Origin of the sequence: Corynebacterium sp. MSK006 (assembly GCF_030232385.1) — a bacterium.
Classification (GTDB): Bacteria; Actinomycetota; Actinomycetes; order Mycobacteriales; family Mycobacteriaceae; genus Corynebacterium; species Corynebacterium frankenforstense_A.
Window position 1 is genome coordinate 56471 of record NZ_JASPJZ010000001.1, and the last position, 55893, is coordinate 112363.

Below are 55893 nucleotides of genomic sequence, written 5' to 3' on the forward strand. Positions count from 1 at the left end.
AGAGGACCTTGGACCACGCGGGCTGGTCCTCGATCTTCGGGATCTCCTCGCCCTCCTCGAGACCGGCGGAGCCAGGGAAGAAGGCCTTCCAGTCGGCATTCTCGCCGGCGTCGAGGCCCTCGCCGATCTGGGAGGACAGCGAGGCGTTGCCGGTGGCCGGGGTCTGGACGTCCTCCTCGGCGGAGGCGACGGACATGCCCGACACGGTCAGGGCGAGGGCGGCGGCGCCGGCGACTGCGGCGCGACGGATGGAACGCATGAGAAACTTCCTTAGCGTCGGAGTGGTCAGGTTTCGGGCGGCGCCCAGGGTGAACCCGGGCGGGCGGAACCTTAATAACAAGGTTATTGAACGCTGTGAGTTCTCAGCCGCGATTCTTATGCCGCCGGCCCGGGACTAATCCGCGAAATCCAGCCCGAGCAGGGCGTTCTCCACGACCTCCGGCAGTGCCGGGTGAATCCAGTACTGGCCACGCGCCAGCTCGCGCACGTCCAGGCCGAAGGCCATCGCGGTGACCGCGGTCTGGATCAGCGTCGGAGCCTGGGCGCCCAGGATGTGCGCGCCGAGCAGACGTCCGCTGGCGCGGTCGGCGATCAGCTTGACCACGCCGACGTGCTCGTCCATGGCCCAGCCGTAGGCGACGTCGCCGTACTCCTGGACCTTGACCGTGATCTCGCGGCCGGACTCGCGCGCCTCCTTCTCCGTCAGGCCCACGGAGGCGATCTGCGGGTGGGTGAACACCGCCGCCGGCACGGCCTCGTGCGGCATCCGGCGCAGGTCCCCGGGGTTGAGCAGGTTGTGCTGCACGGCGCGCGCCTCCGCGTTGGCGACGTGCTTGAGCATGTATGGCGAGGAGACGTCGCCGAGCGCCCACACGCCCTCGGCGCTGACGGACCGGCCGTACTCGTCGACGACCACGCGCCCGCCGTCGGCCTCCACGCCGCCGGCGGCGGCCTCGATCAGGTCGCCGTTGGGCACCCGGCCCGTGGCCACCAGCACCTCGTCGGCGGTGATCTTCCCGCCACCGGTGACCTCGACCTCGACGGCGCCGTCCGCGGCGTCGGCAAGCGAGACCACCTCGGTGTGGTAGCGGATGTCGAAGCGCTCGCGCGCGGCGTCGTTGAAGCGCCCGACCAGCTCCTCGTCGAGGTGGCGCAGGGCCGCACCGGAGCGCACGAGCACGGTCACCTTCGTACCCAGGGAGGCGAAGACGTGGGCGAACTCCATGGCGATGTAGCCGCCGCCGACGATGACCAGGCGCTCCGGGCGCTCGGGGAGCCGCATGACGTCCTCGTTGGTGCGGTAGCGCACGCCGGAGGAGGCGATCTGCTCCGGGATGACCGGGCGCGAGCCGACGGCGAGCACGATCTGGCGCCCGGCGATCTCCTCGTCGCCGACGCGCAGCGTGCGCGGCCCGCTGAAGACGGCGTGCCCGGCGTAGACGTCGATGTTGGGGGTGCGGTCCCCGCGGCGGTACTCCTCGCCGCCGGCGGCGATCCGGTCGACCTTCTCGGCGAAGACGCGGCGCTGGATGTCCCGCCAGTCCACGGACTTCAGGTCCAGCTCGACACCCAGGCGGCGGGCGTCGGCGGCCTCGGCGGCGACCTCGGCGGGGTAGACGAACATCTTCGTCGGGATGCAGCCGACGTTCAGGCAGGTGCCGCCGAAGCGGCCCTCCTCGACGATGGCGATGGACATCCCGTCGAAGCGCTCGTCCGGGATCGAGTTACCCGAACCGGTGCCGACGATGATCAGGTCGTAGGTCTTCATCTGCTCCTCGTTCCTCGGCAGGGCCCCGGGGTCTCCCGTGGCCGCCCCACCATTGTGGCCGGTTTCAGTGCGCGGCGTCGTCGGCGGAGCCGGGGTCGGCCGGGTCGGCGCCGTCGCCGCCGGTGACGCGGTCGAGGAAGCCGGTGGTCTCGGTCAGCGCCTGCTCCAGGGCCAGCGGCAGGGAGAGGTAGACGTCGTGGCGGGCACCCGGCACGGGGACCACCTCGGCGGCCGCACCGAGGGACTCGGCGACCGGCCGGATGGCCTCGACTTCGAGGACGGTGTCCGCCGTGTCCGACGCCGCCGAGTAGGGCTGGCCCAGGCAGGAACGGTCCGAGGTGAGCGTGAGCACCGGCAGGTGCAGGTCGAGCCCGCCGCGCAGCTGCTCCATGCCGCGCACGACCGCCAGCAGCCAGCCGGCGTACTTCGGGGTGCCTGCCACGGGCTTGTAGCGCTCGTCGAAGTCCCAGTCGGCGGCGATGGACTCGCCGTAGGCGTTGAGGTCGCCGCCGGGCAGCGCCATGCCCGGGCGCAGCCGGCCGAGCACGTGCGCGGCCCCGGCGATCAGCGGGTTGCGCGCGCCGTACTGCAGGGCCAGCCACGGGCTGTCCAGGACCATGCCCGCGACCCGGCGGGCCAGCTCCGGGCGGGCCCGGCGCAGCCAGTCGAACCAGAGCACGGCGATCAGCCCGCCGGTCGAGTGCGCCATCGGGACCACGCTGGGGTGGCGGGCGGCGACGTGATCGAGCGCCGCGGTCAGCTCCGGGTGGTAGTGGCGCAGGTCGCTGGTGTAGTGCCAGCGCTGCCCGTGGCGGTGGGAGCGGCCGCACTTGCGCAGGTCCAGCGCGTAGAAGGCGTAGCCGGCCTCGGCCAGGTGGGCGGCCAGGTGGTCCTGGAAGAAGTAGTCGGTCATGCCGTGGATCCACAGCACCGCCGGGCCGTCGGTGACGGGGGTGCGCCGCACGAGCGTGGCCACCGCCTCGCCCTCGCCGTCGGGGTCGGGACCGAGGCGCAGCGTCGCGCTCTCGTAGTCCGGGCCGAGGATGTCGGGGGCCCACGGTTGCCACATCGTGTCGGTCATGACCGTTGAGTGTACCGGCCCCGGCTGGGGTGGGCGGGGGTGCGGTGTAGCGGAGCATCCAGGGGGTGGGCCATTTGACCCCGGTCACTCCGGTACGGCGTAAGCTGGCTGTGACAAGGTCAGCCATCCCGGTCTGCCCAGCCCTGGTCCCGGTGTTCCCGTCCGGGCGGGCGACCGACAGCCCATGTGAGGGGAAGACAAAGGTGTCAGAAACCGCAAAGATCACCGACGAGGTCGATGTCGCACTCATCGGCGCGGGCATCGTGAGTACGACGCTCGGCGCGATGCTCCGGGAGCTGCAGCCCGACTGGACCCAGATGGTCCTGGAGCGCCTCGACGGCCCGGCCCTCGAGTCGTCCTCGCCCTGGAACAACGCGGGCACCGGCCACTCGGCCCTGTGCGAGCTGAACTACACCCCGGAGAAGAACAGCCTGCTGGACATCACCAAGGCCGTCAACATCAACGAGAAGTTCCAGGTCTCGCGCCAGTTCTGGAGCCACCAGGTCGAGCACGGCGTGCTGGGCGACCCGAAGGAGTTCATCAACCCGGTCCCGCACGTCTCGCTGGCGCAGGGCCAGGAGCAGGTCGACTACCTGCGCCGCCGCTATGACACGCTGCGTGAGCACACCCTCTTCCCGGGCATGCAGTTCACCGACGACAAGGACGTCTTCTCGGAGAAGCTGCCGCTGATGGCCAAGGGCCGCGACTTCTCCGAGCCGGTCGCCATCTCCTGGACCGAGGCCGGCACCGACATCAACTACGGTGCCCTGACCCGCCAGTTCGTCGCCCACGCCGAGAAGGCCGGCACCGAGTTCCGCTACGGCCACGAGGTCACCCGCATCCGCCCGGACGGCGACAAGTGGATCGTCTACTACAAGAACGTCCACACCGGCGACCGCAAGGCCGTGCGCGCCAACTTCGTCTTCGTCGGCGCCGGCGGCTACGCGCTGGACCTGCTGCGCTCCGCCGGCCTCAACGAGGTCCGCGGCATCGCCGGCTTCCCGATCTCCGGCATGTGGCTGCGCTGCACCAACCCGGAGCTCATCGAGCAGCACCGCGCCAAGGTCTACGGCAAGGCCCGCGTCGGCGCCCCGCCGATGTCCGTGCCGCACCTGGACACCCGCGTCATCGACGGGGAGAAGGGCCTGCTGTTCGGCCCCTACGGCGGCTGGACCCCGAAGTTCCTCAAGAAGGGCTCCTACCTGGACCTGTTCAAGTCGATCCGCCCGGACAACATCCCCAGCTACCTGGGTGTCGCCGTCCAGGAGTTCGACCTGACCAAGTACCTGGTCAGCGAGGTCACCAAGAACTTCGACGCGCGCATGGAGACCCTGCGCGAGTACATGCCGACCGCCGAGGGCAAGGACTGGGAGCTCATCGTCGCCGGCCAGCGCGTGCAGGTCATCCGTCCTGCGCCGGCCCCGCGCTTCGGCTCCCTGGAGTTCGGCACCGCCGTGATCAACAACTCCGAGGGCTCCATCGCCGGCCTGCTCGGCGCCTCCCCGGGCGCGTCCATCGCCCCGGCGGCGATGCTCGAGCTGCTCGAGCGCTGCTTCGGTGAGCGCATGATCGACTGGTCCGACAAGCTGCACGAGCTCATCCCGTCCTACGGCCGCAAGTTCGCCGTGGAGCCCGAGCTCTTCGCCAAGACCTGGGAGCGCACCCAGAAAACGCTGCAGCTCAACCGCTGACGCCACGAGACAACGGCCCCCGCGAGATGCGGGGGCCGTTCTCGTGTCCGGGCCGGCGCCGGGCCCGGGGGAGGGGCGCTGTCGACCGGCATCGTCCGGCGGTGCCGCAGGCCGCTCAGCGCCCCCGCGTCACGGGTTACTCAGGCGCGGCGCTTGAGGAAGAAGTCGGGGTCGATGGTGCGGGCACCGATGACGTCCTCGGCGGTCTGGCCGATGTTCTCGTAGAAGCGGCCCAGCTCCGAGGCGACCTCGCGGCCCGGCAGCAGCTCGCGGTCGTCGCCGGCCTCGTCGGAGGCGGCGCGCACGACGGTGCGCACCATGTCGCGGTGCTCCTCGGCGAAGTCCGCGTTGACGATGACACCCAGCGAGGGCAGCCGCGGCAGCGAGCCGGTGGTGCGCGCCCACTCGTCCTGCAGCTTGAACAGGCGGTTGAGGTCGGTGTCGGTGGTGGCGTAGGTCAGCATCGCGGCGGCCTCGCCCTCGTCGACGGCGGCCTGCGCGACGGCGGTGTCCGCCACGTGCAGGATCTCGGTGTCCTGCAGCTCGTTGCGGTCGAGGATGTGGCGAAGCGCCAGCGCCGGCACCGAGTCCTCGGGCAGCGCGGTCGCGATCTTCTTTCCCGCCAGCTTACCGGTCCACTGCGTGGCGTCGTCCGGGTCCTCGGGGGTCTCGGCCACACCGGCGACCACGAGCGGCTCCCAGAAGGTGGCGCCGGCGAGCCTGATGTTCGCGCCCTCGTGGAAGGCGCGTGCGGCCTTCTGCACGGGGGCGATGACGATGTCGTGCTCACCGTCGGCCAGCAGGGATTCGGTCTCCGCCTCGTCGTCCCAGGTGTCGATCTCGACGTTGTCGGCGGCCTCGCGCACAGCCTCGCTGTCAGCGACCTTCTCGGCGAACTCGGGCACACCGTCCAGCTCGGGCACGACGGCGGTCAGCCGCTCGACGTGGTCGGGCGTGGCCTCGGTCGTCTCGGTGGTCTGGGCGGTCTCGGAGGCGGTTGCGGAGGTCGTCGTGGACTCGTCTTCGGCGCCCTCACCGCCGCAGGCGGCGAGGAGGGCCCCGGAGGCGCAGACGGCGGTGATCAGTGCGAGACGCTTGGGGAACATGCGGGCCTTTCGGGAACGTGACGGCTTGTCCGCCCATCACTCTAAGGCCGCCCGGAGGCGGCGCGCCAACAGGGGCACACAGCGGGCTAACATGTGATCCCATGGTTTCCCCCACGGTGTCTGAAGACAACCCTGAGGTGCCCGCCGCACCCGGCCGCGTCACGCTCGTCGGCGGCGGCCCCGGCGCCTGGGACCTGATCACCGTGCGCGGCATGCACGCCCTGCAGGACGCCGACGTCATCCTCACCGACCACCTCGGCCCCACCGCCGAGCTGGAGCGGCTGTGCGACACCGCAGAAAAAGAGATTGTCGACGTCGCGAAGCTGCCGTATGCGCGCAAGGTCGCCCAGGAGACCACGAACCGTCTCATGGTTCAGCACGCCCTGGCGGGCAGGAACGTCGTGCGCCTCAAGGGCGGCGACCCCTTCGTCTTCGGGCGCGGCTCCGAGGAGGTGCGCGCCTGCGCGCGCGCCGGCATCGCGTGCACCGTGGTGCCCGGCGTGACCAGCGCGGTGGCCGTGCCCGCCGCCGTGGGCGTGCCCGTCACCGAGCGCGGGGTGGTGCACTCCTTCACCGTGGTCAGCGGGCACCTCGCCCCGGGCGACCCGCGCAGCCTGGTCGACTGGCACGCGCTGGCCGCCGCCGGCGGCACCGTCTGCGTGATCATGGGCGTGCGCCACGCCGCCGAGATCGCCGTCGCCCTCGGCGAGGGCGGCCTGTCCGCTGACACCCCGGCCTGCGTCATCCAGGAGGGCACCACCGCCCGCGAGCGCGCCTTCCACTGCACGCTGGGCACCCTGGGGGAGACGATGGCACGCGAGCAGGTCGCCTCGCCGGCCGTCTACGTCATCGGCGAGGTCGCCGCCCGACGGTGACCCACGCGGCGTCGGCACTCGCGCGCACGCCGCTCAGCGCTCGACGGTGAGGATGACCTGGTTCGGCGCCGACTTCGGCGGGTCGTCGTCCACGCGCGCGTCCAGGCCCGCCGCGCGGGCCACGCGCACCACGCCGGCGGCGTCGTCCGGCTCGTCGGGGCACTCGGCCAGCACCCGGGCCAGCCCGCCCTTGTAGTGCTTGTTGAAGTGGCTGACCACCTTGCCCTCCGGGGTCTCCACGCGTACCGTCACCGCCTCGCGGAAGCGGCCCAGCTGCTGGTAGGCGCCGCTGCGCAGGTCCACCACCAGCCCGTCGAGCGCCTCGAGCTCGGCGGTGATCGCCGTGCCCCAGCGCGACTTGAGCGTGCGCCCGCCCAGCTTGTTGCCCGCCGAGAGGCGGTAGTGGGGGATGAGGTCGCCGGCGCGCACCAGTCCGAACAACGCCGAGCCGACCGCGAGGCGGGTCCGCGCGGCGTCGGAGAGCGAGGGCGCGTCCAGCGCGTCGTAGAGCACGCCGGTGTAGCGCTCGACGGCCGGCATCGTCGCGGCAGTGGTCAGTTCGCGGTTGGCCTCGGCCTCGCCGCGCAGCCGCTCGGAGATGCCGAGCACCTCGAGCGCCTCGTCGACGTCGAGGGAGCTCAGCTCCGCGATCAGCTCGCGGCGCACGGGGTTGAGCCCGGGGAAGGACAGAGACGCCACGTCGAGCGCGGCACCGGAGCCGCCGGGGGCCTTGGTCTCGGAGGGAGGCAGCACGATCAACACGGCTCCCCAGACTACGTCCCCGCACCGCGGCGGGGTGCGGGTAGAGTTCCCAGACATGATCACACGCCTTTCGACGCTGTTCCTGCGCACCCTCCGCGAGGATCCGGCGGACGCCGAAGTACCCAGTCACAAGCTGCTCGTGCGCGCGGGCTACATCCGCCGCGTCGCGCCGGGCGTGTACTCCTGGCTGCCGCTGGGGCTGAAGGCCTTCCGCGCCGTCGAGAACGTCGTGCGCGAGGAGATGGACCGCATCGGCGCCCAGGAGCTCCTCTTCCCGGCGCTGCTGCCGCGCGAGCCCTACGAGACCACCGACCGGTGGACCGAGTACGGCGACGCCCTGCTGCGCCTGAAGGACCGCAAGGGCAACGACATGCTGCTCGGGCCGACCCACGAGGAGATGTTCGCCCTCACCGTCAAGGACCTCTACAACTCGTACAAGGACTTCCCGGTCACCCTGTACCAGATCCAGACGAAGTACCGCGACGAGGAGCGCCCGCGCGCCGGGATCCTGCGCGGCCGCGAGTTCACCATGAAGGACTCGTACTCCTTCGACATGACCGACGAGGGCCTCGACGAGTCCTACGCGAAGCACCGCGAGGCCTACCAGCGCATCTTCGACCGCCTCGGCGTGGACTACGCCATCTGCCACGCGACCTCGGGCGCGATGGGCGGCTCGGCCAGCGAGGAGTTCCTGGCCGTCTCGGACAACGGCGAGGACACCTTCGTGCGCGCCACCGAGGGCGACTACGCGGCCAACGTCGAGGCCGTGGTCACCCCGCACCCCGCCGAGCGCGAGGTCGAGGGCCTGCCCGAGATGACCGTCCACGAGACCCCGGACGCCGCGACCATGGACACCCTGGTCGAGTGGGCGCGCTCGGCCGGCGTCACCGTCGACGGCCGCGACGTCGAGCTGACCGACACGCTGAAGTGCCTGGTGGTCAAGGTCACCCAGCCCGGCGGCGAGCCGGAGCTGACCGGCGTGCTGCTGCCCGGCGACCGCGAAGCCGACATGAAGCGCCTCGAGGCCGCCCTCGAGCCCGCCGAGGTCGAGCTGGCCGGCGAGGAGGACTTCGCCGCCAACCCGTTCCTGGTCAAGGGCTACGTCGGCCCCGTCGGGCTGGCCGCCAACGGCGTGCGCGTGCTCGCCGACCCGCGCGTGGTGCGCGGCACCACCTGGATCACGGGTGCCGACGCCCCGCAGCGCCACGCCGTGGGCGTGGTGTGCGGCCGCGACTTCACCCCGGACGGCTACGTCGAGGCCGCCGAGATCCGCGAGGGTGACCCGGCCCCCGAGGGCCACGGCACGCTCACGCTGGAGCGCGGCATCGAGATCGGCCACATCTTCCAGCTGGGCCGCAAGTACACCGAGGCCTTCGACGTGAAGATCCTCGACGAGAACGGCAAACGCGTCGTGCCCACCATGGGCTCCTACGGCATCGGCGTCTCCCGCCTGTTGGCCGTCCTCGCCGAGCAGCGCCACGACGAGAAGGGCCTGAACTGGCCGGTCTCCGTGGCGCCCTACCCGGTGCACGTTGTCGCCGCGAACAAGGACCCGGAGGCCGTCGAGGCCGCCGGCCGCCTGGCCGAGAAGCTCTCGGCGGCGGGCCTGGACGTGCTCTTCGACGACCGGAAAAAGGTCAGCCCCGGCGTGAAGTTCAAGGACGCCGAGCTGCTGGGCATGCCCTTCATCGCGATCCTGGGCCGCGGCTTCGCCGAGGGCCACGTGGAGCTGCGCGAGCGCGGCGGTGAGACCCGCAACGTGCCGGTCGACTCGGCGGTCGAGGACATCCTCGCCGCCGTCGAGGAGGCCCGCTGATGCGCCGCTTCATGATCGCCCTGCTCGGTGGTGCGGGCGTGCTGCACTTCCTCAAGCCCGAGCCCTTCGACTCGATCGTGCCCGCCGGCCTGCCCGGCTCGGCGCGGGCCTACACCTATGCCTCGGGCGTGGCCGAGCTCGGCTGCGCCGCGGCGATGGCCTGCCCGGACGAGAAGGTGCGCCGCTACGGCGGCCTGGCCACCGCGGCGCTGATGACCGCGGTCTTCCCCGCGAACGTCGAGATGGCCCGCCAGTGGACCCGCGCGGGCAAGGGCCCGGCCTGGCTGGCCGTGGCCTACGGCCGGCTGCCCCTGCAGCTGCCGCTCATCTGGTCGGGTTGGTCAGTGTGGCGTTCGCCGCGCCGCTGACCACCACCGCGCGCACGGCGTCGGCCGCGATGCCGGCGGCCGTGCGCGTCCACAGCGCCGCCGTGTCCTCGGCGGCCCGCGCCGGCAGCTCGGCCGGCGCCACCTCGAACTCGTAGCCGGTGGCGGGGGAGGGCACCGGCGTATCCGCCTGCTCCAGCAGCGCGGTCAGCACGGCCGCGCGCCGGTCGCCGGCGGCGACCAAGGCGTCCTGGGGGCCCGCCCACGCCGCCGCCGAGGTCAGCCCGTAGCGCAGCGCCTGCTCCCAGGAGAGCAGCTCGCGCAGCGCCTCGGCGTCCTCTTCGGTCAGGCCCTCGACGGAGACGTCCTCGGGATCCGGAAGGGCCACGTCCGCGTCGACGGTCCCGTCCCCGGCGCCCTCGTCCGTGACGCCGGGCTCGTTCTCGGCGACGGCGAGGTCCACCGCCTGGGCGGCGACGAGGTCCGCGGACTCCTCGGGGACCTCGTCGACGGCGTCGACGGTCGCCTTCAGCCCCGCCGGCACCACGCCGTCGGTGGTGCGCTCGACCGCGCAGCTCTCCGGCAGCGGCTCACCGCAGAGGCGCTCGACCTCGTCGAAGAGCTGGTCGGCCTGCTGCGCGCGCAGCGGGGAGTCGGACTCCTCGGCGGCGGCGAGCGTGCCGCGCGCCAGCTCGAGCACCGCGGCGTCGGGACGCGGGCCCAGGACCGAGCACGACGTCGCGCCGAACGCGCAGGCGGCGAGCACGGCGGCAGTCAGTGCCCGGGGGCGGGCGTTCAGACGGTGGGGGTGGGTGCGGCGGATGCGGGCGGGGGAGGTCACGAACCGGCATGCTACCCGGGGCGGATAGTGTTGGGGCCATGGCATTCCCGACCGCCGCAGAACTGTCCGAACTGCTCGCCCCCGCCGTCGCCGACTTCGGTCTCGACCTCGAGAACGTCAAGGCGACCCCCGCGGGCAAGAAGTCCGTCATCGCCGTCGCCGTCGACGCCGACGAGCGACCTGACCTCGACCGCCTCGAGGAGGTCTCCAAGAGGCTCTCCGACCTCCTCGACGCCGCCGAGGAACGCGGCGAGCTGCGCCTGGGCGCCGGCTACACGCTGCAGGTGACCACGCCGGGGATCGACACCCTGCTGACGGCCCCGCGCCACTGGCGGCGCAACCGCCACCGGCTCGTCGAGCTGACCGCGGAGGGGGAGACCCCGCAGACCTGGCGCATCGGGCCGCTCGACGCCGCCGAGGAGACCGTCGCGCTCGTCGGCGCGGACCTGTCGGTGCGCCTGCTCAAGGTGGCGGATTCACCGCGCGCGGTCGTTCAGGTAGAATTCTCCTCTGCCCCGGAGCAGGAGACCGAACTGACCGGGGCGGATTTTGAGTCGCTGAACACCGTCACGCGAAAGGACGACAAGTGAATATCGACATCGACGCGCTGCGCACGATCGAGAAGGACAAGGACATCCCCGTTGGGGACATGCTCGAGACGATCGCCGGGGCGCTGCTGGGCGCCTACCGCGAGTTCCGCGGGACCACAGCGACGGAGCGCTCCGCCGCCCGCGTCGACATCGACTCCGCCAGCGGCGACGTGGCCGTGATCGTCACCGAGCGTGACGAGGACGGCGAGGCCGTCGAGGAGTACGACGACACCCCCGCGAACTTCTCCCGCGTCGGCGCCCACGCCGTGCGCGAGGCCATCGTGCGCCGCCTGCGCGAGGCCGAGACCGGCCAGGCCTACGAGGCCTACCAGGAGATCGTCGGCACCGTGGTCAGCGGCGTCGTCCAGGCCGACGCCACGGCCAACGCCCGCGGCATCGTCGTCGTCGAGCTCGGCACCGAGCTCGACAGCCAGGACGGCATCCTGCTGCCCGCCGAGCAGATCCCGGGAGAGGAGCTCAAGCACGGCGACCGCGTGCGCACCTACGTCGTCGGCGTCTCCCGTGGCCCGCGCAACCTGCAGATCCAGCTCTCCCGCACCCACCCGGAGCTGATCCGCGGCCTGTTCGCCCTCGAGGTCCCCGAGATCGCCGAGGGTTCCGTCGAGGTCGTCGGCATCGCCCGCGAGGCGGGCCACCGGACCAAGATGGCCGTCGCCGGCAAGGTCAAGGGCCTCAACGCCAAGGGCGCCTGCATCGGCCCGCGCGGCCAGCGCGTGCGCAACGTCATGGCCGAGCTCGCCGGCGAGAAGATCGACATCATCGACTACTCGGAGGACCCGGCCACCTACGTCGGCAACGCCCTGGCCCCGTCCAAGGTCGTGCGCGTCGAGGTCACCGACGCCGAGGCGCACGCCGCCCGCGTGACCGTGCCGGACTACCAGCTCTCGCTGGCCATCGGCCGCGAGGGGCAGAACGCCCGTCTGGCCGCTCGCCTGACCGGCTGGAAGATCGACATCCACTCCGACATCGAGGAGTAGCCGCCGAGCGGCTTCAGCGAAGGCCCGTGACCCGGTGCAGACGCCGGGGCGCGGGCCGCACGCGTGTGTGCCCCGTGCAGACCCGGCACCCACCGGCCGGGAACCGAAGGGGTGAACCCCGCGAACGGCCGGTGAACGGACGCTGAACCCGCGCTGATGGCGCGGCCGTCCCCGGCGAGCGGGGGCGAGTACAGATTCGCCGATTCATGGCGTAGTATGTTCCGCGGCCCACGTGCGAGAAGAGAAGGAGCGGTACGGAAGAGAATGCCGGTACGTACCTGTGTCGCCACGCATCAGCGAAAGGCGGACACCGAACTGCTCCGGCTGGTCGTCGACCCCTCTGACCCGGACCGCATCATCCCCGATCCGCGCCGTCGCCTCCCCGGCCGCGGCGCCTGGATCACCCCCGATCTCGACGCACTGGACCTTGCTTGCCAGCGCCGTGCTATTCAGCGCGCGCTCAGGGTGTCCGCCGAAACGGACACCGGCCAGGTCCGCGAATACCTGGCCGATCCCGACCTGAAAAGGAAGACCGATCCCTGATGAGCACCCGATGAAGCATCAGCGATGAACATCATCAACACAGGCTGGGAGCCGGAAGGCAGGGACCTTCTCGGCTTCTAGCACAGAGTTAGAGGAGAGAAGTGCCCGGAAAGTTACGCGTACACGAGCTGGCCAAACAGCTCGGTGTAACCAGCAAGGAACTGCTCGCCACGCTTAAGGAGCAGGGCGAGTTCGTCAAGACCGCCTCGTCGACCATCGAACCGCCGGTGGTCCGCAAGATGCGTGGCATCTACGAGGCGAAGCAGCCGGAGAAGTCGGACCAGAAGTCCGCTCCGGCCAAGAAGCCTGCCCAGGGCAAGAAGCCCGGCCAGGCCCCGAAGCCCGGCCAGGCCGCCGCCAAGAAGGCCGCGCCCAAACCGGGTCAGGCCCCGAAGCTCGGCCAGGCCGCCGCCAAGAAGGCCGCCCCGAAGCCGGGTCAGGCCCCGAAGCCCGGCCAGGCCGCCGCCAAGAAGGCCGCGCCCAAACCGGGTCAGGCCGCCCCGAAGCCGGGCCAGGCCCCCAAGCCCGGCCAGGCGGAGGCGAAGAAGGCCGCCCCCAAGCCGGGGCAGGGCCAGCACGGCCAGCACCACGGCGACGGCCACGGTCACGGCAAGTCCGCCCCGAAGCCGGGCGCGATGCCGCGTCCGCGCGGCGGCCAGCCCAAGCCGGGCCCGCGCCCGGGCGCCAAGGCGCCGCGCGTGGCCAACAACCCGTTCTCGACCGGCCGCAACGAGCGTCCGGCCCCGCGTCCGGGCGGCACCGGCGGCGCCAAGAGGCGCGCCTCCGGCTCCGGTTCCGGCGGTAACGGCGGCGGCAAGCGACCGACGCCGGCCATGATGCCCTCCCACCCGAGCCCCGGCCAGATGCCGGCGAAGTCCGCCACCGGCGGGCGCCGCGGCGGCCGTGGCGGTCGGCGTGGCGGCCCGGGCGGCCACGGTGGCCCTCCGGGTGGTTTCCGCGGCGGCCGGGGCGGTCGTCGTGGCGGTACCGCGGGTGCCTTCGGGCGTCCGGGTGGCCCGCCGCGTCGTCGTCGCAAGTCGAAGCGGCAGAAGCGGCACGAGTACGAGGCGATGAAGGCCCCGAAGGTCGTCGGCGGTGTGCACCTGCCCGACGGCCACGGCCAAACCCTGCGTCTGCGCCGCGGTGCCTCCCTGTCGGACTTCGCCGAGAAGATCGGCACCGAGGCCTCGTCGCTCGTCCAGGCGCTGTTCAACCTGGGCGAGATGGTCACCGCGACCGCCAGCGTCTCCGACGAGACGCTGCAGCTGCTCGGCGACGAGATGAACTACAAGGTGGAGGTCGTCTCCCCGGAGGACGAGGACCGCGAGCTCCTCGAGTCCTTCGACCTGCAGTTCGGTGAGGACGAGGGCACCGAGGACGACCTCGAGCGTCGTCCTCCGGTGGTCACCGTCATGGGCCACGTCGACCACGGCAAGACCCGCCTGCTGGACGCCATCCGTCACACCAACGTGGGCAAGGGCGAGGCCGGCGGTATCACCCAGGGCATCGGCGCCTACCAGGTCGACGTGGACGTCGACGACCGTGAGCGCACGATCACGTTCCTGGACACCCCGGGTCACGAGGCGTTCACCGCCATGCGTGCCCGTGGTGCCGAGTCGACGGACATCGCGGTCCTGGTGGTCGCGGCCGACGACGGCGTCATGCCGCAGACGGTTGAGGCGATCAACCACGCCAAGGCGGCCGACGTGCCGATCGTGGTCGCGGTCAACAAGATCGATAAGCCGGAGGCCCAGCCGGAGCGTATCCGCGGCCAGCTGACCGAGTACGGCCTGGTGCCGGAGGAGTACGGCGGCGACACCATGTTCGTCGACATCTCCGCCAAGCAGTCGCAGAACATCGACAAGCTGCTCGAGGCCGTCCTGCTGACCGCTGACGCGGCGCTGGACCTGCGCGCCAACCCGGAGATGGACGCCCAGGGTGTCGCCATCGAGGCGCACCTGGACCGCGGTCGTGGTCCGGTGGCCACCGTCATCGTCCAGCGCGGCACGCTGCGCGTCGGCGACTCCATCGTCGCCGGCGACACCTACGGTCGCGTGCGTCGCATGCTCGACGAGTACGGCGAGGACGTCGAGGAGGCTGGTCCGTCGCGGCCGGTCCAGGTCCAGGGCCTCAACGGGGTCCCGGGCGCCGGCGACAACCTGCTCGTCGTCGAGGACGACCGCGTGGCGCGTCAGATCGCCAACCAGCGTGACGCGCGTCGCCGATCGGCCGAGGCCGCCAAGCGCCGCAAGCGCGTCTCCCTCGAGGACCTGGACAAGGTGCTCAAGGAGACCTCGACGCTCAACCTCATCCTCAAGGGCGACAACGCCGGTTCGGTGGAGGCCCTGGAGGACGCCCTGCTCAAGATCGAGGTGGACGACGAGGTCGAGCTGAACATCATCGACCGCGGCGTCGGTGCGGTCACGCAGACCAACGTCTCGCTGGCCGCCGCCTCGGACGCGGTGATCATCGCGTTCAACGTCCGCTCCGAGGGCAAGGCGACCGAGGAGGCGAACGCCGAGGGCGTGGACATCCGGTACTACACCGTGATCTACCAGGCCATCGACGAGGTCGAGGCCGCCCTGAAGGGCATGCTCAAGCCGGTCTACGAGGACCGCGACCTGGGCGAGGCGGAGATCCGCCAGCTGTTCAAGGCCTCCGCCGTCGGCCTCATCGCAGGCTGCATGGTCGAGACCGGCAAGGTCCGCCGTGGCGCGACCGTGCGCCTGGTCCGCGACGGCAACGTCATCGCGGAGAAGGCGACCATCGAGTCGCTGCGCCGCGGCAAGGACGACGCCACCGAGGTCACGGCCGGCTACGAGTGCGGCATGGTGCTCAGCTACCCGGACATCGCCGTCGGCGACAAGATCCAGGTCTTCGAGACCGTGGAGGTCCCGCGCGAGGCCTGATCGAAGGCCTTCAGCGCGTGACCGGCAGGGCCGGTGCCGGCTCCCTCTGAACGGGGGGGGGCGGTCGCCGGCGCTCTTCGCATGCGAGCCTCCGGTTCGGGCGGGCTCGACCCGGGCCGGCGACCGGGCCGCGACCTGGTGGCTGCCAGCGGGCCGGGGCGGCTAGACTGGCGCGGTACTGAACTCCGCCACCGAAAGGGGACCGACCATGGCCGATTCCGCCCGCGCGGGCCGCATGGCCAAGCGTATCCAGACGATCGTCGCCACCGCTCTGGAGCGCGAGATCAAGGACCCCCGCGTCAACCTGGTGACGGTCACCGACACCCGCCTCACCGGCGACCTGCACGACGCCACCGTCTATTACACGGTGCGCGGCGAGGGCATCGACGACGAGCCCGACACCGAGCGTGCCGCCGCCGGCCTGGCCGCCGCCCGCGGCCAGCTGCGCAAGCTGGTCGGCGACCAGCTCAGCGTCCGCTTCACCCCGACGTTGAGCTTCGAGCTCGACGCCGTGCCGGAGTCGAGCGCGCGCATGGAGGAGCTTTTGGCCCGCGCCCGCGCTCGAGACGAGGAGCTGGCCCGCACCCGTGAGGGGGCGCGCCCGGCCGGCGACGCCGACCCCTACCGCCACGACGAGAACTGACGCCATGGCGTCCGCCACGCTTGCCGACGTCGCGTCGGCGATCCGTGGGGCGCGTACGGTCACCGTCGTCGCGCACCTGCGCCCCGACGCCGACGCCATCGGCTCGGTCACCGCGTCCGTCGCCGCGCTGCGACGCCTGGGGCTTACCGCCCGCGGCCAGATCGGCCAGGACGCGCCCATCGAGGCGCACCTGCTGACTATCCCCGGCGCCGACGAGGTCACCTGCTCGCGCGAGCTGCTGCGCGCCGAGCTCTACCTCGTGCTCGACTGCGCCTCCCTGGACCGCACCGGGTACCTGGCGGGCCAGCTCGAGGAGCGTGAGCACCAGGTCGTCTGCGTCGACCACCACGAGTCGAACCCCGGCTTCGGCGGGCTCAACCTGATCGTGCCGGAGGCCGAGTCGACCACGACGATCCTCGCGGACCTCTTCGCCGAGCTCGGCGTCGACGACACGGAGCCCGACATCGCCCACGGCCTCTACGCGGGGCTGGTCACCGACACCGGCAGCTTCCGCTGGGGTGGGGCGCGCATGCACGAGCTCGGCGGGCGCTGGCTGGCCGCCGGCCTAGACCCGCGCCGCATCGCCGCCGAGCTGATGGACGCCGTCAGCGTAGACGACCTGACGATGATCGGCCGCGTGCTGGCCACCAGCCGCATGCACGACGTCGACGGGCTCGGCGTGGCCGCCCTCGTCGCCGACTGCGCGGAGGTGCAGGGCCACCCGAAGTCCGTCCTCGAGGTCGTCATCGACATGGTTACCGCCGTGCGCGGGGCCACCGTGGCCGCCGTGCTCAAGGAGCTGCGCCCGGGACACTGGTCGGTCTCCCTGCGCGCCCCGCGTGCCGACGTCTCGCACCTGGCCGTCCACCTGGGCGGCGGCGGGCACCGCGCCTCGGCCGGCTACACCGCTCCGGGCACCGCCGAGTCCGTCATCGCCGAGCTCCTCGAGGGGGTGCGCGCGTGTCGCGGCGAGCTGTAGCGGAGCGGGGCGACCAGGCCCCCGAGGTCTCCGCGCGCACGATCTTCGGGCTGGCGCTGCCGGCCCTCGGCGTGCTCGCGGCCACCCCGCTCTACCTGCTGCTGGACACGGCCGTCGTCGGCCGCCTCGGCGGCTTCGAGCTGGCCGCCCTCGGCGCCGGCACCACCATCCAGGCGCAGGTGACCACCCAGCTGACCTTCCTCAGCTACGGCACCACCGCCCGGGCCTCCCGCCTCTACGGCGAGGGCCGGCGCTCCGCCGCCATCGCCGAGGGCGTGCAGGCGACCTGGGTCGCCGTCGGCGTCGGGCTGCTGCTCGCGCTGATCATCGAGCTGTTCGCCCCGGTCTTCGCCGGCTGGCTGACCGGCTCGCCGGACGTCGCCGCCGAGGCCGCGCACTGGATGCGCGTGGCCGCCCTGTCGATCCCGCTGACCCTGATCGTCATGGCGGGCAACGGCTGGCTGCGCGGCATCCAGGACACCCGCCGCCCGCTCTACTTCACGCTGGCCGGCGTCCTCCCGGGCGCGGTGCTCGTGTCCTACCTGGTCGGGCACTTCGGCCTGGTCGGCTCCGCGTGGGCCAACGTCACCGGGACGTTCATCACCGCCTGCTGTTTCCTGGTCGCGCTGGTGCGCAGCCACCGCGGCGACTGGCGCCCGCGCTGGCCGGTCATCCGCCGCCAGCTCGTGCTCGGCCGCGACCTCATCGTGCGCTCGGCGAGCTTCCAGGTAGCCTTCCTCTCCGCCGCCGCGGTGGCCGCCCGCTTCGGCACCGCCTCCCTGGCCGCCCACCAGGTGATGCTCCAGCTGTGGAACTTCATCACGCTGGTGCTCGACTCCCTGGCCATCGCCGCGCAGACGCTGACCGGCGCCGCACTCGGCCGCGGCACCGTGGCGGCCGCCCGGCGCACCGGCCGGCGCATCACGGGCTACTCCGTGGTCTTCGCCGGCGTGCTCGGCGTCGTCTTCGCGCTCGGCGCCGGCGTGATCCCGCGGATCTTCACCTCGGACGCGGCGGTGCTCGAGGCCATCGCCGGGCCCTGGTGGCTGATGATCGTCATGATCGTCATGGGCGGGGTGGTCTTCGCCCTGGACGGGGTGCTGCTGGGCGCCTCCGACGCGGTCTTCCTGCGCAACGCGACCATCCTCGCCGTGCTACTGGGCTTTTTGCCCGGGGTGTGGATCTCCTTCGCCGTCGACGGCGGGCTGACCGGCGTGTGGTGTGGCCTGGTGGCCTTCATCGGGCTGCGCATGGCCGCCGTGTGGTGGCGCTTCCGGTCCATGAAGTGGGCGGTGACCTAGACCGGTGGTGGCACGCACGCTCTGGGCGGTCTCGGACCTGCACGCCGCGGTGCGCGCGAACCGCGCCCGCCTGGCGGAGCTGAGCCCCGACAACCCGCGCGACTGGTTGATCGTCGCCGGCGACGTCGCCGAGCGCCCGGCGGTGGTCACCGACATCCTCGCCGAGCTCGCCGCGCGCTATACCAAGGTGATCTGGGTGCCCGGCAACCACGAGCTGTTCGCCCGCTCGACGGACCGCGCCCGCGGCCGCCAGCGCTACGACGAGCTCGTCCAGGCCTGCCGCGGACTCGGCGTGGTCACCCCGGAGGACCGCTACCCGGTCTTCGACGGGGTGACCGTCTGCCCCCTGTTCACGCTCTACGACTACTCCTTCCGGGTGGCCGGCCTGTCGGTGGAGGAGGCCCTGGCCCGGGCGCGCGCCCGCCAGATCGTCATGACCGACGAGTACTCGATCGCCCCCTTCGTCGACGTGCGCGCCTGGTGCTGGGACCGCCTGGCCTACTCGGTGCGCCGGCTCTCCCGGGTCACCGGCCCGACCGTACTGGTCAACCACTGGCCCCTGGTCCAGGAGCCGACGCTGCGCATGGCGCTGCCCGAGCTGGCCCTGTGGTGCGGCACCCGGCACACCCGCGACTGGGCGCGCCGGTACAACGCCCGCGCGGTCGTCTACGGCCACCTGCACATGCCCGGCACGGTCACCGTCGACGGCGTCGCGCACCACGAGGTCTCGCTCGGCTACCCACGCGAGTGGCGCCCGCGCCGCGGCCTCGCGCGGCCCTGGCCGTACCCGTTACTGCGGGAGGGGGACGCCTCATGAGCCACCACGGTCTCTTCGCCCCGGGCCTCTTCCCGGAGGCGGCCTCATACTGCTACGTCATCACGGAGAAGGCGCCCTCCAGGCCGAGCCTGGAGAACTACCTGAACCTGCACCCGCTCGAGCAGGGCCTCGTCTCGCACGCCGTGGCCAAACGCAAGGCCGAATTCGGCGACGCCCGCTGGTGCGCCCACACCGCCCTGGCGGATCTGGGCGGGCCGACGGACCCGATTCTGCGCGGCGAGCGGGGCATGCCCCTGTGGCCAGCCGGCTACACCGGCTCGATCACCCACACCGACGGGCTGCGCGCGGCGGTGGCCGTGGCGCGCTCCCGCGCGGTCTCCGTCGGCCTCGACGCCGAGCCCAATGAGGCGCTCGGCGACGACGTGCTCGGCGCCATCGCCCGGCCCGGGGAGCTCTCCCGGCTCGAGCGGCTGCGTGCCGCCGGGGTGGCCAACCCGGACCGGCTGCTCTTCTGCGCCAAGGAGGCCACCTACAAGGCCTGGTTCCCGCTGACGCGGCGCTTCCTCGAGTTCGACCAGGCGGAGATCGATCTGCGCGCCGACGGCACGTTCATCTCCTACCTGCTGGTGCGCCCCACACCCGTCGCCCTCATCGAGGGCCGCTGGGTGGAGGCCGCGGGCTACGTGGTCGCCACCACCGCGGTGCGCCGGGTGGTCTCCCGGCGCTACCTGCACCGGTGAGGCGCGCTGGGCAGGGCGACGTTGCTGGGGCAAAACATACAGCGTTGACGCATGTTTCCCGAACCCGTTGCGAAGACCTCCAGGTCTCTGTGGTATACTTCACTAAAAATTCCGTAGGGGAGGAAGGTTACATGAATATGCCTCTGCACAACGGTTCCTATCCCAGGTCACAGTGGTGGTCTTGGCGATCTCAGTATTGACTGGGTCGGGTCTCGGTGTCGCTGGGAACGCGGTTGCGGAAGAGGTTGTGGCCAGTGGAAGCTGCGCGAGTGTCGCGGAGGTGAGCAACGAGCCGATGGGCGCAGAGACGGTGGAACGTGAGATCCAGTATCTTCAGGGCAGTACTGTGCTGGAGCAAGCGGACTTGGCTTCACTCGGGTCCTACGAGAACCACATTGGGGCTGTCATTCAGACTGACTCGGGGGGGGGACTGCACGCTGTGGCGGGATGTGACGAAAATGATGCAATTACGGTAGTCAGGCCGCTCAGCGGGGCGGATGGCGTAAGAGTCATCAAGTCCTCAAATCAGAACGGCTCACTGGTCGTGGATGAGGTTAGCCAGCACGGGGCGATGCTCTTGAACTCTGGGCACTGTGCCAGGTTTGATCAAGGCTGCCTGGACCGTGTGAAGGAGGATAGATGTGCTAGGGGGAATTGTGGCTGGGCGTTTTGGAATCCAGTTGTGATGGGTGCCTGCCTTTTCGCACAGTGCATGACGCTGTACTACAACTGCTGTGAGGAGTTCAACGCGTCGGACCCGACCGATCCGGACTGACGGCCGGCGGGAGAGGAAGGTGGACCGTGGTCAGCAGGTCTCTGCTCTATCCGGCCGGTGCATCCGTGGCCTTCGCGTTGGCCGTGACAACGGTGCTCAGGTACGTCGGTAGCTCAGCGGGCTACGTGAATCAGCCCCAGGCACTGTTGAGCGTCACCGCACTGTGTTGTATGGGGCTCGCCTGTGCCGACATCCCGCTCTCCGCGATCGCCGCAGGGTCTCGGGAACAGCGGTGGCGCCGCTGTGGCCGAATTGTTTCGGCCGGTGCAGCTATCGCTGCCGCAGTGGTCGCTGCGGCAATGGAATTCTGGAATTTCGAAGCGTTTTGGGCGATGATTCTCGGGGTCTTCATCTATTCGGGTGTTCTCGTCTGGAAACGGGGTTCGGGCTCTCTCCGGAAACCGCGAGGGGCGCCAGACGGAACGGCGGACGCTCAGTGAGGTTTTCGGGTCGGCAGGTGGCGGCCACCCGCCTCACGTCAGCGTCGACGGGCGCGCCACGAAGACCGTGGCCAGGCGCCTGCCCTTCTCGCGCACCAGGGCGACCGCCCGGCCGTCCGGGCCCACCGCCGCGTGCACCCCGGCAAGCCCGCGGGGCTCGAGCCACTTGCCCTGCGCCAGCGCCGCGTACTCCTCGTCGGTCACTTCGAGCGTCGGGTAGCAGCGCTTCAGCGCCTCGTCGAGACTCAGCGACAGCCGGGGCCGCTCGGCGAGCTCCTCCAGCGTGACCGCGTCGGCCAGCGAGAACGTCCCCAGCTCCGTGCGCCGCAGCCGGGTCAGGTGCCCGCCGAGGTCGCGGGCCAGCGCCCGGATGTAGGTGCCCGAGGAACAGTCGACCTCCACGTCGACGTCGTCGCCGCGGCGCTCAAGCACCTCGAAGCGGCTGACGGTCACCGGGCGGGCGGGGATCTCGACGGCCTCGCCGTCGCGCACCCGGGCGTAGGCCCGTTTGCCGTCGATCTTGATCGCCGAGACCGCCGCGGGAACCTGCATGAACTCGCCGGTGAGCTTTCGCACCCCGGCCGCCAGCGCGGCGTCGTCAAGCGGGCGCGTGCGCCCGGTCACCTCGCCCTCGGCGTCGTCGGTGTCGGTGCGCACGCCCAGGCGCACCGTCGCGGCATACGACTTCGTCGCCGCGGTCAGGTGCGCCAGGAACTTCGTGCCGCGGTTGACGCCGAGCACGAGCACGCCGGTGGCCATCGGGTCCAGCGTGCCGGCGTGGCCGACCTTGCGGGTGCCCAGCGCGCGGCGCACGCGGGCGACGACGTCGTGGGAGGACATCCCGGCCGGCTTGTCCACGACCACGAGGCCGGAGTCGGCCAGGGGGTCGGTGGAGGCGGCGGGGGAGGAGGAAGCAGTCATGGGCACGAGTCTAGAAAGCGTGCGTGATGCTCTAGTCTGGTGGGCGTGACTGTGTGGTACGGAATGACCAGTGTGCCCTCCGATCTGGCCGGATGCGTGGTGACCGTCGGCGTCTTCGACGGCGTGCACCGCGGCCACCGTGCGCTGATCGAGGCGGCGGTGCGCCGCGCCCGCGAGCTCGGCGTGCCCGCGGTGATGTGCACCTTCGACCCGCACCCGATCTCCGTTTTCCTGCCGGACAAGGCGCCCACGCAGCTGACCAGCCTCGACGAGCGCGTCCGGCTGGCCGGTGAGCTCGGTGTCGACGACGTGCTGGTGGTCAACTTCACCCACGAGCTCGCCGGGCTCGACGCCCGGCACTACTTCCGCTCGTTGATCTGCGACGTCCTGCGCGCCCGCGCCGTCTTCGTGGGCGAGAACTTCACCTTCGGCCGCGACGCGGCCGGCACCTCGCAGACGCTGCGGGAGCTGGGCGACGAGTACGGCGTGGAGGTCGAGGTAGTCGACCTCGTCCACGACGGCGGGCGCCGGCTGTGCTCCTCGTTGGTGCGCGAGTACCTCGCCGCCGGCGACGTCGCGGGCGCGGACTGGGTGCTCGGCCGCGACTTCTCCGTCACCGCCAAGATCGTGCACGGCGCCGGGCGCGGGGGAGCCCAGCTGGGCTACCCGACGGCCAACCAGTACTTCCCGGAGTCGATGGCGCTGCCCGCCGACGGCGTCTACGCCGGCTGGCTCACCGTCGTCGACGAGGGCCCCGTCGACGGCGACATGGAGCCCGGGGTGCGCTACCCGGCGGCGATCTCCGTGGGCACCAACCCGACCTTCGGCGAGGACCCGCGCAGCGTGGAGAGTTTCGTCATCGGCCGCGACGCGGACCTCTACGGGCACACCGCCCGCGTCGAGTTCGTCGCCCACCTGCGCGACATGGTCAAGTTCAACGGCGTCGACGAGCTGCTCGAGGCGATGGGCCGCGACGTCGAGCGCGCCAGGGAGCTCCTCGGGGCCGACTGAGTCGCGCGGTGACGGCGGTTAGACTGGGGCGCCATGACGAAGAAGATCATCCTGGACCTGGACACCGGCGTCGACGACGCCCTCGCGCTCACCTACGCCCTCGGCTCGCCGGAGCTCGAGCTCATCGGCGTGACCGGCACCTACGGCAACGTGCTCGTCGAGCAGGGCGTGGCCAACGACCTCGCGCTGCTGGACCTCTTCGGCCACCCCGAGGTGCCCGTCTACGCCGGACTGCCGCACGCCAGCGACCGCGACGGCTTCGAGGTCCTGGAGATCTCCTCGTTCATCCACGGCGCCAACGGCGTCGGCGACGTCGAGCTGCCCGCCTCCGGGCGCAGCCCCGAGGAGAAGCCCGCCGTGGACTTCCTCGTCGAGTCGGTGCGCGAGTACGGCGACGACCTGGTCATCGTGCCCACCGGCCCGTCGACCAACATCGCGGCGGCCATCGAGGCCGACCCGGAGTTCGCCGAGAAGGCCCACATCGTGCTCATGGGCGGCGCCCTGATCGTGCCCGGCAACGTCAGCGCCTGGGCCGAGGCCAACATCAACCAGGACCCGGCGGCCAGTGACCTGATGTTCCGCCGTGCCAGGGACGTCACCATGGTCGGCCTGGACGTGACCCTGCAGACCCTGCTGACCTACGAGGACACCGCCAAGTGGCGCGAGCTGGGCACCGAGGCGGCCACCAAGCTGGCCGACATCACGGACTACTACATCAAGGCCTACGAGACGACGGCCCCCTACCTGGGCGGCTGCGGCCTGCACGACCCGCTGGCCGTCGGCGTGGCCGTCGACGAGTCCCTGGTTGACCTGCTGCCCGTCAACATGAAGGTCGACACCGAGGGCGAGACCCGCGGGCGCACCATCGGCGACGAGGAGCGCCTCTCCGAGAAGGACAAGACCGCGCGCGTGGCCGTCGGCGTCGACGCCGAGCGATTCCTGGCTGAGCTCATGGAGCGCATCGGCCGCGTCCTCGCGGATTAGCGGACCCGTCGGCCCCGGATTAGGTCGCCCGCCCGGGGCCGTGTTAGCCTGGTCGACGGTCTTTGACGCGACTGCGGTCCACAGCAGTCCGACCCGCCCGCCGCGCGCCGGCCTGAAGCCGCCGCCGCGGGCAGCACTTTCATGTGGACTGAAATAAGAGGAGATTCTCTCATGGCTCTGAGCACCGAGAAGAAGCGCGAGATCCTGTCCGAGTTCGGCCTGCACGAGACCGACACCGGCTCCCCGGAGGCCCAGGTGGCCCTCCTGACCGAGCGCATCACCAACCTGACCGAGCACCTGAAGACGCACCACCACGACCACCACTCGCGTCGTGGCCTGCTGCTCATGGTCGGTCGTCGCCGCGGCCTGCTGAAGTACCTGGCCGAGACCAACATCGACCGCTACCGCGACCTGATCAAGCGTCTGGGCCTGCGCCGCTAGGCTCCACCCGCTTGCAAGACCCTGTCACCCACCCAGTGGGCGGCGGGGTCTTCGCGTACCCGGGTGATACAGTGGTCGGCGTCGTAAGCAGAGACTATGCACAGCACACGACCGGCGGCACCGATGATCGCCGTACCACGATCCCTAAGGAGGGGACCTTTCTTGGCTAAGAAGAACGTCCGCAGCAACCAGCCGAAGCCCGACAACAGCATCGAGTTCGACTACGTTGACGAGGACGAGACCATCCCCGCGGTCACCGCGGTCCTGGACAACGGCGATTTCGGCACCCGCGAGATCACGTTCGAGACCGGTCAGCTGGCCCGCCAGGCCGGCGGCTCGGTGACGACCTACCTCGACGAGGACACGATGCTGCTGGCCACGACCACCGCGTCGTCCAAGCCGCGCGAGGGCATCGACTTCTTCCCGCTGACCGTCGACGTGGAGGAGCGGATGTACGCCGCCGGGCGCATCCCGGGCTCCTTCTTCCGCCGCGAGGGCCGCCCCTCGACCGACGCGATCCTGGCCTGCCGCCTGATCGACCGCCCGCTGCGCCCGACCTTCGTCAAGGGCCTGCGCAACGAGGTCCAGGTCGTCATCACCGTCATGTCCCAGGACCCGGACGAGTTCTACGACGTGGTTGCCATCAACGGCGCCTCGGCCGCCACCCAGCTGTCCGGCCTGCCGGTCTCCGGCCCGGTCGGCGGCGTGCGCATGGCGCTGATCGTCGACGAGGACCACGAGGACGGCCAGTGGGTCGCCTTCCCGAACGCCGAGCAGCACGAGAACGCCCTGTTCGAGCTCGTCGTCGCCGGCCGCATCGTCGAGCGCGAGGAGAACGGCCGCACCGTCGAGGACGTCGCCGTGATGATGGTCGAGGCCGGCGCCGGTGAGCACGTCGTCGCCCGCGTCGATGACGGCGCCCCGGCCCCGACCGAGGAGGTCGTCGCCGGCGGTCTCGAGGCCGCCAAGCCCTTCATCGAGACCCTGTGCCGTGCCCAGTCCGACCTGACCGAGCGCGCGGGCAAGGACACCCGCGAGTTCCCGCTCTTCCCGGACTACACCGACGAGGTGTTCAAGAAGGTTGAGAAGAAGTCGGCCAAGAAGCTGCGCGAGCTGCTGACCATCCCGGGCAAGCAGGACCGCGACGACGCGACCAACGAGTACATGGTCGAGGTCGAGCGCCAGCTGCTCGGCGACGAGCCGGACGCCGACGAGGCCAAGGCCGTGCGCGCCGCCTACAACGCGCTGATGAAGCAGATCGTGCGCTCGATGATCCTGCGCGACGGCTTCCGCATCGACGGCCGCGCCACCACGGACATCCGCGACCTGGGTGTCGAGGTCGACCTCGTCCCGCGCGCCCACGGCTCCGCCCTCTTCGAACGCGGCGAGACCCAGATCCTGGGCGTGACCACCCTGGACATGCTCAAGATGGAGCAGCACATCGACTCGCTGTCCCCGGTGACCTCGAAGCGCTACATCCACCACTACAACTTCCCGCCGTACTCCACCGGCGAGACCGGGCGTGTGGGCTCCCCGAAGCGCCGCGAGATCGGCCACGGCGCGCTCGCCGAGCGTGCCCTGCTGCCGGTGATCCCCTCGCGAGAGGAGTTCCCCTACGCGATCCGCCAGGTCTCCGAGGCCCTGGGTTCCAACGGCTCGACCTCGATGGGTTCCGTGTGCGCCTCGACGCTGTCCCTGCTCAACGCGGGTGTGCCGCTGAAGGCCCCGGTCGCCGGCATCGCCATGGGCCTGGTCTCCGGTGAGGTCGACGGCGAGACCGAGTACGTCGCGCTGACCGACATCCTCGGCGCCGAGGACGCCTTCGGCGACATGGACTTCAAGGTCGCCGGCACCGCCGAATTCGTCACCGCCCTGCAGCTGGACACCAAGCTCGACGGCATCCCCTCGAAGGTCCTGGCCGCCGCGCTGCGCCAGGCACGCGAGGCCCGCCACACCATCCTGGACACGATGGCCGAGGTCATCGACGGCCCGGACGAGATGAGCGACTACGCCCCGCGCATCGAGACGCTGTCCGTCCCGGTCAACAAGATCGGTGAACTGATCGGCCCGAAGGGCAAGACGATCAACGCGATCACCGACGAGACCGGCGCCGACGTCTCCATCGAGGACGACGGCACCGTCTACGTCTCCGCGACCGGCGGCAAGGCCGCCGAGGCCGCGATCGAGAAGATCAACGCCATCGCCAACCCGCAGCTGCCCAAGGTCGGCGAGCGCTACCTGGGCACCGTGGTCAAGACGGTCGCCTTCGGCGCCTTCGTCTCCCTGACCCCGGGCCGCGACGGCCTGATCCACATCTCGAAGCTCGGCGGCGACAAGCGCATCGACAAGGTCGAGGACGTCATCAACGTCGGCGACACTGTCGAGGTCGAGATCGCCGACATCGACAACCGCGGCAAGATCTCCCTGGTCCCGGTCGACGAGGACTGAGCACCCACCGCAAGTTAAATTGCCGACGTCGCGCAGCGCGACGTCGGCAATTTTTGTTCCTGTCGGCGGTGGTGCCGGTCCCGCCAGGGGCCGGCACGCCCGGGGGCGTCACGACTGGAAGTCGATGACCAGGCGGGTGGGGTTCTGCAGTGTGGTGACCGTGTAGGGGCGCTCGCGGTCCAGGCCGATGACGTACTGGGCGTCGGCCTCGAAGGTGCCGGTGTCCTTCACACCGGCGATGTAGCCGGCGGCCCCGGCGACGGGGCCGGGCGGGGGACCCTCGAGATCCATCTTCACGCCGTGGATCATCACCACGAGCGCGACGTTTCCGGGGTACTCGACGGGGAAGCCGGAACCCTGCTGGGCGGGCTCCTTCGAGTAGGACGTGTGATAGCCCGGGTCGCCGGCGCCGTCGCCGTCGAACTCGAAGACCACGCGGTCGTAGCCGTCGTGCTCGCCGACGCGGGTGTCGACGATGTTGAGGCTGTCCATTTTGGTGGGCATGTGCTCCTTGTCCGCGGTGCCCGCCGCGGCGAAGGCCGCCGCGTCCGGCGAGTCGTCGGCGGGGGTCTCAGCGGGGGCCTCGGCGGCCTGGCTGGTCGAGGGCGCGGACTGCGTCTCGGGGGAGGCGGCGATGGTGGTCAGTTCGGCCTGGGTGGAGGTCGTCTCCGCCTCGCCGTCATCGCTCGAGCAGCCTGTGAGCACCAGGGCGGTGGCCCCGAGAGCGGCGACGACGGCTGTGGTGCGGTGGTGGTCGCGGTGAGGATGTGCTCTCAGTGTCATAAGGCCAGGGTACGCGAGGGGAGCGCCGGACGCGGACGAACGGTGTGCCTGGCCTAGACTGTCGGGGCAGAAGGACGTTGGACCCGATCGATCGAGGAGGACACTAATGACGGTCAAGGTGGGAGTGCTCGGCGCGCAGGGGCGCGTCGGCTCGGTGATGGCCCAGGCCGTGCGCGACGCGGAGGACCTGGAGCTGGTCGCGGAGGTCGACCACGACGACGACCTTCAGGTGCTCGTCGACAGCGGCGCGGAGGTCGTCATCGACTTCACTGTGCCGGACGCCGTGATGGGCAACCTCGAGTTCTGCGTCAACCACGGCATCCACGCCGTGGTGGGCACCACCGGCTTCACCGCCGAGCGCATCGAGAAGGTGCGCTCCTGGTGCGGGGCCAACCCGGCCACCGGCGTGCTCATCGCGCCGAACTTCGCCGTCTCCGCGGTGCTGACCATGGCCTTCGCCCGCCACGCCGCCCGCTTCTTCGACTCGGCCGAGGTCGTGGAGTTCCACCACCCGAACAAGCTGGACGCCCCCTCGGGCACCGCCGTGCACACCGCCGAGGGCATCGCCGCGGTCCGCCGCGAGGCCGGCATGCCCCCGGCCCCCGACGCGACCGCCCAGGCGCTCGACGGCGCCCGCGGCGCCGACGTCGACGGGGTGCCGGTGCACGCCGTGCGCATGCAGGGCATGAACGCCCACGAGGAGGTCATCTTCGGCTCGCAGGGCCAGACCCTGACCATCCGCCAGGACTCTTACGACCGCACCTCCTTCGTTCCCGGCGTGCTGCTGGGTGTCCGCGAGATCGCCGCCCACCCGGGCCTGAGCGTCGGACTCGACTCCTACCTGGGGCTGTAGAACGTGGCACGTTCCGCTTCGCTCGACGTGCAGCTGATCGCCTGCACCAGTTTCACCCCGCCGGCCGACGTCGACTGGTTCGCCGACGAGACGGCCACCGACGCCGAGGCGCTCATCGAGTTCGCCGGGCGCGCCTGCTACGAGACCTTCGACAAGCCGAACCCGCGCACCCGCGCCAACGCCGCCTACCTGCACCACGTGCTCGAGGTCGGCCACACCGCGCTGCTCGAGCACGCCACGGCGACGCTCTACGTGCGCGGCCTGTCGCGCTCGGCCAGCCATGAGCTGGTGCGCCACCGCCACTTCTCCTTCTCCCAGCTCTCGCAGCGCTTCGTGCACGCGGGCGACGCGGAGGTGGTGGTCCCGCCGCTGATCGCGGAGGACGAGGAGCTCAACCGGCTGATGATGCGCGCCGTCGACGAGTCGCGCTTCGCCTACAACGAGCTACTCGACGCCCTCGAGGAGCGCCTCGACGGCGAGCCGAACGCGCTGCTGCGCAAGAAGCAGGCCCGGCAGGCCGCCCGCGCGGTGCTGCCCAACGCCACCGAGACCCGGCTCCTGGTCACCGGCAACTTCCGCGCCTGGCGCCACTTCATCGGCATGCGCGCCACCGAGCACGCCGACGTCGAGATCCGGTCCCTGGCCGTGGCCTGCCTGAAGCTGCTGCGCGAGAACGCCCCCGTGGTCTTCTCCGACTTCGAGATCGCCGAGCTCGCCGACGGCTCCGAGATGGCCACCAGCCCCTACGTCACCGACTTCTGAGTCGGCGCCCCTCGGGGGCGGGGCGGGGTGCCGTCAAGGGGAGCGGGGGTACCGGTCGGGGGACAGGCGGCGCGCCCGGGGCGGGCTGGTGCGGCCCCGGAGGCGCGAGCCAGGTACTCTGTTGCCCATGAGTACAGGTTTGACAGCTAAGAACGGTGCCGACGTCTTCGGCACCGTCTGCGTCGCGATGGTCACGCCGTTCGACGCGGACGGGAACCTCGACCTCGAGGCCGGCCGCAAGCTCGCGGCCCACCTCGTCGACAAGGGGTGCGACGGCCTGGTACTCGCCGGCACGACCGGCGAGTCGCCGACCACCACCGTCGAGGAGAAGCTGTCCCTGCTCAAGGCGGTCAAGGACGAGGTGGGCGACCGCGCCCGCATCATCGCCGGCGCGGGCACGAACAACACCCGCGCCTCGGTCGAGCTGGCCAAGGCCTCCGCCGAGGCCGGCGCCGACACGCTGCTCGTGGTCACGCCCTACTACTCGAAGCCCTCTCAGGAGGGTGTCTACCTGCACTTCAAGGCGGTGGCCGCGGCCACCGACCTGCCGGTGTGCCTCTACGACATCCCCGGTCGATCCGGCATCCCGATCACCTCGGAGACCATCCGTCGCCTCGCCGAGCTGGACACCGTCCAGGCCGTCAAGGACGCCAAGGGTAACGTCTCCGCCGCGACCCGCCTCATCGGCGAGACCGGCCTGGCCTGGTACTCGGGGGACGACCCCCTGAACCTGCCGTGGCTGTCCGTCGGCGCGAGCGGTTTCATCTCCGTGATCGGGCACGTCGCCCCCGCGCAGCTGCGCGAGATCTACGACGCCTTCGACAACGGCGACCTCGTCCGTGCCCGCACCATCAACGCCCAACTGAATCCGCTGGTCCAGGCGCAGGCCCGTCTGGGCGGCGTCGCCATGGCCAAGGCCGCCCTGCGTCTGCAGGGCATCGAGGTCGGCGATCCGCGCCTCCCCATCCCTGCCCCCACGGCGGCTGAGGTGGACCAGCTCCGAGAAGACATGCAGAAAGCTGGAGTCCTATAAATATGAGTGAGACCCGTAACCGCGCCCGGAAGGTGACCCGCAAGGCCGGTCCGCCGGAGCAGAACTCCGACGCCGCGCCCGCCTTCAAGGCGCCCGCCGGCGACGGCGGTAACGGTAACGGCAACGGCCACGGCAAGAACGGTGGCGGTGGCAACGGTGGCAACGGCCACGCGAACGGCAACCACGGCAACGGCCGCGGCAACGGCGGCAACGGCCGCGGCAACCGCAAGGGCCGCGGCCGTCGCGGCGGCCGGGGCGGCAACCGCGGCCAGCGCAACCCCGTGAAGTCGATGCAGGGTGCCGACCTGACCAAGCGTCTGCCGGAGCCGCCGAAGGCCCCGAAGAACGGCCTGCGCATCTACGCGCTGGGCGGCATCTCCGAGATCGGCCGCAACATGACGGTCTTCGAGTACAACAACCGCATCCTCATCGTGGACTGCGGCGTGCTCTTCCCGTCCTCCGGCGAGCCGGGCGTGGACCTGATCCTGCCCGACTTCGGCCCCATCGAGGATAAGCTGGACCGCGTCGAAGCCCTGGTGATCACCCACGGTCACGAGGACCACATCGGCGCCATCCCGTGGCTGCTCAAGCTGCGCCCGAACCTGCCGATCATCGGCAGCAAATTCACGCTGGCCCTGATCGCCGCCAAGTGCAAGGAGCACCGTCAGCGTCCGAAGCTGATCGAGGTCTCGGACACCTCCGAGGAGAACCGCGGGCCGTTCAACCTGCGCTTTTGGAACGTCAACCACTCGATCCCGGACTGCCTGGGCATCGTCATCAAGACGGGCGCCGGCCTGGTCATCCACACCGGCGACATCAAGCTGGACCAGACCCCGACCGGCGGTAAGCCGACCGACCTGCCGGCGCTGTCGCGCTTCGGCGACGAGGGCGTCGACCTGATGCTCTGCGACTCGACGAACTCGACCACCCCGGGTGTCTCCGCCTCCGAGGCCGAGATCCGCCCGACCCTCAAGCGCCTGATCACCGAGGCCAAGCAGCGCATCATCCTCGCGTCCTTCGCCTCGAACGTCTACCGCGTGCAGGCCGCCGTCGACGCCGCCGTGGCCGCCGGCCGCAAGGTCGCCTTCAACGGCCGCTCGATGATCCGCAACATGGAGATCGCCGAGCGCATGGGCTACCTCAAGGCCCCGCGCGGCACCATCGTCTCCATCGACGACGCCGCCAAGATGGCCCCGCACAAGGTCGTGCTGATCACCACCGGCACCCAGGGCGAGCCGATGGCCGCCCTGTCGCGCATGGCCCGCCGTGAGCACCGCCAGATCACCGTCCGCGACGGCGACCTGATCATCCTGTCCTCGTCGCTGGTCCCCGGCAACGAGGAGGCCGTCTTCGGCGTGATCAACATGCTCGCGCAGATCGGCGCGACCGTGGTGACCAGCCGCGACGCGAAGGTGCACACCTCCGGCCACGGCTACGCCGGCGAGCTGCTCTTCCTCTGGAACGCCGCCCGCCCGCGCAACGCCATGCCGGTCCACGGCGAGTGGCGCCACCTGCGCGCCAACAAGGAGTTGGCCATCTCGACCGGCGTGCCCGAGGACCGCACGGTGCTCGCGCAGAACGGCGTCGTCGTCGACCTGGTCGACGGCCGCGCCCGCGTCGTCGGCCAGATCCCGGTCGGCCACCTCTACGTGGACGGCACCACCATGGGCGAGGTCGACGCCGACGTGCTCGCCGACCGCACCTCGCTGGGCACCGGAGGAGTGGTCGACATCACCGCCGTGATCGACAACCGCACCGGCCGCCTGCTCGAGGCGCCCCTGGTCCAGACCAAGGGCTTCTCCGAGGACGACCGCGGCGTGGTCCCGGAGGTCCGCGAGCTCGTCGAGAACACGATGAACGACCTCGCGGCCGAGGGCGAGAACGACCCCTACCGCATGGTCCGCCAGCTGCGCCGCAAGGTCTCCCGCTTCGTGGAGCAGAAGTGGCGCCGCGAGCCGATGGTGCTGCCGACGGTCATCCCGATGACCGGCGAGCCGGACGAGCCCGTCACCGACGAGGACATCGAGGCCTCCCGGGAGTCGCTCTAAGCGGCGGTAGGGTGGGGCCATGACTTTCGCCATGGCTGAACGCCGCCGTCTGGCCGAGCTCCTGCTGGAGCTCGGACCGGACGCCCCCACGCTCTGCGAGGGCTGGACCACCCGAGACCTCGCCGCGCACCTCTGGGTGCGCGAACACCGCCCGGACGCGGCGGCGGGAATGTTCCTGCCGCCCGCGTCCGGGCATCTGCGTAACGTGACCGCCGACGTGCTCGGCGGCGACTACGCGCAGACCGTGCGCGACTGGGCCGCCGGCGCCCCGCGCTGGAACCCGATGCACTGGCTGGACCGGGCGGTCAACACCGCCGAGAACTTCGTCCACCACGAGGACGTCCGTCGCGCCGACGGCACCGCCCGCCCGCGCGACTTCTCCCGCGTGGTCGACGACGAGCTGTGGGCTGCCGTGGGCCGGATGGGCACCATGCTGCTGCGCTCCTCGGGAAAGCCCGTCATCCTCACCGTCCCGGGGCGCACGCCCGTGGTCGCCGCCCGGGGCCGCGGGGTCGCCGAGCAGGGCGACGACGTCGTGCGGGTGACCGGCGAGCCCGGCGAGCTGCTGCTGTGGGCGTTCGGCCGCGACGCCGTCGACGTCGAGATCGGCGGCGACGAGGCCGCGGTCAATCGATCAAGTCTCTGAACTTTACCTCCCGACACCCCGTGTGTCTGGTGTGAATGGTGGGGCACCGGCAACTAGAGTGAACGGCATGACAGTGAGCAGTTCCACGCACCGTTCGGAGCGGACGGCCCGCTCGGGTCCGTCGACGCGCCGGCCCCCGCGGGCCCGGCGTCGCGACCGTGACCCCGGCACGACCACCACGTCCGCCTTCCGCGCTGCCGACACCTCCGAAGAGAGGACCGGCAGCGCCTTTCGCGCTGTGGGATCGATGCTTCGCTTCGGGGGTCGCGGCCCGCGCCGCGAGGACCCCGTCGAAGAAGCGGCCGAGGACAAGAGGAAGAAGAGGAAGTCCCGCCAGATGACCACCGAGGAGGCCCCTCGCGAGGACGAGACCGAACCGGCGGAGGCCGGTGACCGCACCGACGCCGTCGCGCTTACCCTGATCGGCCTGGCCGTCGTCATCGGCGCCTCGGTCTGGCTCGACATCGCCGGGCCCGTCGGTGCCGCCATCGCCACCGGCGTGCAGATGGTCATCGGCGCCGGCGCCTTTGTGCTGCCCGTCGCCCTCGTCGCCCTCGCCGTGGCCATGATGGCCGGTGCGCTCGACCTGCGGTCTACCCCGCTGCGCGCCACCGGGGGAGCGGCGCTCATCGTGGTGGCCATGCTCGGCCTGATCCACATCTTCGCCGGCGACCCGGCCGACTGGGCCGGGCGCAAGGACGCCGGCGGCGCCGTCGGCCTGCTCGTCGGCGGCCTGCTCACCGGCGGCTTCAACGTCGTGGCGATCCCGCTGCTCATCCTCGTGATCATCTGGGGCGCACTCTGCGTCACCGGCATCACCGTGCGCGAGGCCTGGGACTACCTCGTCGGCGCCATCCGCGGCTCCCTGGACGCCGGACGCGTCGACGAGGGCGCGGACGACGACGACATCTACGGCGCCGTCGACGGCGAGCTCGAGCGCCGCGCCGGCGGCGACGAGCCGCGCGCCGTCCACCCGGGGGAGGCGGAGACGCCGCAGCCGCGCGCCCGCCGCAAGCCTGCGCGACGTCGTCAATCGAAGCGACGCCCCAGCCCCATGGAGGCCTACCCGGTCGCCGGGGACGAGGCCGCCGCCGCGCAGTACACCCTCTTCGACGGCGGCGCCTCCGAGGCCGACACCGGCGAGATCCCGGTCGTCGACACCCCGGAGCCGCAGGACGCCGCCACCCGCGTGCTGCCCGCGCAGCAGGCCGCGAAGCCCGCCAAGAAGAAGGCGCCCAAGAAGGCCGCGCCCCACCAGGCCCCCGCCGCGCCACAGGAGGACGCCGGCGACGCCGTCGGCCAGTCCCGCGAGGCCATGCGCCAGGCCATCGTCGCCCGCTCCGGCATCGACGCCGCCGCTGTGCCCGCCTCCACGCCGAAGAGCGAGACGCAGCCTAAGCCCGAGCAGCCGGTGGAGATGCGCAGCCCCGTCGGCGAGGCCGACTACGAGCTGCCGCCGACCAGCCTGCTCGTCGACGGCGACCCGCCGAAAACCCGCTCGGCGGTCAACGACCGCATGATCGAGGCGATCACCGAGGTCTTCGCCGAGTTCCACGTCGACGCCGCCGTCACCGGCTTCTCGCGCGGCCCGACGGTCACCCGCTACGAGGTCGAGCTGGGCCCGGGCGTCAAGGTCTCCAAGATCACCAACCTGCAGTCCAACCTCGCCTACGCGGTGGCCACCGACAACGTCCGCCTGCTCACCCCGATCCCCGGCAAGTCCGCCGTGGGCATCGAGGTGCCGAACACGGACCGCGAGCTGGTCCGCCTGGCCGACGTCCTCAACGCCCCGGCGGTGGCCGGCAACCACGACCCGATGCTCATCGGCCTGGGCAAGGACATCGAGGGCGACTTCATCTCCGCCTCCGTGCAGAAGATGCCGCACCTGCTGGTCGCGGGCTCCACCGGCTCCGGTAAGTCGGCCTTCGTCAACTCCATGCTGGTCTCGCTGCTCACGCGCGCCACCCCGGAGGAGGTCCGCCTGATCCTGGTGGACCCGAAGATGGTCGAGCTGACCCCGTACGAGGGCATCCCGCACCTGATCACCCCGATCATCACCCAGCCGAAGAAGGCCTCGGCGGCCCTGCAGTGGCTCGTCGAGGAGATGGAGCAGCGCTACCTGGACATGAAGTCCGCGCGCGTGCGCCACATCAAGGACTTCAACCGGAAGGTCCGCTCCGGCGAGGTCACCGCCCCGGCGGGCTCGCAGCGCGAGTACCACCCGTACCCGTTCATCGTCTGCGTGGTCGACGAGCTGGCCGACCTGATGATGACGGCGCCGAAGGAGATCGAGGACTCCATCGTGCGCATCACCCAGAAGGCGCGCGCGGCCGGCATCCACCTGGTGCTGGCCACCCAGCGCCCCTCGGTGGACGTGGTCACCGGCCTGATCAAGACCAACGTGCCTTCGCGCCTGGCTTTCGCCACCTCCTCGCTGACCGACTCGCGCGTCATCCTGGACCAGGGCGGCGCGGAGAAGCTCATCGGCATGGGCGACGCCCTGTTCATCCCGCAGGGCGCCGGCAAGCCGCAGCGCCTCCAGGGCGCCTTCGTCACCGACGACGAGATCCAGCGCGTGGTCGATGCGACCAAGGCGCAGGCCGAGCCGCACTACGCGGAGGGCGTCACGGAGGACAAGCAGTCCGACGCGAAGAAAGAGATCGACGAGGAGATCGGCAAGGACATGGACGACCTCCTCGAGGCCGTCGAGCTCGTCGTCACCTCGCAGCTGGGCTCCACCTCGATGCTGCAGCGCAAGCTGCGCGTCGGCTTCGCCAAGGCCGGCCGCCTGATGGATCTCATGGAGACCCGCGGCGTCGTCGGCCCCTCGCAGGGCTCCAAGGCCCGCGACGTGCTGGTCAAGCCCGAGGAGCTCGACACGATCATCTGGATGATCAAGGGCGCCGACCCCGCCGAGGCGCCCAAGGAGGTCGAGGAGGCGTCGATTGACGACGCCGCGCCCGGCACCGCGGGCGGTTCCGAGGACGTGCGCGTCGTGGACGCCGCCGGTCACAACCCCTCGGGCGGGGCGGTCTGACGGCGCCTGCGTGAGCCGGGTGCCCGTGCGGGCACCCGGCATGTAGGATGATCCCCCATGGAGGGGAGTACCCCGCCCCACGGTCCTCATCGTCAGCACGGCGCCGCCTTCGGCGCCCGGTAGGGCCGGCTCGCGCGGCGAGTGGGGGAGACCTCCGGTTCTCAAGCGACTTCGCGACCGGAGGTTTGTGTCTCTATGACTGTCCCGTTCTGGATCTGGGCGGTCACCATCCTGGTGATCCTCGGGTTCTTCGTCTTCGACTTCTACTCCCACGTGCGCACCCCGCACGAGCCCACCATCAAGGAGGCCGCCTGGTGGTCGGCCTTCTACGTGGGCCTGGCGCTGGCCTTCGGCGTCTTCGTCTACGTGGTCTGGACCCACCAGCACGGCGTCGAGTTCCTCACCGGCTACGTCACCGAGAAGGCGCTCAGCGTCGACAACCTCTTCGTCTTCGCGCTGATCATGGGCGCCTTCCAGATCCCGCGCAAGTACCAGCAGAAGGTACTGCTCATCGGCATCGCGCTGGCGCTTTTCTTCCGTCTGCTGTTCATCCTGGCCGGCGCCGCGGTCATCGAGGCCTGGTCGGACGTCTTCTACATCTTCGGCATCTTCCTGCTGGTCACCGCCGCCAAGATGGTCATCGACGAGGTCCGCGACGCCCCGCCGACCGACCCGAACGACATGTGGGTCATCAAGATGCTGCGCAAGGTCGTGCCGGTCACCTCGGGCTACGAGAAGGACCACCTGATCGTCCACAAAAAGAGCCAGCACGCCTTCACCCCGCTGCTGGTGGCGCTCATCGCCATCGGGCTGATCGACGTGCTCTTCGCCCTCGACTCGATCCCGGCGATCTACGGCATCACCACCGAGGCCTACCTGGTGTTCACCACCAACGCGTTCTCGCTGCTGGGCCTGCGCCAGATGTACTTCCTGCTCGACGGCCTGCTCGACCGCCTGGTGTACCTGTCCTACGGCCTCTCGGTCATCCTGGGCTTCATCGGCATCAAGCTGCTGCTGCACGCCCTGCACGAGAACAACCTGCCGTTCATCAACGGCGGTGACAACGTCTACGCCGCCCCCGAGGTCGGCACGGAGTTCTCGCTGATCTTCATCGTGGTCGTGCTCACGATCACGGTCGTCGCGTCGATCTGGAAGAACAAGCGCGACGAGGCCCAGGGTGCCGTCGACACCCGGGCCAAGGCCCCCACGGAGTAGCGGCCCCCGACGTAGAAGAAGGCCGGTTCCCGCGGGGACCGGCCAGGGGGCGGGGGACTAGCCCCAGATGTTGAGCACCGGATTCCAGGGGCGTACGGTGCGCTTCTGGATCAGCCCGGCGACGGTGAACGGGTCGTCGTCCATGACCTTCTCCGCGTCGGCGACGCCGGCGCCCTCCTCGAGCGAGATCACGATCAGCGCGCCGCCCTCGGCGTCGGTGAACGGGCCGGAGCCGATCAGGCGCCCGGAGTCGAGCAGGGAGCGCAGGAACTTGCGGTGCTCGGGGCGGGTCTCGGCGATGGCGGGGTTCTCGGGGTCGTACTCGTAGAGGACTGCGAAGGTGTTCATGGGACGATCCTAGACCCGGGTAGGGTGGTGGGCGTGTCCACGTCCCCATCGCCCGCCGCGAGGCCGAGCAATCTCAACCTGCCCAATGTGCTGACCAGCCTGCGCATCCTGTTCGTGCCGGTCTTCGCGTGGCTCGTGCTGCGCTCCGGTGGCGAGGAGCTCGGCTGGATGTGGGCGGCCTTCGCCCTCTTCGTCGCGCTGATGATCACCGACAAGCTCGACGGCGACATCGCGCGAGCCCGCGGCCTGATCACCGACTTCGGCAAGATCGCCGACCCCATCGCCGACAAGGCGCTGATGATCACCGCCCTGGTCTGCCTGAACCTGACCGCCGGGCTGAGCTGGTGGGCCACCGGCATCATCGTCGTGCGCGAGCTGGGCATCACCGCCTGGCGGATGGTGCAGCTGCGCCGCGGCCGTGTGGTGCCCGCCTCCAAGGGCGGCAAGATCAAGACCGCCCTGCAGTCGGTCGCCGTCGGCCTCTACCTGTGCCCGCTGCCCGACTGGATGGACTGGCCCTCGCGCGCCGTGATGTGGGCGGCCGTGCTCGTCACCGCCGTCACCGGCATCCAGTACCTCGTCGACTCCCACCGCGAGAACAGGGCGGGTACCCGGTGAACGGCGCCCGGGAGATCCTGCGCGTACTGGGGGAGCGCGGCGAGACCCTCGGCTTCTGCGAGTCGCTGACGGCCGGCCTGGCCTGCGCGACGGTCGCCGACGTCCCCGGCGCCTCCGCCGTGCTGCGCGGCGGGCTGGTCACCTACGCCACCGACTTAAAGGGCAGCCTGGCGCTTGTCGACGCCGCGGTGCTCGCCCGGTGCGGTCCCGTCGCCGCCGAGACGGCGGCCGGCATGGCCGAGGGTGCACGCGAGCGCCTCGGCTGTGACTGGGCGGTGTCGTTGACGGGCGTGGCCGGGCCCGAGCCCCAGGACGGGCACCCCGTCGGCGAGGTCCACCTGGGACTCGCGCATGTGGGGGAGTCCACCCGCACCCGTCGGGTGGACCTGGACGGCTCGCGCGCGCAGATCCGCGCGGCGGCCGTGGACGCGGCCCTCGGCTTCCTGGCCGAGGCGCTCGCGGCCTAGGTTCTTGCTCTGCCTACCCGGTCGGTCTCACTCGGCCGGCATCTCGGTGAGTTCCTCGACGGCCTCGTCGATGGCCTCCTCGATGGCCATGGAGCCGGCGGCCTCGATGAGGACGTCGGCCAGCGAGACGCCGAGTCCGTGGCAGACGGCGGCGAGCAGTTCGGAGGAGGCCTCCTTGCGGCCGCGCTCGATCTCGGAGAGGTAGCCGGGGGAGACCCGGGCGGTCTCGGCGAGCTCGCGCAGCGTGACGTTGCGGTCGCGGCGGAACCCGCGCAGCGCCTCGCCGAGCGCGGCACGCAGGAGCGGCTCGGGGCGGCGCCGGCGGGTGTGCGCGGGCGCCTGGGCGGTCATGACAGCGGTATCGGTGAGCATCACTATCTATAACGGCCGGGACGCCGGTTTTGTTCCCTGCGGTGTTTTGTCGCGGCCGTGGTTTATCATGGGGGGCAATTCAGACCGCCGACCGAAGCAGGAGGCCGACCACTCTCATGGCGAACCCGTTCAAGAAGTTCTGGAACTACCTCATGGCACTCTTCGACAACAAGATCGAGGAGAACGCCGACCCGAAGGTGCAGATCCAGCAGGCCATGGAGGAGGCGCAGCGTCAGCACCAGGAGCTCTCGCAGCAGGCCGCCGCCGTGATCGGCAACCAGCGCCAGCTCGAGATGCAGCTCAACCGCCGCCTCGGCGAGATCGAGAAGCTGCAGGCCAACACCAAGCAGGCCCTCAAGCTCGCCGACAAGGCGCGTGCGGACGGCGACGAGCGCAAGGCCGTCGAGTACGAGAACGCCGCCGAGGCCTTCGCCGCACAGCTGGTCACCGCCGAGCAGTCGGTGGAGGACACCAAGAAGCTGCACGACCAGGCGATCCGCCAGGCCGAGCAGGCCAAGGCCGCCGTCGAGCGCAACGCCGCCCAGCTCCAGCAGAAGGTCGCCGAGCGCTCCAAGCTGCTCAGCCAGCTCGAGCAGGCCAAGATGCAGGAGAAGGTCGCCGAGTCCGTCCAGTCGATGAACTCGCTGACCCAGCAGGGCTCTTCGCCGAACCTGGACCAGGTCCGCGAGAAGATCGAGCGCCGCTACGCCAACGCCCTGGGCCAGGCCGAGCTCGCGGAGAACTCCGTCGAGGCCCGCATGGCCGAGGTCCAGCAGGCCGGCGTGCAGATGGCCGGCCACTCGCGCCTGGAGCAGATCCGCGCCGAGATGAACGGCGAGAACGAGGTCACCTCCGGCCCGAAGCGCGAGGCCATCGAGGGTGGTGCCCCCGACACCTCGAACGTCAGCCAGGATGCCGTCGCCCGCCGTATGCGCGAGCTGCGCGGCGAGTAGTACGTCGCGGCTAGTCCGCACAAAGCCGGAAGAACGGTGGCCCTCCAGGGACACCGTTCTTTTTGTTGAGGGGCAGGTCAGTCGGCCGCGGCCAGGCGCCCGGCGTCAGTCACCCGCCCCGCGCGCGGCGAGCGCCTCGGCGAGAGCGCGGGCGCGCCGCAGCGAGCGCACGATGACGGGGGTGGCCACCGCGGTCAGCGAGAAGCCCGCCCCGCGGGCCCGCCGGGCGTCGAGGACGTCGCCGACGGTGGCCAGCTGCAGGGGGATCAGGCGCAGGGTCAGCGAGAGCGCCAGCGCGATGTTCTCGGCCGGCACGCCGAAGCGCTTGAGCGGCCGCAGCCCGTGCTCCACGGCGTCGAGGAGCTCCTCGATGGTCGTGGTCAGCGGAAGCAGGCCCGCGCCCATGATCGAGCAGCCGAGCAGCCCCACGGTCACCGCGCCGGTGACCAGGTCGTTCTGCCACCACTGGAAGGCGCCGAGCACCAGCAGCAGGGGCAGCGGGGCGGCGATCTGTGACCACGCGGCCGCCCACGGGATACGCGCGACGAGGTAGCCGACGGCGACGATGACCGCGCAGAGGGCCACCCCGAGCGGGCTGCGCCCGAAGATGGTGGCCAGCAGGATGAAGAGGGTCACCACGATCAGCTTCAGGCCTGCGTCGGCGCGGTGGATGACCGTGTCGCCGGGCACGTGCACGCCGAGCGGCACCGCGCGCGGCATCATCCGCATGCGTGCCATCAGCGCTCCATGTCCGCGACATAGCGCGCGATGGTCTCGCGCGGCTCTCCGTCGGCGACGATCCCGCCGTCGCCCAGGTAGATCACCCGGTCGGCGTCGGCGACCAGGTCGAGGTCGTGGGTGACCACGATCAGCTGCTGGTCGAGGCCGGCGAAGACGTCGTGGATCATGCGGCGGTTGCGCAGGTCCAGCAGCGTCGTCGGCTCATCGGCGATGACGGTCTCCGGCTCGGTGACGAGCACGGCGGTCAGCGCCAGGAGCTGCTTCTGCCCGCCCGAGAGCAGGTGCGGGGACTGGTCGGCGTGGCCGGCCAGTCCGAAGCGCTCCAACGCCGCGCGTGCCCGCTCGCGTCGTTCGGCGCGGGGCAGTCGCATCCGCCGCAGGGAGAACGCGACGTCGTCAATCACGCTGGGCATGACGATCTGGTTGTCCGCGTCGGAGAAGATGAACCCGACCTTGCGGCGCACCTCGCGGCCGTCCTTGACGGGGTCGAGGCCGTCGACGCGCACGGTGCCGGAGGTCGGCTCGCCCAGCCCGTTGATCAGGCGGGCGAGCGTCGACTTGCCGGAGCCGTTGGCGCCGATGATGCCGATGCGGTGCTCGGTGAGGTTGAGGGAGACGCGGTCGAGGACGAGGCGTTCCTCGAACTCGACCGAGACGTCAGTGAACTCGATCGCGGGCATCGGTGTCCCGGGCGCGGTTGGGTCGACGCAGCAGGTCGGGGAAGGCGGCGTGGACGCCGAGGGCGACGATGACCATCACGACGCACTTGGCGGCGTCCGGGACCAGGAAGGGGATCTGGCCGCCGGCCGCGGCGACCAGGCCGATGCGGGAGCTGATCATGAGGCCCACGATGCCGCAGGCGTACTGGCAGACCAGGGCGAGGGCGGCGGCGAGGATGAACCAGCCGATCTGCTCGCCGCGGCGGCCCGGGCGGGCGCGGTAGGCGATCAGGCCGGCGACGAAGGCGGAGACCAGGTAGCCGACGATGTAGCCGACGGTCGGACCGCCCAGGGCGCTGATGACGGTGCGGCCGCCCGCGAGCACGGGCAGGACCAGGCCGATGACGAGGAAGAGGGCGACGGAGAGGAAGCCGCGCCGCGCGCCGAGCACGAGGCCGGCGAGGATGATGACCGCGTTCTGCAGCACGATCGGCACACCGAGGGCGCCGACCGGGATGGAGACGAAGGCGAATACGATGATCAGGGCTGCGAAGACGGCGCAGTAGGCGACGTCGAGAAGTTTGTTTCTCTGAGGCATGTGCACAGCATATCCTGAACGCCGTTTAAGAGAAATCCCCGGGGTTCGGGGGTAGTCCCGGGGCTCGAGGGGAATCCCGGGGGGTCGCGGACGCGCGTGCGTGCCGCGCCGTATGATCGTGCCCATGCGACTGACCGCCTTCCACCGCCTCGTCGCCGACGAGTTCGGCACCGAGAGCGGCGACTTCATCCTCCACTCGCACGTGCTCGCCGACCACGGCGCCACGGCTGAACAGTTGCTCGAGAGGGGAGTGGACCCCCGTGAGATCTGGCTGGCCCTGTGCGCCGACTTCGAGGTGCCCGAGGAGCGTCGGCTCGGCCGCGACGACTGAGCGGCGCGTCGCGTTGAATTCGAACAGGCGTGCGTGTACTTTCGAACGCGACGCCCGGGACGGTCCCGCCACGCGGTTAGTGTGTGGAGCCGTACGGACCCGTCGGAGGGTCTAACAGAGGTGAGGGGTGGCCGCGGCCGTCCCGGACACCCGACGAACGAGAAGAAGAGGCACCCCAACCATGGCGAAGACGACCAAGAAGAAGGCCGCCGCTGCCGACGACCGGCAGAAGGCGCTCGACGCGGCCCTGGCCCAGATCGAGAAGGGTTACGGCAAGGGCGCGGTGATGCGCCTGGGCGACGAGAGCCGGCCGCCGATCAGCGCGATCTCCTCGGGCAACACGGCCATCGACGTCGCGCTCGGCGTCGGCGGTTTCCCGCGCGGCCGTGTCGTCGAGATCTACGGCCCGGAGTCCTCGGGTAAGACCACCGTGGCGCTCCACGCGATCGCCTCGGCCCAGAAGGAGGGCGGTATCGCCGCCTTCATCGACGCCGAGCACGCGCTCGACCCGGAGTACGCCCGCGCCCTCGGCGTGGACACCGACGCCCTGCTGGTCTCCCAGCCGGACACCGGCGAGCAGGCCCTCGAGATCGCCGACATGCTCGTGCGCTCCGGGGCCATCGACATCATCGTCATCGACTCGGTGGCGGCGCTCACCCCGAAGGCCGAGATCGAGGGCGAGATGGGTGACAGCCACGTCGGCCTACAGGCCCGCCTGATGAGCCAGGCGCTGCGCAAGATGGCCGGCGCCCTCTACAACTCCGGCACCACCGCCATCTTCATCAACCAGCTGCGTGAGAAGATCGGCGTCATGTTCGGCTCGCCGGAGACCACCACCGGCGGCAAGGCGCTGAAGTTCTACGCCTCCGTGCGCTGCGACGTCCGCCGTATCCAGACCCTCAAAGACGGCCAGGACGCCATCGGCAACCGCACGCGCCTCAAGGTGGTCAAGAACAAGGTCTCCCCGCCGTTCAAGATCGCCGAGTTCGACATCATCTACGGCGAGGGCATCTCGCGCGAGTCCTCGATCATCGACCTCGGCGTCGAGCAGGGCATCGTCAAGAAGTCCGGCTCCTGGTTCACCTACGAGGGCGACCAGCTCGGCCAGGGCAAGGAGAAGGTGCGCCTCTCGCTCAAGGAGAACAAGGAGCTCGCCGACGAGATCGAGCACAAGATCTTCGTCAAGCTCGGCGTGGGCAAGTACGCCCAGGAGCAGGAGGCAGAGAAGGCCGAGGGCGAGGACTCCGACGCGCTCTCCGATGAGCCGGTCGACGTCGTGCCCAACGTCGACTTCGACGACGAATAACCCGTGGCACCGGACCCCGAACGCCTCGCCCGCGCCGTCGCCGCCCTCGAGGCAGCCGCCGCGGGTGCCAACCCGATCCTCGACGAGGCCGAGGAGGAGGCCAAGGTGGCGGTCCGCGAGCGGGCCCTCGGCCTGCTCGACCAGCGCGCCCGCTCCCGCGCCGAGCTGCGCCGGCGCCTGCAGGACAAGGACTTCGCCGCTGACGTCATCGACTCCGTGCTCGACGACCTCGCCGGCGCCGGCCTGATCGACGACGCCGCCTTCGCCCGCGAGTGGGTGCGCCAGCGCGCCACCCGCCGCGGCAAGTCGCGTCGCATGCTCGACCACGAACTCGAGCGCAAGGGGGTCGGCGCCGGCGAGCGGGCGGCCGCCCTCGACCAGATTGACCCCGAGGACGAGCGCGAACGCGCGCTCACCCTGGCCCGCAAGAAGGCCCGCTCCGTGCGCGAGGCGCCGGCCGACCGCCGCGAGCGCGACAAGGCGCTGCGCCGCATCGTCGGCGTGCTCGCCCGCCGCGGCTTCCCCGAGGGCATGTCGCTCGCGCTGGCCCGCCAGGCCCTCGACGAGCGCCTCGAGGAGCTCGACTAGAACCCGGCTAGTCCTCCGGGCCCGCGGGGGAGACCCCGGGCGCGTCGCCCAGGTTCTCCTCGATCAGCTCCGCGATCTCGCCGTTGTCCCGCATCTCGCGCAGTGCCTCGTCGACGGCCTGCGCCCCGGCCTTGTCACCGGGGTCCAGCCCGATGCCGTAGCGCTCCACGCTCAGCGGCTCGTCGGAGTTTCTCCGGTGCAGCTCGGTCACCCGCAGCCGCGAGGGCTGCTGGTCCGCGTAGCCGGCCAGAACGGCCGCGTCCGTGGTCACCGCGTCCACCTCGCCGGAGCGCAGGGCGCTCACACAGTCCGAATACGTGGGCAGCTCGCGCAGGCGCACCTCGGGGATCTCCTGCTGGACGGTCTGCGCCGGCGTCGAGCCCGTCACCGAGCACAGCGTGCGGCCCTCGAGATCCCCCAGGCCGTCGACGTCGCTGCCGACCTCGACCAGCAATGCCTGGTGGGTCAGCAGGTACGGCCCGGCGAACTGCACCGAGCGGGCGCGCTCCTCGTTGATGGTGTAGCTGGCCACGACCATGTTGACCCGGCCCTGCCGAAGCGAGGTCTCGCGCCGGCCCGTCGGGGTCTCCGTCCAGGTGATCCGCGGGGCGTCCCAGCCGTGGTTCTCGGCGACGTGGCGCAGCACCCGGTCGGCGATCTCCACGTCGAGGCCGCGCATCGTCCCGTCCGGGTCGCGCAGGCCCAGGCCGGGCTGGTCGTACTTGACGCCGACGGCCACGGTGCCCGCGCGCATGTCGGCCAGCAGCCCGTCCTCCGGTTCCTCGGCGCAGGCGGTCAGCGCGGCCAGTGCCGCCACGCAGGCGACGAGCGCCGCGGGCGCCTTCGCGGTCATCGCATCCACCTTCCAGGCCTGAAGTCGGTTCCACTCCAACGGTTCCACTCCAATGTAGCCGCCCCGCCGGAGCGCGCCGCGAAATTGGGCTCGACCTGCCCCACCCCTAGAATGTGCACCCGTGGAATCCCAGACGCTCCGCACCTATGAGGTGCGCACCTTCGGCTGCCAGATGAACGTGCACGACTCCGAGCGCCTCTCCGGCCTGCTCGAATCCGCCGGCTACCGGCGCGCAGCCGAGGACACCGAGCCCGACCTCGTCGTCTTCAACACCTGCGCGGTGCGCGAGAACGCCGACAACCGCCTCTACGGCACCCTCGGCCAGCTCAAGCCGGTCAAGGAGAACCACCCGGGCATGCAGATCGCCGTCGGCGGCTGCCTGGCCCAGAAGGACCGCGAGCACGTCGTCGACCGCGCCCCCTGGGTCGACGTCGTCTTTGGCACCCACAACATGGGCTCCCTGCCGACCCTGCTCGAGCGCGCCGCGCATAACGACCGCGCCGAGGTCGAGATCGCCGACGCCCTCGAGGAGTTCCCCTCCGTGCTGCCGGCGCGGCGCGAGTCCAACTACTCCGGCTGGGTGTCCATCTCCGTGGGCTGCAACAACACCTGCACCTTCTGCATCGTGCCCTCGCTGCGCGGCAAGGAGGCCGACCGCCGCCCCGGCGACATCCTCGCCGAGGTCAAAGCCCTGGTCGACCAGGGCGTCTCCGAGATCACCCTGCTCGGCCAGAACGTCAACGCCTACGGCGTGCACTTCGTCGACGAGTCGCTCGAGCGCGACCGCAGCGCCTTCTCCAAGCTGCTGCGCGCCTGCGGCGAGATCGAGGGCCTGGAGCGCCTGCGCTTCACCTCGCCGCACCCGGCCGAGTTCACCGATGATGTCATCGACGCCATGGCCGAGACCCCGGCGGTCTGCCCGAGCCTGCACATGCCCCTGCAGTCCGGCTCGGACCGCGTGCTCAAGGCGATGCGGCGCAGCTACCGCACGAAGAAGTTCCTGGACATCCTGGACAAGGTCCGCGAGCGCATCCCGCACGCGGCGATCACCACCGACATCATCGTCGGCTTCCCGGGCGAGACCGAGGAGGACTTCCAGGCCACCCTCGACGTAGTCGAGCGCGCCCGCTTCTCCTCGGCGTTCACCTTCCAGTACTCCCCGCGCCCCGGAACCCCGGCCGCGGAGATGGCGGACCAGATCCCCAAGGAGGTCGTCCAGGAGCGCTACGAGCGCCTCGTCGCCCTCCAGGACCGCATCGCCGCCGAGGAGAACGCCAGGCTCGTCGGCCACGAGGTCGAGCTGATCGTCCAGGAGTCCGGCGGCCGCCGCGACAACGAGACCCACCGCCTGTCCGGGCGCGCCCGCGACGGCCGGCTGGTGCACTTCGACCCCGCCGGCGCCGAGGGGGAGATCCGTCCCGGCGACGTGGTCACCGTCGAGGTCACCGAGGCCAAGCCCTACTTCCTGCTCGCCGACTCCGGCGTGCGCACCCACCGCCGCACCCGGGCCGGCGACATGGCCGCCGCCGACAGGAAGCCCGCGACCGTCGGCCTCGGCCTGCCCGGCATCGGCGGCTAGGGTGAGGGACATGTCCGAGAACACCGCTACGAACGAGCCCTCCGCCCGCGAGCTGGCCCGGCGCGAGAAGGTCTCCGCCCGCCACGTGGAGCTGGGCGGCGCCTATTACGTCCTGCTCGGCGCCACGGTGGTCTACTTCGTCACCCTGCTGCTGCCGCAGGCCACCGGCGTGCAGGGCTGGCAGGTGGTCACCTTCAGCGACGCGGCGGCCGACGCCGGGGTCAAGCTGACCGAGTACGTCTTCGCGGTGCTGTGCCTGCTGGGCATCGGCGTGTTTACCACGGCGACGCTGATCACCCGCCGCACCGCTCTGGCGCTGATCGCCTGGATGATCACCACCGTCGGGGTGGCCTACTCGCTGCTCGCCGTCTGGCTGCGCCTGCAGCGCCCAGGCTCCGAGGCCGACGTCACCCTCGGGGTGGGCACCTACCTGATGATCCTGGTGGTCATCGTCGCCTTCGTGGCCTACGCGATGACCGTGCTGCGCCGCTCGCCGGAGCAGCGCGAGATCGCCCGCGCCCGCGCCGAGACCGACGACGTCGACGAGGTCGCCCGCGCCCAGCGCGAGGCCAGCCGGAACCCGGGGGCCAACCCGCTGCTCGTCGACGACCGCCGCGACCGCTCCCGCCGCCGCGCGCAGCGCCGCTCCCATGAGGACGCGGACACAGAGGACAAGACAGAGGACTCCGCCGACTAGAGGGCCAGCTCGAAGGAGCCCAGCCGGGCCAGCTCCCGCGCCCCGAGCCGGCGCGCCAGCCCGGCGGCGGCCGGGTCGTCGGGGGAGTAGGTCAGGAAGAACTCGCCCTCGCCGAGCGCGAGAAGTGCGCGCGTCACGCGCGAGCCCAGCCCGGATTGCCGACGCCCCCGCGCCACCACCGTGGTGCCGTGCTCGGCGACGTCGGCGCGTTGCCCGGCGGTGCGGTAGGCCTCCGCCAGCGCGACGGGCCGGCCGTCCTCCACCAGCACCGTCATCACCCCGTGGGTGCCCTCGGCGGCCAGGCGCGCCCGGGTGCGTTCCAGGCGCGCGCGGTCCCACGGCTCCGGTGCGACGGCCAGCGCCCCGTGGGCGCTGTCGGCGTCGTCGACGGCGAAGAGCGCGCACACGCCCTCGACCAGGTCCCCGGGCACGGCGAGGTCCTCGACGACCACGACGCCGTCGTCCGGCTCACCGCCGAAGTCGACCACGGCCTGCACCTCGGTCAGCGCGTGCCGGAAGCCACAGGCCTCGAACAACGCCCCGAATCGCGGGTCGCGGGTGAAGGCCTGCAGCGTGTCGCGGCCGGCGGCGCGGGCCACGCCTGCGGCCGCCGCGAGCAGTTCCTGGACCGCGACGGCGAGCTGCGGGACGTCGTCAATCGGGGTGGGCGCCGGCGGGCACAGCCCGACGTCGGGGACGATCTCCACGGCGGCCAGGCGCCGGGCGTCCTCGGCCGGTAGGATCACGTGCGCGAAGCCGGCGGCCTCGGCGTCGGGGTCGGCCATGACCGGCAGCCCGAACTCGCCGACGGCGGCCGGGCCGGGCTGGTCCACGAGCGCGAGCAGCACCGAGCGCGGGGCGAGCGGGTCGCCGCCGACGAGCTGGGTGTGGACGTCCTCGACGGCGACGGCCGCCGCCGGGGTGCCCGTGGCCTCCTGGGCCAGGAGGTTCGCGGTGAAGCAGAAGGTGCGCACGGCGTCCTCGGCGCCGGGCGGCACCAGGACGGTGCGCAACTCAGCGGTCCTCGAGCGCCTCGGCGGCGGTCTCGGCCCAGGAGGACCACTGGGCGGCCAGCGCACGCAGCTGCTCGGCCTTCTTCGTGTCGCCGCGCGCCTCGGCCTGCTCGGCCTGGGCGGCGAGCTCCTCGACGCGGCGGGTGAACTGCGCGGCGCGCTCCTGGGCCTCGGGGTCGGTGCGGCGCCACTGCGACTGCTCGGCGTCGGTGACTCGCTTCTCCAGGCCGGCGATCTTGTCCTCGAGCTCGCGCATGCGGGCGCGTGGCACGTAGCCGATCTCGTCCCACTTCTCCTGCAGCTCGGCCAGCTTTGCGCGAGCCTGGTCGAGGTTCTTGTCCGGGTCGATCAGCGGCTCGTACTCGGCGATGAGCGCGTCCTTGGCCTTGCCGTTGGCCTCGAACTCGCGGTCCTTCTCCGCGTTGACGGCGTCGCGCGCGCCGAAGAACTTGTCCTGCGCGGCGCGGAACTGCTCCCAGAGCTTGTCGTCGGCCTCGCGCGGGGCGCGCCCGGCGGCCTTCCACTCCTGCATCAGGTCGCGGTAGGCCCGCGCGGTCTCGCGCCACTCGGTGGAGTCCTGCAGCGCGACGGCGCGCTCGACGAGCTCCTCCTTGCGGCGCTTGGCGGCGGCGCGACCCCGGTCCAGCTCGGCGAAGTGGGCGCCGCGGCGGCGGTGGAAGGCGTCGCGGGCGCGCGCGTAGCGCTTCCACAGCCGGTCGTCGGTGGCGCGGTCGATGCCGCGGATCTTCTTCCACTCCTCGAGGATGGCGCGGATGCGGTCGCCGGCGGCCTTCCACTGCGTGGAGTTCTCCGCGATCTCCTCGGTCTCCGCGATCAGCTTCTCCTTGGCGGCGATGGCCTCCTCGCGGCGCCGCTTGCGCGACTCCTCGACGCGGCCCTTCGCGTCCCCGGCCTCCTGGCCGATGCGGCCGAGCTGTTCGCGCAGCGCCTCGATGTCGCCGATGACGGCGGCCTCGTCGAGGCCCTCGGCCAGGCTCTTCGCCTGCGCGCGGATGGCGTCGGCGTCCTCGGGGTGGCTCGACAGCCGCGACTCGAGCACGGCGATCTCGGTGACCAGGTCGTCGTAGCGGCCCGCGAAGTGACGCAGCCCCTCCTCGGGCGTGCCCGCCTGCCACTGGCCGATCTCGCGCTCTCCGTCGGCCGTGATCAGGTAGACGGTGCCGTCCTCGGCCACGCGCCCGAAGCGGTGCGGGTCCGCTGCTGGCGCGGGCTTCGGGGTCGGCTTCGGCTTCGGGGTCGCCGAGGGCCGCGCGAGGTCGCCGGGGGTGGGGATCCGGCCCGGCATCGCGCCGGGGGTGGGGCGCGGCGACGGGGTGGGCGTGCCGGGGGTCGGGTCAGTCATGCGTCTGTCTCCTTCGGTGGAGGTCAGTGCCGCGGGCGAGGCCCGCGACCGGGTCGACGGGTGGGGCAGGGGCGGTGCGCCCCGTTGCCAACAATCTAGCCGGTTAGGCTCGAGGCATGCACGCGACAATCGTGGTCATGCCGGGAAGCCCGGCCCTCGTCCCCGAGCTCGCGCCGCGCGACGAGCCCGCCCGGCGCCTCGTCGCCGGTGTGCGCGCCCTCGTCACCGCCGACCGCCCGCTCGACCTCGTCGGCTCGCGCGACCGGCGGTGGTACACCGCCCGCACCGGCTCCCTCGGTGCCTGGGGCGCACCGCAGGTGCGGCACGACGTCGGCAATTACCTTCCTGAGCTGGTGCAACGTTCAATTGTCGACGTCCCGGTGCGCGCCGTGCGCGGTTCCCTTCAGCGTCCCGACCCCGAGGCGCTCACGCTGCTGGCCCTGGACGGCTCGGCGGGGCTGACCGCGCGCGCCCCGCTCGCGCTCCTCGACGGCGCGGCCGAGGCCGACGCCTGGTGCCGGGCGCTCCTTTCCGGTGAGGCGCCCGAGCCGTGGTCGTCGGAGGACCTGCGCGCCGCCGGCGTGCTCGAGCCCGAGCTGTGGCTCGAGCTGGCCGGGTTCCCCGTCGTCGACGCCGAGCTCCTCGACGTCGACACCACCACGGGTGTCGGCCGCTACCTCGCGCGCCTGACGGTGGAGGTCGCGTAAATGGTCTCCTCTTCTGTGGGCGCCGAGGGCGCCGCCGGCGCCGCGCCGCGCCCTGTCGCCGTCGTGGGCCCGACCGCCTCCGGCAAGTCCGAGCTTGGCCTCGCACTGGCCGAACGCCTCGGCGGCGAGGTGGTCAACGTCGACTCCATGCAGCTCTACCGTGGCATGGACATCGGCACCGCCAAGCTCACCGTCGCCGAACGCCGCGGCATCCCGCACCACCAGCTCGACGTCCTCGACGTCACCGAGCCCGCCTCCGTGGCCCGCTACCAGCGCGAGGCCGCCGCCGACGTCGAGGCGATCCGCGCGCGCGGGCGGGTGCCCGTGCTCGTCGGCGGCTCGATGCTCTACTACCAGGCCCTCGTCGACGACTTCACCTTCCCGCCGACCGACCCCGAGGTGCGCGCCCGGTACCTGGCGCGTCTCGGGGAGCTCGGCGCGCCGGGCCTGCACGCCGAGCTCGAGCGCGTCGACCCTCAGGCCGCGCGCGTCATCGAGGACAACGACGGCCGGCGCATCGCCCGCGCCCTCGAGGTCGTCGAGCTGACCGGCAGGCCCTTCGCCGCCAGCCAGCCGCCGCGCGATCAGCCGCCGCGCTGGGGCACGCGGATCCTGGGGCTCGCCACCGAAAGCGCGTGGCTCAACGACCGCATCGCCCGGCGCACCCGCGCCATGTTCGACGCCGGGCTCGTCGAGGAGGTCGACCGGCTCGTGGCCGCGGGGCTGGAGCGCGAGTCGACCGCCGGGCGTGCCATCGGCTACGCCCAGGTGCTCGACATGCGCGCCGGGTTGCTCAGCCCCGAGGAGGCGGTCGAGCGCACCGAGTCCGGCACGCGGCGCTACGTGCGCCGGCAGCGTTCCTGGTTCCGCCGGGACAAGCGCATCCGGTGGCTGGATGCCGCGGGCGGCCTGCTGGGCGAGGCGCTGTCTGCTCTAGACTCGGAGCGGTGAACGCTGAGTCTGCTGCCGCCTCTGATGCCTCTGATGTGTCCGACCAGGCCGTGACGCCCTTCGCCAAGGGCCACGGCACCGAGAACGACTTCGTCATCGTCTCCGACCCCGACGCCGCGCTCGCGTTCCCGCCCGAGCGCGTCGCCGCCGTGTGCGACCGCCGCGCCGGCATCGGCGGCGACGGCCTGCTGCGCGTGGTGCGCGCCGGGGCGCTCGTGGCCGCCGGCGAGATCCCCGCGCTGCCGGAGGGCGTCGCCGAGACGGACTGGTTCATGGACTACCGCAACGCCGACGGCTCGGTCGCCGAGATGTGCGGCAACGGCGTGCGCGTCTTCGCCCACTGGCTGCGCTCGCGGGGGCTCGTCGACACCGACGAGTTCACCGTCGGCACGCGCGCCGGGGCGCGCCAGGTACGCGTGCTCGAGTGCTCCGAGCACGACGCCCGCGTCAGCGTGCGCATGGGGGCCGCGACCGTGACCGGGGTGTCGACGGTGCGGATGGGGGACTTCGACTTCGCCGGGCTCGGCGTCAACGTGGGCAACCCGCACCTGGCGGCCGTGCTGCCGGACGCGGACGCGGCGACGATCCGGGACCTGGCGCTGTGTGCCCCCGAGTTCGACTCCGAGTTCTTCCCGGCCGGCGTCAACGTCGAGGTGCTCACCCCGCTTTCCGACGGCGCGGTCACCATGCGTGTGTGGGAGCGCGGCGTGGGCGAGACCCGCTCGTGCGGTACCGGCACCGTCGCCGCGGCGACGGCCGCGCTCGCCGACGCCGGCGTGGCCACCGGTGCGGTCACCGTCCGGGTGCCCGGCGGTGAGGTCGCCGTCGAGATCGAGGAGACGGGGGAGCAGGGTGCTCAGGGCGCTGGTTGTGCTGAGGGCGCTGGTCGTGCTGAGGGCGCTGAAGACGCTCCCGCCGTCGAGGCGACGCTCACCGGGCCGTCGCGCATCGTCGCCACCGGCGAGATGGTGCTCTAACGGTTTTCGGGGCCGGGGCCGGGCGGTGCAGTGACCTACTGCAACCCCCATTCGGTCCCGCTGATGCTGGTATTGGCACGGTGGTGCGGTGATCCACTGCAACGCCCGCGCCCCAGAGTCCTGCCGGCCGTTGGCTTCCCGATGCAGTAACTCACTGCAGACCCCGACAGTCCCGAGGGGCCTCCAGCCCCTCGACCCCGTTGCAGTGATCCACTGCAAGCCTCGGCAGTCCCCGGGGTCCGTCGCCCGCTCGGCACCGATGCAGTGATCTACTGCAACCCCCATCCAGTCCCGTCGATGTCGACCTTGAGACGGCAATGCAGTGACCTACTGCAACCACCCGCCATGAGGATCCAGGGAGTAGGGGCGCAGTGATCCACTGCAACCCTCCGCCTGTCGGCTGCGGCCCACCGTCCCTGCCGGCCCCGCCGGTCCCTCGACCCCGTTGCAGTAATCCACTGCAACCCCCTCGGCCCTGGGCCTGCCGACCGCTGGCCACCCAACGCAGTAACTCACTGCAGGATCAGCCGAGCGGTCGTTTCGATCGCCCCTCGAACCCGTTGCAGTGACCTGCCGCAGACCCGGACCGGCACGCACTCGTCGTCCGCTAGGCACCGGTGCAGTGATCTACTGCAACCCACACCCGAGACCACCTCAACCGAAACTCACAGCCCATGTTCGAACACCCGGGCGATCTGTGTCACGCCCCTGCGCTACACTGACGCCCGAACACACAAGGCACGACAAAGTGCCAGCACATGCAGCATAACCAGGGGGTAGAAAGGAACATGCGACACCACCGCGGACGACCCAAAGGCCACCACACAACATCGAACACTTTCTCCAAGAAACTCGGCCGGCGCCACATCCGCCGCACGATCATCCGGAAGGCAACCACACGACGCCAACGCATCACCGCCAAAAAGATCAAAACCACCCTGCGCGCACGCCAAACCGCCCGCGACCAACGCGAAGAAGACCTACGCCTCATGCGCGCCAACAGGTGGCGAAACAACCAGGTCCCCGGCGGACACATCCCACCGAAAGACGGCACCAACCCACCTAACTACTTCTCGAATACCGACCAGACGGACCCGGTGGCGGTCAAAAGCCAATTGCGGCGCCGGCTGGACTACGAGATCTGGATGGACAACCAACCCCGAGCTGATGAGACCATCACGTCCTACTCGACACGTATGGCAGCCTCCACCGCTGTCAGCCGGTACACGATCAAGGACTCGTATGTGGCCAGCCTGGGCGCCTTCATCGACAAACTGCCCAGGCTCAAGGCCCTGCAGGAGATGCTCTTCCACATCGAGGTCGGCTCGCTTCGCACCATCGGGGCCGCCGTCATGGCCGTGGGGGACCCCGGGATACTGGCCCGCATCGACGAGGGCATCACGGATTTCCTCACCCCCACCGCACCCAGGCAGGCGTTTCCGACGACGTCGAAGATCAGCGACAAGATCAACGAACTGGTCAACCTCTACGACCCCGACATCCGGCTTCCCCGCGACTTCGACGACGACGGCAAACCCGCACCGGTACCCGGCATCTTCGAGATGAACGACTCGATTCCAGGTCTTACCGAGTACTACATGACTTTGCCTGATGATCAGGCGAGCATCCTCAACAGTGCGCTGCAGACAAGGGTCCGCTCGGAGGGGATCAGTCTGACCGAGGCGTTCTACAAGACACTGATGGACAACGTCACGATCGCGGTGACCAAGTGGGTCTACCAGGCAGGCGACCTGACCCACGCCCCGATGTGGATGCCCGGTGTCGGCTGGCTCGGCCCGGCCGCGCAGGCCAGGTGGGAGGCGATGATCACCGCGATCAAGGACGTCACCGAAGGAAGGCAGGAGGAGACACAAGCCCATGATCCGACGATGGGTCTGGATGCCTGGCTGACCGGTGTGCACGCGGACTGTTCGGGTCCGTCGTCGACGACGAAGACGCCTGCCACCCAGTTCGAGCACCGCATCCCTCACGGGCAGGGTGGGGCCACCGCACTGGATAACGCCTCGAGAATCTCCCAGCACTGGCACAACCTGAAGACCGACGGGCAGGTCAAATACCTCCACGATCCGGTCACCGGCATGACCATCTGGTTGCTGCCGAACAACATCTTCCAGGTAAGCGTCCCGGACGGTCCTCTGACGCCGGGTGGTGCACGGTTGGCGATGACCGTCTCGGAGCACCGCCAGCAGGCTGAAAAGCGGGCGAGGGCCCGGGGTGAGGCGAACCGGGCCGCCTACAACGAGGAGATCGACTACGACCCGGCAGCACCTGTGCCCTTCTGATCTGATCCGGCTAAGGAGCGTCGATGCCGTTCTGCGGCACCGGCGCGCCAGCAGGGAAGGAGCACCGCGCAACCGTGGGGTCTGTCGCCGACGGCGACCGACGGGACGTCGGCAATTGGGCAACTGAAGGAGAGGAGAGGTCAATGCGAGTCGTCGGCGGTGACGTCGACCATGTAGTCGGCGATGCCGGCCGGGTCGGCGAGGAAGTCCTCCATGGCCTGGAAGGCGACGGTGTCTGTGACCCGGTCGCGGTGACGGATGCCCGCCTCGCGGTCGATCTCCCAGATGGCCGCGCCCGGGACCGCGGCGACGATCGGGGAGTGGGTGGCGACGATGATCTGCGCGCCCAGTTCGGCGATCTGGTGGAGCTCGGCCATCAGAGCCATCTGGCGCACGACCGAGAGACCGGACTCGGGCTCGTCGAGGAGGTAGAGCCCCGACGCGTGGAAGGCCTCCCGGATGACGTGGACGACGGACTGGCCGTGCGACATCGCGTTGATGTCGCGCACTCCCGGCCCGTCCGCACCGAGCTCGCGGCCGACGTGGTGGTGCGACTCGGCGCGCAGGAACCAGCCGGCCATCGGGCGGCCAGTCATCAGCGCCGCCGCTCGGCCGAAGAGGTGGTTCTCCGCGGCGGAGCCGGGGTTGCCGGTCCAGGGGCCGCCGTGCGTCGGGAAGCGGCAGCTGTAGGCGAGCGCCTCGAGGAAGGTCGACTTGCCGGTGCCGTTCTCGCCCGAGATGACCGTGACCGGGGAGGAGAAGGACAGGGTGCGCCCGGCCGCGACCGTGCGGAACACCGGCAGCTGCATCACCCACTCCGGGACCGGGGGAGCGGACGCCGCGCGCGGCGAGTCCGACGAAAGCAGGTACAAGCCGTCGACGAAGAGACCACGATGATTGCGCAGGGCACTCATGGACGACCCCCGTCATCGGTGAGGAAGGCCGCGGTGCCGGCGGGGTCGGCGATGAACTCACGGGTCGCGCTGACCGCCTCCATGGCGTCGAAGTCGGTGGGCCCGAGCCGGCCGTCGCGCAGTTCGAGCAGCTGTGCCCCGGGCACGGCCATGAGCACGGGGGAGTGGGTGACCACGATGAACTGGGCGCCGGCCGCGGCCAGGTTGGTGATGCGCCCCAGGAGCTCCAGCTGGCGGAAGACGGAGAGGCCGGCCTCGGGCTCGTCGAGGATGAACAGCCCGTCGCCGTGGAAGCGTTTAGAGACCAGGCCCATGAGGGACTCGCCATGACTAAGCTCCGTCAGCCGCAGCTGCGGGCCGAGCCCGGCGTAGTAGCCGACCGTCTCGAGGTGGGTCTCCCCGCGGAGGAAC

Annotated in this window: 54 protein-coding genes and 2 pseudogenes (2 of these 56 only partly in view); 38 read left to right on the plus strand and 18 right to left on the minus strand. The window is 71.0% G+C overall.

Annotated features, from left to right (window positions below):
* The 3 genes from QQA02_RS00260 to QQA02_RS00270 all read right to left on the minus strand — a co-directional run.
* A protein-coding gene (locus tag QQA02_RS00260) for a hypothetical protein (protein ID WP_284862915.1) crosses the window boundary here: on the minus strand, positions 1-259 show its 5' portion. It extends 83 nt beyond the left edge of the window; only the first 259 of its 342 coding nucleotides appear in the window; it begins with the start codon at positions 257-259; the stop codon falls past the left edge of the window.
* Positions 260-394: 135 nt separating this feature from the next.
* Positions 395-1768 carry a mycothione reductase gene (gene mtr / locus QQA02_RS00265; RefSeq protein ID WP_284862916.1) on the minus strand — a complete coding sequence of 458 codons (1374 nt, stop codon included), beginning with the start codon at positions 1766-1768 and terminating at the stop codon, positions 395-397.
* Between the two features lie 64 nt (positions 1769-1832).
* Entirely contained in the window at positions 1833-2849 is a 1017-nt protein-coding gene (locus QQA02_RS00270) for an alpha/beta fold hydrolase (protein WP_284862917.1), read from the minus strand.
* A 203-nt stretch (positions 2850-3052) separates the two neighbouring features.
* Here QQA02_RS00270 and mqo point away from each other — a divergent pair, with 203 nt between their 5' ends.
* A complete protein-coding gene (gene mqo / locus QQA02_RS00275) occupies positions 3053-4540 on the plus strand; it encodes a malate dehydrogenase (quinone) (RefSeq protein WP_284862918.1) in 1488 nt (495 codons plus the stop codon).
* 140 nt (positions 4541-4680) lie between these two features.
* Here the strand turns inward: mqo and QQA02_RS00280 are convergent, their stop codons facing one another.
* Positions 4681-5646: an ABC transporter substrate-binding protein gene (locus QQA02_RS00280; protein WP_284862919.1), complete on the minus strand. Its 966-nt coding sequence runs from the start codon at positions 5644-5646 to the stop codon at positions 4681-4683.
* Positions 5647-5747: 101 nt separating this feature from the next.
* On the opposite strand from QQA02_RS00280, the gene cobA reads away from it, so the two are divergent.
* On the plus strand, positions 5748-6521 hold the full coding sequence (gene cobA, locus QQA02_RS00285) for a uroporphyrinogen-III C-methyltransferase (RefSeq protein ID WP_284862920.1): 774 nt from the start codon (positions 5748-5750) through the stop codon (positions 6519-6521).
* Positions 6522-6554: 33 nt separating this feature from the next.
* Here the strand turns inward: cobA and yaaA are convergent, their stop codons facing one another.
* Positions 6555-7283, minus strand: a complete 729-nt coding sequence (gene yaaA, locus QQA02_RS00290; protein ID WP_284862921.1) for a peroxide stress protein YaaA — start codon at positions 7281-7283, stop codon at positions 6555-6557.
* 55 nt (positions 7284-7338) lie between these two features.
* Between yaaA and QQA02_RS00295 the strand changes: the two genes are divergently transcribed.
* A complete protein-coding gene (locus tag QQA02_RS00295) occupies positions 7339-9099 on the plus strand; it encodes a proline--tRNA ligase (protein WP_284862922.1) in 1761 nt (586 codons plus the stop codon).
* On the plus strand, positions 9099-9467 hold the full coding sequence (locus QQA02_RS00300; RefSeq protein ID WP_284773313.1) for a DoxX family protein: 369 nt from the start codon (positions 9099-9101) through the stop codon (positions 9465-9467). The genes QQA02_RS00295 and QQA02_RS00300 overlap by 1 nt, the downstream gene beginning before the upstream one ends.
* On the opposite strand, the gene QQA02_RS00305 is transcribed toward QQA02_RS00300, so the two are convergent.
* Positions 9424-10266, minus strand: coding sequence for a hypothetical protein (locus QQA02_RS00305; protein WP_284862923.1), 843 nt, complete (start codon positions 10264-10266; stop codon positions 9424-9426). The genes QQA02_RS00300 and QQA02_RS00305 overlap by 44 nt on opposite strands.
* A gap of 38 nt (positions 10267-10304) precedes the next feature.
* Here QQA02_RS00305 and rimP point away from each other — a divergent pair, with 38 nt between their 5' ends.
* The 11 genes and pseudogenes from rimP (at position 10305) to QQA02_RS00355 (ending at position 20522) form a co-directional block, all read left to right on the plus strand.
* Positions 10305-10856, plus strand: a complete 552-nt coding sequence (rimP, locus tag QQA02_RS00310) for a ribosome maturation factor RimP (RefSeq protein WP_284862924.1) — start codon at positions 10305-10307, stop codon at positions 10854-10856.
* Complete coding sequence (nusA, locus tag QQA02_RS00315; RefSeq protein ID WP_284773317.1) at positions 10853-11854, plus strand: transcription termination factor NusA; 1002 nt, start codon at positions 10853-10855, stop codon at positions 11852-11854. Before rimP ends, nusA begins: the two co-directional genes overlap by 4 nt.
* A 264-nt stretch (positions 11855-12118) precedes the next feature.
* Entirely contained in the window at positions 12119-12397 is a 279-nt protein-coding gene (locus tag QQA02_RS00320; protein ID WP_075664072.1) for a YlxR family protein, read from the plus strand.
* A gap of 101 nt (positions 12398-12498) precedes the next feature.
* A pseudogene (locus QQA02_RS11680) lies at positions 12499-12640 on the plus strand (translation initiation factor IF-2 N-terminal domain-containing protein); the annotation flags it as partial.
* A gap of 86 nt (positions 12641-12726) precedes the next feature.
* Positions 12727-15306 (plus strand): annotated as a pseudogene (infB, locus tag QQA02_RS00325) (translation initiation factor IF-2); the annotation flags it as partial.
* Between the two features lie 208 nt (positions 15307-15514).
* Positions 15515-15949 carry a 30S ribosome-binding factor RbfA gene (gene rbfA / locus QQA02_RS00330; RefSeq protein ID WP_284773321.1) on the plus strand — a complete coding sequence of 145 codons (435 nt, stop codon included), beginning with the start codon at positions 15515-15517 and terminating at the stop codon, positions 15947-15949.
* Positions 15950-15953: 4 nt separating this feature from the next.
* On the plus strand, positions 15954-16928 hold the full coding sequence (locus tag QQA02_RS00335; RefSeq protein ID WP_284862926.1) for a DHH family phosphoesterase: 975 nt from the start codon (positions 15954-15956) through the stop codon (positions 16926-16928).
* Positions 16910-18229 (plus strand): MATE family efflux transporter, encoded by a 1320-nt coding sequence (locus tag QQA02_RS00340; protein ID WP_284862927.1) that lies wholly within the window; start codon positions 16910-16912, stop codon positions 18227-18229. The genes QQA02_RS00335 and QQA02_RS00340 overlap by 19 nt, the downstream gene beginning before the upstream one ends.
* A 7-nt stretch (positions 18230-18236) precedes the next feature.
* A complete protein-coding gene (locus QQA02_RS00345; RefSeq protein WP_284862928.1) occupies positions 18237-19046 on the plus strand; it encodes a metallophosphoesterase family protein in 810 nt (269 codons plus the stop codon).
* A complete protein-coding gene (locus tag QQA02_RS00350; RefSeq protein WP_284862929.1) occupies positions 19043-19747 on the plus strand; it encodes a 4'-phosphopantetheinyl transferase family protein in 705 nt (234 codons plus the stop codon). Before QQA02_RS00345 ends, QQA02_RS00350 begins: the two co-directional genes overlap by 4 nt.
* 280 nt (positions 19748-20027) lie before the next feature.
* Positions 20028-20522 carry a hypothetical protein gene (locus tag QQA02_RS00355; RefSeq protein WP_284862930.1) on the plus strand — a complete coding sequence of 165 codons (495 nt, stop codon included), beginning with the start codon at positions 20028-20030 and terminating at the stop codon, positions 20520-20522.
* 473 nt (positions 20523-20995) lie between these two features.
* On the opposite strand, the gene truB is transcribed toward QQA02_RS00355, so the two are convergent.
* Positions 20996-21883: a tRNA pseudouridine(55) synthase TruB gene (gene truB, locus QQA02_RS00360; protein ID WP_284862931.1), complete on the minus strand. Its 888-nt coding sequence runs from the start codon at positions 21881-21883 to the stop codon at positions 20996-20998.
* A gap of 45 nt (positions 21884-21928) precedes the next feature.
* On the opposite strand from truB, the gene QQA02_RS00365 reads away from it, so the two are divergent.
* The 4 genes from QQA02_RS00365 (at position 21929) to QQA02_RS00380 (ending at position 26767) form a co-directional block, all read left to right on the plus strand.
* Positions 21929-22894 carry a bifunctional riboflavin kinase/FAD synthetase gene (locus QQA02_RS00365; protein ID WP_284862932.1) on the plus strand — a complete coding sequence of 322 codons (966 nt, stop codon included), beginning with the start codon at positions 21929-21931 and terminating at the stop codon, positions 22892-22894.
* A gap of 33 nt (positions 22895-22927) precedes the next feature.
* Entirely contained in the window at positions 22928-23878 is a 951-nt protein-coding gene (locus tag QQA02_RS00370; RefSeq protein ID WP_284862933.1) for a nucleoside hydrolase, read from the plus strand.
* Between the two features lie 171 nt (positions 23879-24049).
* Positions 24050-24319 (plus strand): 30S ribosomal protein S15, encoded by a 270-nt coding sequence (gene rpsO / locus QQA02_RS00375; protein ID WP_284773330.1) that lies wholly within the window; start codon positions 24050-24052, stop codon positions 24317-24319.
* Positions 24320-24442: 123 nt separating this feature from the next.
* Entirely contained in the window at positions 24443-26767 is a 2325-nt protein-coding gene (locus tag QQA02_RS00380) for a polyribonucleotide nucleotidyltransferase (RefSeq protein WP_502870958.1), read from the plus strand.
* A 108-nt stretch (positions 26768-26875) separates the two neighbouring features.
* Here QQA02_RS00380 and QQA02_RS00385 read toward each other — a convergent pair whose 3' ends face one another.
* Positions 26876-27550, minus strand: coding sequence for an AMIN-like domain-containing (lipo)protein (locus tag QQA02_RS00385; protein ID WP_284773334.1), 675 nt, complete (start codon positions 27548-27550; stop codon positions 26876-26878).
* A 106-nt stretch (positions 27551-27656) separates the two neighbouring features.
* On the opposite strand from QQA02_RS00385, the gene dapB reads away from it, so the two are divergent.
* The 7 genes from dapB (at position 27657) to QQA02_RS00420 (ending at position 37144) form a co-directional block, all read left to right on the plus strand.
* Entirely contained in the window at positions 27657-28403 is a 747-nt protein-coding gene (gene dapB, locus QQA02_RS00390; protein ID WP_284862935.1) for a 4-hydroxy-tetrahydrodipicolinate reductase, read from the plus strand.
* A gap of 3 nt (positions 28404-28406) precedes the next feature.
* Positions 28407-29165 carry an FAD-dependent thymidylate synthase gene (gene thyX / locus QQA02_RS00395; protein WP_284773338.1) on the plus strand — a complete coding sequence of 253 codons (759 nt, stop codon included), beginning with the start codon at positions 28407-28409 and terminating at the stop codon, positions 29163-29165.
* Positions 29166-29292: 127 nt separating this feature from the next.
* A complete protein-coding gene (gene dapA, locus QQA02_RS00400; protein WP_284773339.1) occupies positions 29293-30198 on the plus strand; it encodes a 4-hydroxy-tetrahydrodipicolinate synthase in 906 nt (301 codons plus the stop codon).
* A gap of 2 nt (positions 30199-30200) precedes the next feature.
* Entirely contained in the window at positions 30201-32246 is a 2046-nt protein-coding gene (locus tag QQA02_RS00405; RefSeq protein WP_284773340.1) for a ribonuclease J, read from the plus strand.
* A gap of 19 nt (positions 32247-32265) precedes the next feature.
* Positions 32266-32892: a TIGR03085 family metal-binding protein gene (locus QQA02_RS00410; RefSeq protein ID WP_284862936.1), complete on the plus strand. Its 627-nt coding sequence runs from the start codon at positions 32266-32268 to the stop codon at positions 32890-32892.
* A 67-nt stretch (positions 32893-32959) separates the two neighbouring features.
* The gene (locus QQA02_RS00415) at positions 32960-35929 is read left to right on the plus strand and encodes a DNA translocase FtsK (protein ID WP_284862937.1); all 2970 of its coding nucleotides are present in this window, start codon (positions 32960-32962) and stop codon (positions 35927-35929) included.
* A 195-nt stretch (positions 35930-36124) separates the two neighbouring features.
* A complete protein-coding gene (locus QQA02_RS00420; RefSeq protein ID WP_284773346.1) occupies positions 36125-37144 on the plus strand; it encodes a TerC family protein in 1020 nt (339 codons plus the stop codon).
* 57 nt (positions 37145-37201) lie between these two features.
* Here QQA02_RS00420 and QQA02_RS00425 read toward each other — a convergent pair whose 3' ends face one another.
* On the minus strand, positions 37202-37492 hold the full coding sequence (locus QQA02_RS00425; protein WP_284773347.1) for a YciI family protein: 291 nt from the start codon (positions 37490-37492) through the stop codon (positions 37202-37204).
* Positions 37493-37519: 27 nt separating this feature from the next.
* Between QQA02_RS00425 and pgsA the strand changes: the two genes are divergently transcribed.
* Together pgsA and QQA02_RS00435 are read left to right on the plus strand one after the other, a co-directional pair.
* Complete coding sequence (gene pgsA / locus QQA02_RS00430; protein WP_423777740.1) at positions 37520-38110, plus strand: CDP-diacylglycerol--glycerol-3-phosphate 3-phosphatidyltransferase; 591 nt, start codon at positions 37520-37522, stop codon at positions 38108-38110.
* Complete coding sequence (locus QQA02_RS00435) at positions 38107-38577, plus strand: CinA family protein (RefSeq protein ID WP_284862938.1); 471 nt, start codon at positions 38107-38109, stop codon at positions 38575-38577. The genes pgsA and QQA02_RS00435 overlap by 4 nt, the downstream gene beginning before the upstream one ends.
* Before the next feature lie 27 nt (positions 38578-38604).
* Here QQA02_RS00435 and QQA02_RS00440 read toward each other — a convergent pair whose 3' ends face one another.
* Complete coding sequence (locus tag QQA02_RS00440; protein ID WP_284773351.1) at positions 38605-38949, minus strand: helix-turn-helix domain-containing protein; 345 nt, start codon at positions 38947-38949, stop codon at positions 38605-38607.
* A gap of 116 nt (positions 38950-39065) precedes the next feature.
* Between QQA02_RS00440 and QQA02_RS00445 the strand changes: the two genes are divergently transcribed.
* On the plus strand, positions 39066-39902 hold the full coding sequence (locus tag QQA02_RS00445; protein WP_284862939.1) for a PspA/IM30 family protein: 837 nt from the start codon (positions 39066-39068) through the stop codon (positions 39900-39902).
* A gap of 105 nt (positions 39903-40007) precedes the next feature.
* Here QQA02_RS00445 and QQA02_RS00450 read toward each other — a convergent pair whose 3' ends face one another.
* The 3 genes from QQA02_RS00450 to QQA02_RS00460 are packed head-to-tail and all read right to left on the minus strand — an operon-like array spanning position 40008 to position 41900.
* Positions 40008-40622 carry an energy-coupling factor transporter transmembrane component T family protein gene (locus tag QQA02_RS00450; RefSeq protein ID WP_284863045.1) on the minus strand — a complete coding sequence of 205 codons (615 nt, stop codon included), beginning with the start codon at positions 40620-40622 and terminating at the stop codon, positions 40008-40010.
* 17 nt (positions 40623-40639) lie between these two features.
* On the minus strand, positions 40640-41323 hold the full coding sequence (locus tag QQA02_RS00455) for an energy-coupling factor ABC transporter ATP-binding protein (protein ID WP_284773355.1): 684 nt from the start codon (positions 41321-41323) through the stop codon (positions 40640-40642).
* Positions 41301-41900 carry a biotin transporter BioY gene (locus tag QQA02_RS00460; protein WP_284773357.1) on the minus strand — a complete coding sequence of 200 codons (600 nt, stop codon included), beginning with the start codon at positions 41898-41900 and terminating at the stop codon, positions 41301-41303. Before QQA02_RS00460 ends, QQA02_RS00455 begins: the two co-directional genes overlap by 23 nt.
* 124 nt (positions 41901-42024) lie before the next feature.
* Here QQA02_RS00460 and QQA02_RS00465 point away from each other — a divergent pair, with 124 nt between their 5' ends.
* From QQA02_RS00465 to QQA02_RS00475, 3 genes are all read left to right on the plus strand, one after another.
* Complete coding sequence (locus tag QQA02_RS00465; RefSeq protein WP_284776259.1) at positions 42025-42231, plus strand: DUF3046 domain-containing protein; 207 nt, start codon at positions 42025-42027, stop codon at positions 42229-42231.
* 181 nt (positions 42232-42412) lie between these two features.
* Complete coding sequence (gene recA / locus QQA02_RS00470) at positions 42413-43537, plus strand: recombinase RecA (RefSeq protein ID WP_284862940.1); 1125 nt, start codon at positions 42413-42415, stop codon at positions 43535-43537.
* A 3-nt stretch (positions 43538-43540) separates the two neighbouring features.
* On the plus strand, positions 43541-44125 hold the full coding sequence (locus QQA02_RS00475) for a regulatory protein RecX (protein ID WP_284862941.1): 585 nt from the start codon (positions 43541-43543) through the stop codon (positions 44123-44125).
* A gap of 7 nt (positions 44126-44132) precedes the next feature.
* On the opposite strand, the gene QQA02_RS00480 is transcribed toward QQA02_RS00475, so the two are convergent.
* Complete coding sequence (locus tag QQA02_RS00480) at positions 44133-44978, minus strand: glutamate ABC transporter substrate-binding protein (protein WP_284862942.1); 846 nt, start codon at positions 44976-44978, stop codon at positions 44133-44135.
* A gap of 121 nt (positions 44979-45099) precedes the next feature.
* Here QQA02_RS00480 and miaB point away from each other — a divergent pair, with 121 nt between their 5' ends.
* Positions 45100-46557, plus strand: coding sequence for a tRNA (N6-isopentenyl adenosine(37)-C2)-methylthiotransferase MiaB (miaB, locus tag QQA02_RS00485; protein ID WP_284862943.1), 1458 nt, complete (start codon positions 45100-45102; stop codon positions 46555-46557).
* 10 nt (positions 46558-46567) lie between these two features.
* Positions 46568-47254: an Rv2732c family membrane protein gene (locus QQA02_RS00490; protein WP_284776249.1), complete on the plus strand. Its 687-nt coding sequence runs from the start codon at positions 46568-46570 to the stop codon at positions 47252-47254.
* Here QQA02_RS00490 and QQA02_RS00495 read toward each other — a convergent pair.
* Both QQA02_RS00495 and QQA02_RS00500 read right to left on the minus strand, forming a co-directional pair.
* Entirely contained in the window at positions 47251-48267 is a 1017-nt protein-coding gene (locus QQA02_RS00495) for a GNAT family N-acetyltransferase (RefSeq protein WP_284862944.1), read from the minus strand. The two genes, QQA02_RS00490 and QQA02_RS00495, sit on opposite strands and share 4 nt — an antisense overlap.
* Before the next feature lies 1 nt (position 48268).
* Complete coding sequence (locus QQA02_RS00500; RefSeq protein ID WP_284862945.1) at positions 48269-49630, minus strand: DUF349 domain-containing protein; 1362 nt, start codon at positions 49628-49630, stop codon at positions 48269-48271.
* Positions 49631-49746: 116 nt separating this feature from the next.
* Here QQA02_RS00500 and QQA02_RS00505 point away from each other — a divergent pair, with 116 nt between their 5' ends.
* The 4 genes from QQA02_RS00505 to QQA02_RS00520 all read left to right on the plus strand — a co-directional run bounded on the left by QQA02_RS00505 (position 49747) and on the right by QQA02_RS00520 (position 54568).
* Positions 49747-50337: a hypothetical protein gene (locus QQA02_RS00505; protein ID WP_284862946.1), complete on the plus strand. Its 591-nt coding sequence runs from the start codon at positions 49747-49749 to the stop codon at positions 50335-50337.
* Entirely contained in the window at positions 50338-51288 is a 951-nt protein-coding gene (gene miaA, locus QQA02_RS00510) for a tRNA (adenosine(37)-N6)-dimethylallyltransferase MiaA (RefSeq protein ID WP_284862947.1), read from the plus strand.
* A gap of 50 nt (positions 51289-51338) precedes the next feature.
* Positions 51339-52265 (plus strand): diaminopimelate epimerase, encoded by a 927-nt coding sequence (gene dapF / locus QQA02_RS00515; RefSeq protein WP_284863046.1) that lies wholly within the window; start codon positions 51339-51341, stop codon positions 52263-52265.
* A 758-nt stretch (positions 52266-53023) separates the two neighbouring features.
* Positions 53024-54568, plus strand: coding sequence for a hypothetical protein (locus QQA02_RS00520; RefSeq protein ID WP_284862948.1), 1545 nt, complete (start codon positions 53024-53026; stop codon positions 54566-54568).
* 140 nt (positions 54569-54708) lie between these two features.
* Here QQA02_RS00520 and QQA02_RS00525 read toward each other — a convergent pair whose 3' ends face one another.
* Both QQA02_RS00525 and QQA02_RS00530 read right to left on the minus strand, forming a co-directional pair.
* Entirely contained in the window at positions 54709-55482 is a 774-nt protein-coding gene (locus tag QQA02_RS00525) for an AAA family ATPase (protein WP_284862949.1), read from the minus strand.
* On the minus strand, positions 55479-55893 hold the 3' portion of the coding sequence (locus tag QQA02_RS00530; protein ID WP_284862950.1) for an AAA family ATPase. The gene runs 338 nt beyond the window's last position; only the last 415 of its 753 coding nucleotides appear in the window; its start codon lies beyond the right edge, outside the window — the gene reads right to left on this strand; it ends in the stop codon at positions 55479-55481. The genes QQA02_RS00525 and QQA02_RS00530 overlap by 4 nt, the downstream gene beginning before the upstream one ends.

Bases quoted from the DNA above. Each gene is read 5' to 3' on its own strand.
- QQA02_RS00295 (WP_284862922.1), top strand. From the start codon at position 7,339: ATGATCACACGCCTTTCGACGCTGTTCCTGCGCACCCTCCGCGAGGAT.
- QQA02_RS00490 (WP_284776249.1), top strand. From the start codon at position 46,568: ATGTCCGAGAACACCGCTACGAACGAGCCCTCCGCCCGCGAGCTGGCC.
- QQA02_RS00465 (WP_284776259.1), top strand. From the start codon at position 42,025: ATGCGACTGACCGCCTTCCACCGCCTCGTCGCCGACGAGTTCGGCACC.
- QQA02_RS00420 (WP_284773346.1), top strand. From the start codon at position 36,125: ATGACTGTCCCGTTCTGGATCTGGGCGGTCACCATCCTGGTGATCCTC.
- rbfA (WP_284773321.1), top strand. From the start codon at position 15,515: ATGGCCGATTCCGCCCGCGCGGGCCGCATGGCCAAGCGTATCCAGACG.
- dapB (WP_284862935.1), top strand. From the start codon at position 27,657: ATGACGGTCAAGGTGGGAGTGCTCGGCGCGCAGGGGCGCGTCGGCTCG.
- QQA02_RS00480 (WP_284862942.1), bottom strand. From the start codon at position 44,978: ATGACCGCGAAGGCGCCCGCGGCGCTCGTCGCCTGCGTGGCGGCACTG.
- QQA02_RS00500 (WP_284862945.1), bottom strand. From the start codon at position 49,630: ATGACTGACCCGACCCCCGGCACGCCCACCCCGTCGCCGCGCCCCACC.
- QQA02_RS00520 (WP_284862948.1), top strand. From the start codon at position 53,024: ATGCAGCATAACCAGGGGGTAGAAAGGAACATGCGACACCACCGCGGA.
- QQA02_RS00370 (WP_284862933.1), top strand. From the start codon at position 22,928: ATGACGAAGAAGATCATCCTGGACCTGGACACCGGCGTCGACGACGCC.
- QQA02_RS00425 (WP_284773347.1), bottom strand. From the start codon at position 37,492: ATGAACACCTTCGCAGTCCTCTACGAGTACGACCCCGAGAACCCCGCC.
- QQA02_RS00505 (WP_284862946.1), top strand. From the start codon at position 49,747: ATGCACGCGACAATCGTGGTCATGCCGGGAAGCCCGGCCCTCGTCCCC.
- QQA02_RS00350 (WP_284862929.1), top strand. From the start codon at position 19,043: ATGAGCCACCACGGTCTCTTCGCCCCGGGCCTCTTCCCGGAGGCGGCC.
- QQA02_RS00320 (WP_075664072.1), top strand. From the start codon at position 12,119: ATGCCGGTACGTACCTGTGTCGCCACGCATCAGCGAAAGGCGGACACC.
- rimP (WP_284862924.1), top strand. From the start codon at position 10,305: ATGGCATTCCCGACCGCCGCAGAACTGTCCGAACTGCTCGCCCCCGCC.
- recA (WP_284862940.1), top strand. From the start codon at position 42,413: ATGGCGAAGACGACCAAGAAGAAGGCCGCCGCTGCCGACGACCGGCAG.
- QQA02_RS00385 (WP_284773334.1), bottom strand. From the start codon at position 27,550: ATGACACTGAGAGCACATCCTCACCGCGACCACCACCGCACCACAGCC.
- QQA02_RS00270 (WP_284862917.1), bottom strand. From the start codon at position 2,849: ATGACCGACACGATGTGGCAACCGTGGGCCCCCGACATCCTCGGCCCG.
- truB (WP_284862931.1), bottom strand. From the start codon at position 21,883: ATGACTGCTTCCTCCTCCCCCGCCGCCTCCACCGACCCCCTGGCCGAC.
- QQA02_RS00380 (WP_502870958.1), top strand. From the start codon at position 24,443: ATGATCGCCGTACCACGATCCCTAAGGAGGGGACCTTTCTTGGCTAAG.
- QQA02_RS00440 (WP_284773351.1), bottom strand. From the start codon at position 38,949: ATGCTCACCGATACCGCTGTCATGACCGCCCAGGCGCCCGCGCACACC.
- QQA02_RS00455 (WP_284773355.1), bottom strand. From the start codon at position 41,323: ATGCCCGCGATCGAGTTCACTGACGTCTCGGTCGAGTTCGAGGAACGC.
- QQA02_RS00405 (WP_284773340.1), top strand. From the start codon at position 30,201: ATGAGTGAGACCCGTAACCGCGCCCGGAAGGTGACCCGCAAGGCCGGT.
- QQA02_RS00525 (WP_284862949.1), bottom strand. From the start codon at position 55,482: ATGAGTGCCCTGCGCAATCATCGTGGTCTCTTCGTCGACGGCTTGTAC.
- QQA02_RS00280 (WP_284862919.1), bottom strand. From the start codon at position 5,646: ATGTTCCCCAAGCGTCTCGCACTGATCACCGCCGTCTGCGCCTCCGGG.
- cobA (WP_284862920.1), top strand. From the start codon at position 5,748: ATGGTTTCCCCCACGGTGTCTGAAGACAACCCTGAGGTGCCCGCCGCA.
- QQA02_RS00445 (WP_284862939.1), top strand. From the start codon at position 39,066: ATGGCGAACCCGTTCAAGAAGTTCTGGAACTACCTCATGGCACTCTTC.
- dapA (WP_284773339.1), top strand. From the start codon at position 29,293: ATGAGTACAGGTTTGACAGCTAAGAACGGTGCCGACGTCTTCGGCACC.
- mtr (WP_284862916.1), bottom strand. From the start codon at position 1,768: ATGAAGACCTACGACCTGATCATCGTCGGCACCGGTTCGGGTAACTCG.
- QQA02_RS00450 (WP_284863045.1), bottom strand. From the start codon at position 40,622: ATGCCGCGCGCGGTGCCGCTCGGCGTGCACGTGCCCGGCGACACGGTC.
- QQA02_RS00335 (WP_284862926.1), top strand. From the start codon at position 15,954: ATGGCGTCCGCCACGCTTGCCGACGTCGCGTCGGCGATCCGTGGGGCG.
- QQA02_RS00410 (WP_284862936.1), top strand. From the start codon at position 32,266: ATGACTTTCGCCATGGCTGAACGCCGCCGTCTGGCCGAGCTCCTGCTG.
- QQA02_RS00415 (WP_284862937.1), top strand. From the start codon at position 32,960: ATGACAGTGAGCAGTTCCACGCACCGTTCGGAGCGGACGGCCCGCTCG.
- QQA02_RS00460 (WP_284773357.1), bottom strand. From the start codon at position 41,900: ATGCCTCAGAGAAACAAACTTCTCGACGTCGCCTACTGCGCCGTCTTC.
- QQA02_RS00300 (WP_284773313.1), top strand. From the start codon at position 9,099: ATGCGCCGCTTCATGATCGCCCTGCTCGGTGGTGCGGGCGTGCTGCAC.
- rpsO (WP_284773330.1), top strand. From the start codon at position 24,050: ATGGCTCTGAGCACCGAGAAGAAGCGCGAGATCCTGTCCGAGTTCGGC.
- miaA (WP_284862947.1), top strand. From the start codon at position 50,338: ATGGTCTCCTCTTCTGTGGGCGCCGAGGGCGCCGCCGGCGCCGCGCCG.